Annotated in this window: 42 protein-coding genes and 4 pseudogenes (2 of these 46 cut by a window edge); 27 read left to right on the top strand and 19 right to left on the bottom strand. The window is 71.0% G+C overall.

Annotation, left to right across the window (positions count from 1 at the left end):
• The 3 genes in view from RV986_RS11800 to RV986_RS11790 are tightly spaced (at most 55 nt apart) and all read left to right on the top strand, a layout consistent with a single transcriptional unit that may run on beyond the window.
• Positions 1 to 707, top strand: partial view of a LamG-like jellyroll fold domain-containing protein gene (locus RV986_RS11800; RefSeq protein ID WP_475917342.1) — the end only. Its footprint begins 2881 nt before the window's first position; the window shows 707 of its 3588 coding nt (coding positions 2882-3588); its start codon lies beyond the left edge, outside the window; the stop codon is at positions 705 to 707.
• Between the two features lie 55 nt (positions 708 to 762).
• Positions 763 to 7731, top strand: coding sequence for a polymorphic toxin-type HINT domain-containing protein (locus tag RV986_RS11795; protein ID WP_475917341.1), 6969 nt, complete (start codon positions 763 to 765; stop codon positions 7729 to 7731).
• A 2-nt stretch (positions 7732 to 7733) separates the two neighbouring features.
• A complete protein-coding gene (locus RV986_RS11790) occupies positions 7734 to 8192 on the top strand; it encodes a hypothetical protein (protein WP_475917340.1) in 459 nt (152 codons plus the stop codon).
• A 202-nt stretch (positions 8193 to 8394) separates the two neighbouring features.
• Here the strand turns inward: RV986_RS11790 and RV986_RS11785 are convergent.
• Positions 8395 to 8622 (bottom strand): annotated as a pseudogene (locus RV986_RS11785) (tyrosine-type recombinase/integrase); the annotation flags it as partial.
• Between the two features lie 661 nt (positions 8623 to 9283).
• On the opposite strand from RV986_RS11785, the gene RV986_RS11780 reads away from it, so the two are divergent.
• The 3 genes from RV986_RS11780 to RV986_RS11770 are packed head-to-tail and all read left to right on the top strand — an operon-like array spanning position 9284 to position 10667.
• Complete coding sequence (locus RV986_RS11780) at positions 9284 to 10099, top strand: reverse transcriptase domain-containing protein (protein ID WP_475917339.1); 816 nt, start codon at positions 9284 to 9286, stop codon at positions 10097 to 10099.
• On the top strand, positions 9997 to 10320 hold the full coding sequence (locus tag RV986_RS11775) for a reverse transcriptase domain-containing protein (protein WP_475917338.1): 324 nt from the start codon (positions 9997 to 9999) through the stop codon (positions 10318 to 10320). Before RV986_RS11780 ends, RV986_RS11775 begins: the two co-directional genes overlap by 103 nt.
• On the top strand, positions 10248 to 10667 hold the full coding sequence (locus RV986_RS11770; protein ID WP_475917337.1) for a group II intron maturase-specific domain-containing protein: 420 nt from the start codon (positions 10248 to 10250) through the stop codon (positions 10665 to 10667). Before RV986_RS11775 ends, RV986_RS11770 begins: the two co-directional genes overlap by 73 nt.
• 115 nt (positions 10668 to 10782) lie before the next feature.
• Here the strand turns inward: RV986_RS11770 and RV986_RS11765 are convergent.
• The 4 genes and pseudogenes from RV986_RS11765 to RV986_RS11750 all read right to left on the bottom strand — a co-directional run.
• Positions 10783 to 11460 (bottom strand): annotated as a pseudogene (locus RV986_RS11765) (tyrosine-type recombinase/integrase); the annotation flags it as partial.
• A 63-nt stretch (positions 11461 to 11523) separates the two neighbouring features.
• Positions 11524 to 11715, bottom strand: a complete 192-nt coding sequence (locus tag RV986_RS11760) for a hypothetical protein (RefSeq protein ID WP_475917336.1) — start codon at positions 11713 to 11715, stop codon at positions 11524 to 11526.
• 9 nt (positions 11716 to 11724) lie between these two features.
• Positions 11725 to 12573: a helix-turn-helix domain-containing protein gene (locus RV986_RS11755; RefSeq protein ID WP_475917335.1), complete on the bottom strand. Its 849-nt coding sequence runs from the start codon at positions 12571 to 12573 to the stop codon at positions 11725 to 11727.
• Entirely contained in the window at positions 12524 to 12649 is a 126-nt protein-coding gene (locus RV986_RS11750) for a hypothetical protein (RefSeq protein ID WP_475924729.1), read from the bottom strand. The genes RV986_RS11755 and RV986_RS11750 overlap by 50 nt, the downstream gene beginning before the upstream one ends.
• Before the next feature lie 177 nt (positions 12650 to 12826).
• Here RV986_RS11750 and RV986_RS11745 point away from each other — a divergent pair, with 177 nt between their 5' ends.
• Positions 12827 to 13240 carry an ATP-binding protein gene (locus RV986_RS11745; RefSeq protein ID WP_475917334.1) on the top strand — a complete coding sequence of 138 codons (414 nt, stop codon included), beginning with the start codon at positions 12827 to 12829 and terminating at the stop codon, positions 13238 to 13240.
• Positions 13241 to 13555: 315 nt separating this feature from the next.
• On the opposite strand, the gene RV986_RS11740 is transcribed toward RV986_RS11745, so the two are convergent.
• Positions 13556 to 13801, bottom strand: coding sequence for a hypothetical protein (locus tag RV986_RS11740; RefSeq protein WP_475924728.1), 246 nt, complete (start codon positions 13799 to 13801; stop codon positions 13556 to 13558).
• A 46-nt stretch (positions 13802 to 13847) separates the two neighbouring features.
• Positions 13848 to 13982 (bottom strand): annotated as a pseudogene (locus RV986_RS11735) (helix-turn-helix domain-containing protein); the annotation flags it as partial.
• 179 nt (positions 13983 to 14161) lie between these two features.
• Between RV986_RS11735 and RV986_RS11730 the strand changes: the two are divergent.
• The 16 genes from RV986_RS11730 (at position 14162) to RV986_RS11655 (ending at position 32655) form a co-directional block, all read left to right on the top strand.
• Positions 14162 to 14878, top strand: coding sequence for a hypothetical protein (locus tag RV986_RS11730; protein ID WP_475917333.1), 717 nt, complete (start codon positions 14162 to 14164; stop codon positions 14876 to 14878).
• A 52-nt stretch (positions 14879 to 14930) separates the two neighbouring features.
• The gene (locus tag RV986_RS11725; protein WP_475917332.1) at positions 14931 to 15797 is read left to right on the top strand and encodes a CHAT domain-containing protein; all 867 of its coding nucleotides are present in this window, start codon (positions 14931 to 14933) and stop codon (positions 15795 to 15797) included.
• A 125-nt stretch (positions 15798 to 15922) separates the two neighbouring features.
• Positions 15923 to 19180: a WD40 repeat domain-containing protein gene (locus tag RV986_RS11720; protein ID WP_475917331.1), complete on the top strand. Its 3258-nt coding sequence runs from the start codon at positions 15923 to 15925 to the stop codon at positions 19178 to 19180.
• Entirely contained in the window at positions 19177 to 20217 is a 1041-nt protein-coding gene (locus RV986_RS11715) for a radical SAM protein (RefSeq protein WP_475917330.1), read from the top strand. Before RV986_RS11720 ends, RV986_RS11715 begins: the two co-directional genes overlap by 4 nt.
• Positions 20214 to 20423 (top strand): radical SAM-modified peptide, FtsH ternary system-associated, encoded by a 210-nt coding sequence (locus RV986_RS11710; RefSeq protein ID WP_475917329.1) that lies wholly within the window; start codon positions 20214 to 20216, stop codon positions 20421 to 20423. The genes RV986_RS11715 and RV986_RS11710 overlap by 4 nt, the downstream gene beginning before the upstream one ends.
• Positions 20414 to 21055, top strand: a complete 642-nt coding sequence (locus tag RV986_RS11705; RefSeq protein ID WP_475917328.1) for a hypothetical protein — start codon at positions 20414 to 20416, stop codon at positions 21053 to 21055. The genes RV986_RS11710 and RV986_RS11705 overlap by 10 nt, the downstream gene beginning before the upstream one ends.
• Positions 21052 to 22263, top strand: a complete 1212-nt coding sequence (locus RV986_RS11700; protein WP_475917327.1) for a HesA/MoeB/ThiF family protein — start codon at positions 21052 to 21054, stop codon at positions 22261 to 22263. The genes RV986_RS11705 and RV986_RS11700 overlap by 4 nt, the downstream gene beginning before the upstream one ends.
• Complete coding sequence (locus RV986_RS11695; RefSeq protein WP_475917326.1) at positions 22260 to 23729, top strand: hypothetical protein; 1470 nt, start codon at positions 22260 to 22262, stop codon at positions 23727 to 23729. The genes RV986_RS11700 and RV986_RS11695 overlap by 4 nt, the downstream gene beginning before the upstream one ends.
• On the top strand, positions 23726 to 24742 hold the full coding sequence (locus RV986_RS11690; RefSeq protein WP_475917325.1) for a JAB N-terminal domain-containing protein: 1017 nt from the start codon (positions 23726 to 23728) through the stop codon (positions 24740 to 24742). Before RV986_RS11695 ends, RV986_RS11690 begins: the two co-directional genes overlap by 4 nt.
• Positions 24739 to 25707, top strand: a complete 969-nt coding sequence (locus tag RV986_RS11685; protein ID WP_475917324.1) for a hypothetical protein — start codon at positions 24739 to 24741, stop codon at positions 25705 to 25707. Before RV986_RS11690 ends, RV986_RS11685 begins: the two co-directional genes overlap by 4 nt.
• Entirely contained in the window at positions 25704 to 27893 is a 2190-nt protein-coding gene (locus tag RV986_RS11680) for an ATP-binding protein (protein ID WP_475917323.1), read from the top strand. The genes RV986_RS11685 and RV986_RS11680 overlap by 4 nt, the downstream gene beginning before the upstream one ends.
• The gene (locus tag RV986_RS11675; RefSeq protein WP_475917322.1) at positions 27890 to 29107 is read left to right on the top strand and encodes an AAA family ATPase; all 1218 of its coding nucleotides are present in this window, start codon (positions 27890 to 27892) and stop codon (positions 29105 to 29107) included. The genes RV986_RS11680 and RV986_RS11675 overlap by 4 nt, the downstream gene beginning before the upstream one ends.
• A complete protein-coding gene (locus tag RV986_RS11670; RefSeq protein WP_475917321.1) occupies positions 29107 to 29883 on the top strand; it encodes a hypothetical protein in 777 nt (258 codons plus the stop codon). Before RV986_RS11675 ends, RV986_RS11670 begins: the two co-directional genes overlap by 1 nt.
• An 8-nt stretch (positions 29884 to 29891) precedes the next feature.
• Positions 29892 to 30149, top strand: a complete 258-nt coding sequence (locus RV986_RS11665) for a hypothetical protein (protein WP_475917320.1) — start codon at positions 29892 to 29894, stop codon at positions 30147 to 30149.
• Entirely contained in the window at positions 30139 to 30849 is a 711-nt protein-coding gene (locus RV986_RS11660; protein ID WP_475917319.1) for a hypothetical protein, read from the top strand. The genes RV986_RS11665 and RV986_RS11660 overlap by 11 nt, the downstream gene beginning before the upstream one ends.
• Positions 30850 to 30897: 48 nt before the next feature.
• Complete coding sequence (locus RV986_RS11655) at positions 30898 to 32655, top strand: hypothetical protein (protein ID WP_475917318.1); 1758 nt, start codon at positions 30898 to 30900, stop codon at positions 32653 to 32655.
• Positions 32656 to 32677: 22 nt separating this feature from the next.
• Here the strand turns inward: RV986_RS11655 and RV986_RS11650 are convergent, their stop codons facing one another.
• Positions 32678 to 33445 carry a polysaccharide deacetylase family protein gene (locus tag RV986_RS11650; RefSeq protein ID WP_475924253.1) on the bottom strand — a complete coding sequence of 256 codons (768 nt, stop codon included), beginning with the start codon at positions 33443 to 33445 and terminating at the stop codon, positions 32678 to 32680.
• Between the two features lie 471 nt (positions 33446 to 33916).
• On the opposite strand from RV986_RS11650, the gene RV986_RS11645 reads away from it, so the two are divergent.
• Positions 33917 to 35680, top strand: coding sequence for a hypothetical protein (locus RV986_RS11645; RefSeq protein WP_475917317.1), 1764 nt, complete (start codon positions 33917 to 33919; stop codon positions 35678 to 35680).
• 13 nt (positions 35681 to 35693) lie between these two features.
• On the opposite strand, the gene RV986_RS11640 is transcribed toward RV986_RS11645, so the two are convergent.
• The 8 genes from RV986_RS11640 to RV986_RS11605 form a co-directional block, all read right to left on the bottom strand.
• Complete coding sequence (locus tag RV986_RS11640) at positions 35694 to 37589, bottom strand: ABC transporter ATP-binding protein (RefSeq protein ID WP_475917316.1); 1896 nt, start codon at positions 37587 to 37589, stop codon at positions 35694 to 35696.
• Positions 37586 to 38779 (bottom strand): glycosyltransferase, encoded by a 1194-nt coding sequence (locus RV986_RS11635; protein ID WP_475917315.1) that lies wholly within the window; start codon positions 38777 to 38779, stop codon positions 37586 to 37588. The genes RV986_RS11640 and RV986_RS11635 overlap by 4 nt, the downstream gene beginning before the upstream one ends.
• Positions 38780 to 39583 carry an alpha/beta fold hydrolase gene (locus RV986_RS11630; RefSeq protein WP_475917314.1) on the bottom strand — a complete coding sequence of 268 codons (804 nt, stop codon included), beginning with the start codon at positions 39581 to 39583 and terminating at the stop codon, positions 38780 to 38782.
• Between the two features lie 2 nt (positions 39584 to 39585).
• Complete coding sequence (locus RV986_RS11625) at positions 39586 to 39951, bottom strand: acyl carrier protein (protein ID WP_475917313.1); 366 nt, start codon at positions 39949 to 39951, stop codon at positions 39586 to 39588.
• Positions 39941 to 44524 carry a beta-ketoacyl synthase N-terminal-like domain-containing protein gene (locus RV986_RS11620; protein WP_475917312.1) on the bottom strand — a complete coding sequence of 1528 codons (4584 nt, stop codon included), beginning with the start codon at positions 44522 to 44524 and terminating at the stop codon, positions 39941 to 39943. Before RV986_RS11620 ends, RV986_RS11625 begins: the two co-directional genes overlap by 11 nt.
• Positions 44525 to 44529: 5 nt before the next feature.
• A complete protein-coding gene (locus tag RV986_RS11615) occupies positions 44530 to 51603 on the bottom strand; it encodes an SDR family NAD(P)-dependent oxidoreductase (protein ID WP_475917311.1) in 7074 nt (2357 codons plus the stop codon).
• Positions 51604 to 52209: 606 nt separating this feature from the next.
• The gene (locus RV986_RS11610; RefSeq protein WP_475917310.1) at positions 52210 to 52416 is read right to left on the bottom strand and encodes a hypothetical protein; all 207 of its coding nucleotides are present in this window, start codon (positions 52414 to 52416) and stop codon (positions 52210 to 52212) included.
• A gap of 206 nt (positions 52417 to 52622) precedes the next feature.
• Positions 52623 to 53846 carry an RNA-guided endonuclease InsQ/TnpB family protein gene (locus RV986_RS11605; RefSeq protein WP_475917309.1) on the bottom strand — a complete coding sequence of 408 codons (1224 nt, stop codon included), beginning with the start codon at positions 53844 to 53846 and terminating at the stop codon, positions 52623 to 52625.
• Between RV986_RS11605 and tnpA the strand changes: the two genes are divergently transcribed.
• The gene (gene tnpA / locus RV986_RS11600; RefSeq protein WP_475917308.1) at positions 53845 to 54291 is read left to right on the top strand and encodes an IS200/IS605 family transposase; all 447 of its coding nucleotides are present in this window, start codon (positions 53845 to 53847) and stop codon (positions 54289 to 54291) included. The two genes, RV986_RS11605 and tnpA, sit on opposite strands and share 2 nt — an antisense overlap.
• A gap of 164 nt (positions 54292 to 54455) precedes the next feature.
• On the opposite strand, the pseudogene RV986_RS11595 reads toward tnpA, so the two are convergent.
• From RV986_RS11595 to RV986_RS11585, 3 genes and pseudogenes are all read right to left on the bottom strand, one after another.
• A pseudogene (locus RV986_RS11595) lies at positions 54456 to 54955 on the bottom strand (FAD:protein FMN transferase); the annotation flags it as partial.
• Between the two features lie 4 nt (positions 54956 to 54959).
• Positions 54960 to 55457 (bottom strand): FMN-binding protein, encoded by a 498-nt coding sequence (locus RV986_RS11590; RefSeq protein ID WP_475917307.1) that lies wholly within the window; start codon positions 55455 to 55457, stop codon positions 54960 to 54962.
• Positions 55458 to 55467: 10 nt separating this feature from the next.
• Positions 55468 to 56805 (bottom strand): ferredoxin reductase family protein, encoded by a 1338-nt coding sequence (locus RV986_RS11585; RefSeq protein ID WP_475917306.1) that lies wholly within the window; start codon positions 56803 to 56805, stop codon positions 55468 to 55470.
• A 90-nt stretch (positions 56806 to 56895) separates the two neighbouring features.
• On the opposite strand from RV986_RS11585, the gene RV986_RS11580 reads away from it, so the two are divergent.
• Together RV986_RS11580 and RV986_RS11575 are read left to right on the top strand one after the other, a co-directional pair.
• Entirely contained in the window at positions 56896 to 57663 is a 768-nt protein-coding gene (locus RV986_RS11580; RefSeq protein ID WP_475917305.1) for a response regulator transcription factor, read from the top strand.
• On the top strand, positions 57660 to 57671 hold the beginning of the coding sequence (locus tag RV986_RS11575) for a sensor histidine kinase (RefSeq protein WP_475917304.1). It continues 1500 nt past the right edge of the window; the window shows 12 of its 1512 coding nt (coding positions 1-12); it begins with the start codon at positions 57660 to 57662; its stop codon lies off the right edge, out of view. Before RV986_RS11580 ends, RV986_RS11575 begins: the two co-directional genes overlap by 4 nt.

Raw genomic sequence — 57671 nt, 5'->3', positions numbered from 1 at the left:
GGACCGCGGACGTCGAGCTGATGGCCGACTGGGACCCGGCCGGGGCGAGTGGCACCACCCTTGCCGACACCGTCAGCAGCTACCAGCGGGCGTTGACGCTCACCGGCGGGGCCACGCTGGACGGCGAGGCGATCGTGCTCCACGGGACCGATGACGCGGCCGTGACGGCCGGTCCGATCGTCGACGAGTCCGGCTCGTTCACGGCCACGGCCGGCGTGGCGCTCGACACCGCCGCCATGGCGGCGAAGACCGACGGCTACATCGCCCAGGTCGTCGGCCAGCGCGGCAGCGACGGTGCCTCGTGGGGTCTGTGGTTCGAGAAGACCGGCACCGACGTCGATCCGGAGACCGAAACGAACTTGCCCGTCGGCAAGTGGTACTTCGGTCGGCTGAACGCCGACGGTACCTGGACGGCGGCGGTCTCTGCGGAGGCCGTGACCGTCTCGGCCAACAGCGTGACCCAGCTGACTGGCGTGTTCGACGCGTACACCAAGACCATCAGCCTGTACATCGGCGTCAATCAGAACGGCTCCGACCTCCACTACACCGCCGTGGCAGGCTCCGGCGACTTCGCGGTCGGCAGTGGCTTCGTGAACTCCGCGTGGGGCCACTACCTCGCAGGCCGCATCACCGATGTGCGGATCTGGGCCGGCGCCATGTCCGGCCAGCAGCAGGTCAGCGACACCGTGGTCGCCACCGGTGCCTGACCACTCGCTCCACCGTTCGTCCTCTGTCCGTCGTGATCACATGGGGAGTCGTGTCATGAGTGCCGGTTTACGGGCCCGCCGGGTCAGAAGCGCCATCGGACGCAGGGTGCTTCAGGCCCTCGTACTGGCACTGATCGTCCCCACGGGCCTTGCGGCCCCGGTTCAGGCGGCCGACGGCGGTGGCGGGTTGGGCCGTCTGGAGGTTCCGAAGCAGGAGGTCAACAAGGTCGAGGCGGTCACCGGGCTGGGCGCCAAGCCGGCCCGGGACCGAGTAGCGGCGGCTCGAAAGGCCAACACCGCCCAGGCTCTGCGCGCCAGGCAGCAGCAGACCGGCGTCTGGCCGAAGAACAGTTCGGCGGTCGCGGGCCTGGCGGGGAACGGCAAAGCCATTCGGCTGACCGCCGGTGGTCTGCCCGTGACGCTCACCAGTACCTCCTTAGGCGCATCGGGCGACACCCGGATTTCGGTGCAGAGCCGCCAGGAGACCGAGGCCGCAGGTGTGCAGGGTGTGCTGCTGACGGCGTCCGCCGCCGAGCCGGGCGCGGCGAGGATCAGTGTCGACTACTCGGCCTTCGCCTCGGCATACGGTGGCGGCTGGTCCGGGCGTCTGAGCCTGTACCGGCTCCCGTCCTGTGCGCTGACCACCCCGGACAAGGCGGCCTGCCGCAAGCGGACACCGCTCGACTCGCACAACGACATCTCCGGGCAAGCCGTTTCCGCCGAGGTGGCCCTGGGCGCCCCGACTACCGGCGCCACAAACCTGTCCTCGTCCGGCTCCTCGACGGCAACCGTCCTGGCCCTGGCCGCCGCCACGGGCGCCTCCGCGTCAGGTTCGGGCGACTACACCGCGAGCCCACTCTCGCCGTCCTCCACCTGGGAGGCGGGTGGCTCCTCGGGCGCCTTCACCTGGTCGTACGACCTGGCCGCACCACCCGCTGCGGCTGGGCCGTCCCCCGGCGTGTCGCTGTCGTACGACTCCGGCAGCACCGACGGCCGGACCGCCTCGACGAACAACCAGGGCAGCCAGGTCGGCGAAGGCTTCGACCTCTCCTCCGCGTCGTACATCGAGCGCACCTACGGCCCTTGCGACAAGGACGGACAGGCCGACAAGTACGACCTGTGCTGGAAGTACGACAATGCCTCCATCGTCCTCAACGGCAAGTCCAGCGAACTGGTCAAGGACGACACGACCGGGGTGTGGCGGCTGAGCTCCGACGACGCCTCCACCGTCACCCACTCCACCGGAGCCGACAACGGCGACGGCAACGGCGAGTACTGGACGGTCACCATCGGCGACGGCACCCAGTACGTCTTCGGTCTCAACAAGCTCTCCGGCGCGGGCAGTGGCGACGCCACCAACTCCGTGTGGACGGTCCCGGTCTACGGCGACGACTCCGGTGAACCCGGCTACGACCAGGGCTCCGCCTTTGCCGACCGGTCCGCCACCCAGGCCTGGCGCTGGAACCTGGACTATGTCGTGGACGTGCGCGGCAACGCCATGACGTACTGGTACACCCCCGAGACCAACTACTACGCCAAGAACGGTGCCGACACGGCCACCGCCAAGTACACCCGCGGCGGCTATCTCGCCAAGATCCTCTACGGCCAGAACAAGGACTCCCTGTTCTCCGGCGTGACCTCCGACAAGGTCACCTTCTCCTACGACGAGCGCTGCACCGCGTCCGACTGCTCCGACCTGAAGGAATCCACCGCCGACAACTGGCCCGACGTCCCCTTCGACTCCATCTGCGCCTCGGGCGCGGACTGCGACGCGGTCGGCCCGGCCTTCTTCACCCGTAAACGCCTGACCAATGTCACGACCTCTGCCTGGTCGGCCACGGCGAGTGACTTCACCCCTGTCGACAGCTGGGACCTGACTCAGGAGTACCTGGACGGTGGCGACATCGGCGACACCTCCGACCAGACGCTGACGCTGAAGTCCGTCCGGCACACGGGTAAGAACGGCACCGCCATCGCCCTCGACCCGGTGACCTTCACCTACGAGATGCGACCCAACCGGGTCGACGCCACCGACAACATTCTGCCGCTCACCCGCCCCCGCATCAGGACGGTCACCTCCGAGACGGGCGCCATCACGACGGTCAACTTCTCCGGCCCGGAGTGCGTCCGCGGCTCGAACATGCCGGCTGCCGAGGACGACAACAGCAAGTCCTGCTATCCGCAGTACTGGAACATCAACGGAGCCCAGGACGCCTCCCTGGACTGGTTCCACAAATACCGCGTCACCGCGGTCAACACGGCCGACCCCACCGGCAAGAACGAGAACACCGAGAACTCTTACAGTTACGCCGACCCCGCCTGGCACTACGACGATGATCCGCTCACCCCCGAGGACGAGCGCACCTGGTCGGTCTGGCGTGGCTACGGCAAGGTCACCGTCGCCAAGGGCATCGCGGGCAAGACACAGTCCAAGACCGTCTCCCTCTACCTGCAGGGCATGGACGGCGACAAACGCAAGGACACCACCGCCACCCGATCCGTCTCGGTCGCGGGCATCGACCTCACGGGTCTGGACGTGCCCGACCAGACCGACAGTGATCCGTTCGCCGGTTTCCTGCGTGAGCAGATCACCTATGACGGCTCGAACGCGGTCGCGGTGACCGTCAACGACCCCTGGTCCCGCCGTACTGCCACCCAGCACAAGTCGTATGCGGACGCCGAGGCGTACTACGTCCGCACGGAAAAGACGTACGCGCACACCTATCTGACGGCGAAGCAGAGCTGGCGCACGCGCACTACGGCCACCACCGAGTGGGACGACTACGGTCAGCCGCTGAAGGTGTACGACGCGGGCGACACGACCGTCACCGGTGACGAGACCTGCACCCGCACCTGGTACGCCGCCAACCCGGACGTCGGCATCAACTCCCTGGTCACCCGTACCCGGGTGGTCGGCCGCGCCTGCGCCACGACCGAGACCGACCTGTCCTTGCCAAACTCCAACACCACCCGCGCTGATGTCCTGTCCGACACCGCCACTGTTTACGACGGCCCAGCCACCGTAACCGCCTGGTCCGCGACCCAGACTCCGACTCTGGGCGAGCCCACATGGCTCGGCCGCGCCTCCGCCTACCCCGCCTCCGCGACGAACGGCGAACGGCATCCGTCCAACTGGCAGACCGTGGGCCGGATTTCGTACGACACCCTGGGCCGAGTCGCAGCCAGCACGGATGCGGCCGCCAACACCACCACCACGACCTACACCCCCGTCGCCGCCGGTCCGCTGACCAGGACCAAGGTCACCAACGCGAAAACGCAGAGCGTCTACACCTACACCGACTACGCCCGAGGCCTGCCGAGCAAGGTCTACGACGTCAACAACAAGATCACCGAGACGACGTACGACGCTCTCGGCCGCACTACCGCGACGTGGCTGCCCAACCGCTCCCGGGCCGGCGACTACAGCGCCACCTACACCTACGCCTACTCGGTCACCAACAACTCCCCCTCCTGGTCCTCGACCTCGTCCCTCAAGGCCGACGGCATCACCTACAACACCAGCTACAGCCTCTACGACTCACTGCTGCGTCCGTTGCAGACCCAGATCCCGACACCGCAGGGTGGGCGACTGCTCAGCGACACCCGCTACGACAGCCGCGGACTGGCCTACGAGACGTATGCGGACATCTTCGATACGACGTCCACCCCGAACGGCACCTACACCCGCGCCGCATACGGCCATGCTCCCAAGCAGACCGAGACCGTCTTCGACGGCGCCGAGCGGCCCGTGACCGGCACCTTCTACGTTCAAGGCGTGAAGAAGTGGAGCACCAGCACCACGTATACGGGTGACTCCACCGCCACTACCGCCGTCAATGGCGGCTCGGCTGTCCGGAACATCGTGGATGCCCAGGGGCGTACGGTCGAAACCCGTGAGTACGACGGCACGAGCCCCGCCGACACCGGCTACGGCGCGACCGTGGGTGCGTCCTACACCTCCACGAAGTTCACCTACACCCGCGACGGCAAGCAGGGCACTGTCACCGGCCCGGACAGTGCGTGGTCCTACGGCTACGACCTGTACGGCCGCCAGACCTCCGCCACCGACCCCGACATGGGCACGACGACCACCGGCTACACCAACCTGGACCAGGTCTCCTGGACCAAGGACGCGGCCGGCCGGGTCGTCATCAACGCCTACGACGTACTCGGCCGCCCCACCGGCACCTGGTCCGCGCCCGCCACCGCCGACCTGACCTCCACCACCGAGGAGCAGGTCGACGCGAACAAGCTCACCGCCTACACCTACGACGGTGTCGCCAACGCCAAGGGGCAATTGGACTCCTCCACCCGTTACGTCGGCGGCGTCTCCGGCAGCGCGTACGTGAACAAGACGACGGCCTTCGACAGCATGTACCGGGCCACCACCACCCAGATCGTCCTGCCGTCCAGTGACCCGCTCGTCACCTCCAAGGCCGTGGCGGCGACGCTGAACTTCTCGACCTACTACAACATTGACGGGACTCAGCAGTACATCTCGGAGCCCGCGGCCGGCGGTCTCCCTGCCGAGATCATCGATTACGAGTACGACGATCTGGGCCTCAACACCCAGACCAGCGGCACCAGCTCCTACCTTCTGGGCACCAGCTACTCCGCGCTGGGTCAGCCCGAGGTGCTCACCCTGGGCACCTCCGAGGCTGCGGGCACCAAGAAGGTGGGTATCAGCAACCTGTACGAGGAGGGCACCGACCGCCTGACCCGGTCGTCGGTCGGCGACGATACGCACTCCTACAAGCTCCAGGAACTGAACTACGCCTACGACGACGCGGGCAACGTCACGGCCATCACCGACCCGACCACCCTGGGCGGCACGGGCAAGGCCGACAACCAGTGCTTCACCTACGACGGCCATCGTCGCTTGAAGGAGGCGTGGACACCGTCAACAGCGGACTGTGCCACGTCCGGCCGCACGACGGCGAACCTAGGCGGCGCCGCCCCGTACTGGACGTCCTATACGTACAAGGACTCCGGCCTGCGCGCCACTGAGACCACACACACCGCCACCGCGAACACGACCCGGACCTACTGCTACGACGGCGCCAAGGCTCACCGGCTGACCGCAACCACGACGGGCTCCACTTGCACGGGCGTTTCGCCGCAGTACACCTACGACGGCACCGGCAACACCGAAAAGCGCGTCGAGCAGGTGGGGTTGACCACGACCCAGACGCTCGCCTGGAACACGGAGAACCAACTCACCCGGCTCGCCGACGACGCCGCGGGAACGGCCACCAACTACATTTACGATGCCAACGGTCAGCTCCTCATCCGCCGCGACAACGCTACGGACGGTGAAACCGTCCTGTACCTCGGGGCCGGCGAAGTCCACGTCAAGACCGGAAAGACATGGGCCAACCGCTACTACACCGGCGCCGGCTCCACCATCGCGCTGCGGACCAACGAGACCGGTACCGCGAAACTGAGCTTCCTCGCTGCCGACCACCACGGCACCAGCTCCATCGCCGTGACCGGTGACTCGACCCAGGCTCTGACCAAGCGTTACACCACCCCGTTCGGCGCGACCAGAGGGCAGACGACCGGCGCCTGGCCCGACGACAAGGGCTTCCTCGGAAAGCCGGCCGACACCGCCACCGGGCTGACCGACCTCAGGGCGCGCCAATACGACCCGACCATCGGCCGCTTCATCAGTGTCGACCCGATCCTGGACACCTCTGACCCGCAGTCCCTCAACGGGTACAGCTACGCCGGCGACAACCCCGTCACCTACAGCGACCCGACTGGAACCATCAGAGCGAACCCTGACGGTACACAGTGCAGGGGCGGCTGGAGCGAGTGCGGACCCGGAGATGTCAGATCCGGAAACTCGGGTTCGAGTTCAACCAGCGGTACGGGGCAGAGTGTCGGTTCCACAACCCGGAGCGGCAATACGACGGCTACGACGGCATCCGAACTGAAGTCGTATCTCCCGGTCGGCTCTGCATGGGATGGCGACCGGCTCAACGGGGCCTGGTTGTACTACGGCCGGAACATTCAGGGGAATGGTTATTGGGATGCACCGGTAGGCGATGACGATCGAACGGCCATGGCCTGCTTCGGCCGGACCGCATGCCAAAAGGCCTCCGAGATCTGGATGAACACTCACGATCTGACGAAGGCCAAAGAAGCGGCAGCCACCTACTGCATCCATCACGCCAAGCGTTGCGGCATCGACGCCGGTGCTTATGAATCGATGAAGGAAGCGGCAGAGACGGTTCCCATTCTGCTCGCCGGCGAGGCCGCGGCAGCACTCAATGTGGTGAGAAAGGGAGCTTGCAAGTGCTTCCTTGCCGGTACGGACGTCCTCATGGCCGACGGCAGGACCAAGGACATCGAAGACGTCAGGGTTGGTGACAAAGTACTGGCCACCGACCCTGAGACCGGCGAAACCGGTCCTCGTGAGGTCACTCGCCTCATCGTTACCGACAGCGACAAGCACTTCAACGAACTTTCCATCGCCACAGAAAAGGGAATCGAACACCTCACGGCGACGCACGAGCACCCCTTCTGGTCACCGTCCGAGGGGCGCTGGGTAGAAGCCGGTCAACTTCACGCGGGGATGACCCTGCTGACCGACGATGGCAGCACCGTCATCGTCACGGGCAACAGGGCGTACACAAAGCATGCCCGCACGTACAATCTCACCATCGCCGACCTGCACACGTACTATGTACTCGCGGGTAAGACGCCGGTACTCGTTCACAACAGCACATGCCCTGAGTATGAGAACCCGGGGCACCATGATCCGACGGGTGGTCCGAACCCGTATGTTCCGAAGAAGGCAGTGCTGCCGGGTGACGCTGGGGAGCAATTCGGCAAGAGCGTTCTCGTCGACGGCACCAGGTGGACTAAGGTCGGTTCCGGCAAGAGTGCCGTGTACTACCGTTACTTCGATGACGGCAACGGTAAGTGGCACTGGAGTGGCAGTACCAGCGGTGTGACGAAGTCGGGTACTCCAGTTCCGATTCCAATGAGTCGTGTTCCCATTCAGGTCAAGAGAGGCTAGACGTGAGGTTCTTGACCGACGACGGTCGATTCGGAATTCTTGTCGCCCCTTTGAAGGGCCGCGGAATGTTCCGGTTCCAGCTCATCATCGACAGTCAATTGATCGGTGACACCGAACCGTGCATTCTGGGCACAGCCATGGCCAGGCTGGGTGACCTGACGCATCTGGAGGACGATCGGCTTAGTCTCTTGTTCTCGGACAGGGATGCCGTACTCTCGGCGTTGCTGACTGAGGAGGAGCTCCACGACCGCACAACCCTGTCTATCGCCGAGTCGTTGGACGACTGGTTGATCCACGGATACGTATACAAGGGGAACGTAGTTGTGGTGGCGCGAGGTGACGAGGATGGATCTTTGATGGGCCCTACGCTGGTCGCCGTCGTGGCATCTGCCGAGTATGATCCGATTGTCCAGGCAGCTCGCAGTTATTGGTCGAGTGTCAATAGTTCCTCCATTTCGTGATTTGCTGATCGCGATGGAAAGGATTCACTGCCAGATTGCTGGAGGCGGGTAGATTCCCCTGCTGAGCAATCCGGCAGCCTGGTCCTATCGAAAATGGGATCTCCATCCGAGCCGCATGAATTTCCAAGCGCAAATCTGAGGCCCCATCGGTTGTGACTGATGGGGCCTCAGAGGTGTCTGACGGCAGTAGTTGACGGCAACGTCAGGGGACGGGGACTGCGCAGAGCGGTGGGTCGTCGCGGTCGGCGGAGTCGCGGAGGGCGTGGCCAAGGAGGTCGATGGCGTTTCGCTGGAGGCGGAGCCTTACGTGGGCATAAACGGTGGCGGTGACGCCGATGTGGGCGTGGCCGAGAAGTTCCTTGATGACGACGAGTTCGACGCCCTGTTCCAGGAGCAAGGTGGCGGTCGAGTGGCGGAGGTCGTGGGTGCGCCGTGAGGCGCAGTGGTTCGAGTGGGGGTGAGAGGCCTTCGCCGCTGATCCCGTCGCAGCGGGACGGTGGAGCTGGGGGCAGCCTGAGCCGGGTGGTGCCGGGGAGGGTGGGAGCAGCCCTGACAACGCCGGGACGTGCCAGTACTGCCAGATGGTGCGGGTCCGGCTAGCGGGACGGAGAGGAGTACGCGAGGAACCGGCGTGTGACACCCCTTGATGCGGCACCGGCTCGAACCTGGTGGATCTGGGCCGGGGGCGGCGCGCACCCGTCGAGCGTGTGGGCGGGGAACTCCTGAGGCGGTGGGCATGAGCTGCCAGGGAGGCTGCGAGGAAGGACTGCGGCGTACTCGCAGCGATGCCGCAGGGGCATAGTCGGGCTCCTACTTCGACGAGCGAATCACTGTGAACACGGGAACCGTTCCGGGTCTGCCCTCAGCCCGCGTATCCAGCGCGGGGGTTGGGGCTGGGCTCACCGACCGCCGATCGGCCTGGGACGGGGCGGAGCCGCCGTAGTACTCCGAGCCGGGGAAAGCCCGCGCGCATGGGGGAAGGGCGGCAGCGGTTTCGAGAAGGACTGGAGACTGTAATGCCGGAAGATGCACTGCTGAACGGCGGCGCTCTGCGTCCGGGACCTGGCGGGTCGTGGACGTGGGTATCGGGGATGCAGACCAAGCTTCACCGTTGGGCGGCGGCCGATCCGGGCCGCCGGTTCGATGACTTGTTCAACTTCGTGTACGACCCGGCCACGTTGATCATGGCGTTCGTCCGGGTCGCGGGCAATCAGGGGGCCAACACTCCCGGCGTCGACGGCCTGACGGCCGTTGAGGTCGAGGAGGAGATCGGGGTCCCCGGTTTCCTGGATGATCTGCGGGCCGCCCTCAAGGACGGCTCGTTCCGGCCGCTGCCGGTGCGGGAACGAAAGATCCCCAAGCCGGGTGGGTCGGGAAAGGTCCGCAAGCTGGGCATTCCCACGCTTGCCGACCGGGTCGTCCAAGCAGCGCTGAAACTGGTGCTGGAACCCATCTTTGAGGCCGACTTCGTGCCGGTCTCTTACGGATTCCGGCCCCGGCGCAGGCCGCACGACGCGATCGCCGAGATCCACCACTTCGGCACCCGGGGCTACCGGTGGGTGCTGGACGCGGACATCGAGGCGGCCTTCGACAACCTTTCGCACTCCTTCGTCATGGACCGAGTGCGGACACGCGTCAAGGACAAGCGCGTGCTGGCCCTGGTCAAGGCGTTCCTCAAGGCCGGTGTGCTCACCGAACTCGGTGAGCAGCGCAACACCCATACCGGCACACCCCAGGGCGGCATCCTGTCGCCGTTGATCTTTAACATCGCGCTGTCCGCGCTCGACGAGCACGTGATGGCGCCGTGGAAGGACGGCGGGACGATGTCCACCCGGGGAAAGCGAACCTACCGGCACTCCCGTGGCGGCCGACGTGGCGGATCATCCGTTATGCCGACGACTTCGTGATCTTGGTGCATGGTTCGCGTGAGGACACCGAAGCGCTGCGCGAAGACGTCGCCCGTGTGCTGGCCACCATGGGGCTGCGGCTGTCACCAGCCAAAACCCAGGTGGTCCACATGAGTGACGGGTTCAGCTTCCTCGGCTTCCGTATCCGGTGGAAACGCAAGAGGGGACGAACAAGTGGTACGTCTACACCTTCATCGATGCCCGGCCCGTCCGGACGTTGAAGGCGAAGATCCGTGCCCTGACGCACAAGACATCGCAGTGGGACCTCGCATCGACCCTGACCCGGCTGGGCCAGATCATGCGAGGCTGGGCCAACTACTTCAAACATGCCGTGGCGAAACGGACCTTCAGCAAACTGGACGACTTCACGTTCTGGAGACTCGCCCACCTGCTGAGAGCCCGCCACGGCTGGAGCTGGGGACAACTCCGCCGCCATCTGACCGCCGCCACCGGGCGCTGGCGGATCGCAGCGGACGGGATTGAGTTCTTCCGGATCGAGAAGGTGGCGGTCACCCGCTACACCTACCGGGGCAACAAGATCCCAACCCCTTGGCCTGCCACTGCCTGACGGCTGACACCGTGGAGAGCCCGTTACCGAGAGATCGGTACGGCGGGTTCGGCGAGCGGTCCGGGGAAACGGACCGGGAGCAATCCCGGCACCGCGCCCCGGGCCGACTCAACAAGCGGATCGTCCGGAGTCCGGCGCTGCGGAGAAGGCTGCGGAAGCGGCGGGTGAGGTTGGTCGGGTCGAGCGGCCTGCCCTTCGGGGTGGTGAAGACGAGCCCGTTGTCCGTCCGGCCCGTTCCGGCCGCCTGACGCTCTTCCTCCTGCCATTCCTGGTGGATCTTGAGGGAGATGATGCATTCGGTAGGGAGGGCGATGCGGCGTTCGGAGGCGAGGGTCTTGGTGTTCAGGACGGTCAGACCCTGGGCGCGGGTGCGCTGGAGGGAGCGGTGGATGGTGGCGGTGCCGCCGTCGAGGTCGAGGTCTTCCCAGTGGAGGCCGAGGAGTTCGCCCTTGCGCAGCCCGGTGCGCAGGGCGAGTTCGTACAGGGCATGAAGCCGGTCCTCGCCGGCCAACTGAAGGAACTGCCGGGCTTCGGCGGCGGTGAAGGGCTGGAAACGCCGGGGGCGGGGCGTGGTCGTCTTGACGTTCCGGGCGACATTGCGCGGAAGCTCATCCTCGCGGACGGCATGTTCCAGGGCCGACTTGAGGACCGCGTGGACGTACGTCACGGTCAACGGTGACAGCCGCTTCTCACAGCACTGGCCGATGGCGCAGCAGGACCGCCGAACAGCGTCCTGGTTCTGGGCGCAGCACTGGCAGGTGGTGCGGAGTCCGTCGAGGAAGGTGCGGACGTCGCAGCGGGCGCTGGCCCAGGGTCCGTGCGCCCTCGTGGGCGGCGAGACGGGACCGGCGCGGGCCTACAGCAGGTGGTCGGCCTTGCCCGCCTTGATGTCGGTGATCAGGGTGCGAAGGGCTTCGACGGAGTCGGTGAGGTAGCGGTCCTCCTGGCCGTTGACGGCTATGTAGGCGTTCCCGTCGGCGTCGGTGCCGAGGCGGAAGCAGGAACTGCCCTCGGCGCAGAACGGGTTTTCCCAGGTGATGTCGGGCACTGGTGCTCCTCACAGTTGGCGTGCGATCTCGCGAATGAAGTCGCGGGACTGCTCCGGCGGCAGAGCCAGACCTTCCAACAGATCTAGTTGGTCCCGATATTTCGCCAGCTGCCCTTCGGCGTGGAGGAAGGTGGGTCCGTGGGAGCTGTCCACCTGCACTGTATCGAGCTGCGGTACAGGGCCTTCGGTGTAGACGACCGTCTGCCCGGCTCCCGGGAAGGCGCCGTGGGCGAAGGGGAGGACGAGTACGGCGACGTTGTCCCGCTCGGAGACCTCCAGCAGGTACTCCAACTGGGCACGGGCCACGTCCGTACCGCCGAACTGCATCCGGAGAGCGGCTTCGTGGATGACGGCGACGTACGGGATCACCTTGTCACCGGTGATCACCTGCTGGCGCTCCGCACGTAGTGCGAGCCGTAGCGCAACCTCGTGCTCGGGCAAGGCAGGAACCGCCGCACGGAAGATGGCCATGGCCTGTTCCGACGTTTGGAGCATGCCGGGCACATGCACCGTGTTGGCACCGCGAATGCGCGCGGCGTTGCCTTCCGTTTCTGAGATATCCAGCAAGCCCTGGGGCAGGATGCCCCGGTAGCGTTCCCACCAACCCGCGCTCGCCTCAGCCATCTCAACGAGCGCCTCGACATACTTCTCATCGGTCACATCGCAGTTGCAGGCCAGTGTGCGTAGGCGGTCGGCGCTGATACCCCGGATGCCGGACTCAATGTTGGAGATCTTGCCTCGGTCCAGGCCCAGTAGGCCCGCCGCGAACTCTGCGGTCACGCCTGCCGTAGTACGGATACGCCGCAGCTCACTGCCCAGTCGCTTCTGCCGTTCCGTAGGCGTCGTCCTTGGGGGCATGCAGTTCCTTCCAATCGACGAAGGTCAGTCTGTCGCGCTCGAAGGTGGGATTGCACACGTCGTGGTTAATTCTCATGAGTGCATGGGAAATTTACCACCTGATGCACTACCGTCAGTACTGCGCAAGTTACACACCGCAACACCGGAAGCGCACCGCGCGAGCATGCCCGCCTGCCCTGGGACGGGTGCGCCCGCGACCAGGGCGGTAGGCCACCGGCAACCCCAACCCCTCACCACCGCCATGGAGTTCGCCATGCCCGAGATCCCCCTCGTACCCGTCCTCTGGCGCTTCCCCGCCCACCCCACCTCCGTACGGCGAGCCCGGCACGCCGTTGCCGAATCACTGCCGCACGCCCTTCGCCCCCACCTCGGCGACGACCTCGGCCTGTTGACCTCCGAGCTGGTCACCAACGCCATCCGCCATGGGACCTGTCGGGAGGACGACGACCTCGTCGAACTCGTCCTGTGGCCCGCCGACGGCCACTACTGGCTCGCCGTCTCCGATCCGGGCACCGGCAAACCCGTACCGGCCCACCCGGACACGGACGCCGAGACCGGCCGTGGCCTGCTCCTCGTCGACCACCTCGCCACCGCCTGGACCGTACGGCCCCGCCCCACCCGGGGCACGTCCGTCATCGCCGGGCTGCCGCTCCACCGGAACGGATGAACAGGCGGCTGCCGGGCGTGCTCAAGGTGAACCGCGCGGCCAAGAAGATCATCGGGCTGATGTGGAGCGGACGGACTTCCGCTCCCCCGTCTGGGAATCCGCAGCGGCGGCTCGAAGGTGTGGGCGATACAGTGCGGCAGGTTGACGCTCCCATCGGCGTTGGCCACGCCCCCGGACTGTTCTTCTGCAAGCTGTCAACTTCGTTCGAACAGGGGGACCTCATGGGATGTGTGGGTACTGACTGCACGTCAGCCTGCCGACCGGCAACGCAAGGCAGTTGCAACGGACAGGGCAACTCCACTGCCTCGCGATGTGTTAGATCCCGACCCACTCCGCGTACTGCGCCAGCGAACTGTTCCGGGCCCGTTCGCGCCGCTTGAGAGCCAGCACGGTCTCTCGTACGGTCGGGTGGTAGCGCGTCTGCTGCGGCGCGGTCCGCCGGGCCCGTTGCAGGCAGTCCAGGGCCTGCTCCGAGTGGCCTGTCCAGGCGTGGGCGCGGCCGAGGTCCATCCAGTGGTGTCCGGCCCGCGAACGGGTCCAGCCGCGCGGAAGTGGAGACACCCGGCGCACGCGCACAGGCCGCAACAAGAGCAGGGGAGGCCGGCTTCTGGCCACACTCGACCTTCGACAACAGCGACTTGGACAGATGAGCCCGTATCGCCAGCCCCTGCTGCGTAAGTCCCCGCTGCTGACGGATGCGGGCGATCCGAGCGCCGGTGTGCTCCTCAGTGCTCCGCGGCACGATGAACTCCGTTCTGTGGCAACACTCGGAAGGTACCCCTGGTCGGCATCCCCGGCCCAGGCGAACGGTGATCGCAGAGGTGTCCCGGAGCACGCACCCGCACGCCTCTTCTCGTGCGCCGGTCGAGGTGGGATCGTAGGGACTCGTGGCCTGAATCGGCCCTACGGGGGGCACGTCAGATGATCGAATTCGCGTTTCCGGAACTTCCCGGGGAACCGCTGTCTCTTCCGCTCGACCGCACCGGGCGTTCCCCCGGCGGTCCCGTGCCCGCGGGACCCCCGCTGGACGGAAGGGTCTCGCTGGGCGGCCCGCTCGCGGTGCCGGTGACATCGGCGTACGCGGCCGACGACAAGGACCTCGCGGCGTTCGTGGAGCAGGAGGCGGCACGCGCCGTCTACCACGTCGTCCACCTCGCGGTGGCGATGGCGCCGGAACCGAGGACGCCGAGGCTGGACAGCGTGCGGGTCGAGCTGAACCTGTCCGCGCACGGCTCCCCGGCCGGCAGTGGTCAGGAGCCCCCGATCGCCTGGTCGATGGCGCCGTCGAAGATCGACGACGAGGAGCAGATCGGCACGACCCTGCGGCTCGGGCCGCAGCTGAAGATCGCCCCGCTGGAGGCGACGCTGGGCGACTACAGCCGCACCCGTACCGTACGGCGGTCGCGTCCCCTCCTGGAGGCGGTGGGCGAGCTCAGCCCGCAGCCGCGCTGGGTGATGCGGGGAACGAAGGACACGCCTCTCACCGGTTCACAACGGCTGGTCCTGGTCGTCCGCGTGCCGATCGGAATCGTGGCGGAACTGGCCACAACCGTGCAGGCATCGGTCATGAAGGGATCGATTCTGCGCAGATACGTTCGTCAGCTGCCCGGGGCGCTGAGTCTGTCCACAGTGGTGTGACCCATCACCGCGTTCGGGGCGGCGCCGAGGCGGTGGCGGAAGGGGGGGACGTATGGGGGAGTCGTTGCAGCAGATCGAGACTCGCGCGCTGGCCAAGGCGTTTGCGCCGGGGCCGCCCGCCCGTGCCGTGCTCCTCGAGGCGGGGTTTCCTCCTGAGGCCATGCCCAGCGCCTTCGGTGTCTCGGCCGTGGACTTCTGGAGCATGGTCGCGGAGGCCGTCGCCGCCGGACAGGTACCGGACGGCAGATGCCGGCTGATGACCGTCGCGGCCGAACGCCTGCCCGAAAACGAGGTCTTCGCGCAGGCGGCGGCCGGCTGCGAGGCAACGCCGGGCGGCGGCATACGGCGTGTTCTCGTCGTCGGCGCACAGCCCCACGGGCAGCAGCGGCTGCGCGCCGACCGTGAACTGCGGGCCGTCCTGCGGGCGGCCGAACTCGGCCACCTCGAAGTGGACTTCCGCCCGGCCGCCGCCGTCACCGATCTGCGCGGACTGCTGGACCACCCCGTGGACGTACTGCACCTGGCGTGTCACGGGGACGGCGGCGACCTGCTCTTCGAGGACGCGACGGGTGAGGAGCAGCGCGTCCCCGCGAGCGAACTGGCCCGCACCCTGACCACGTACCGGGAACACGGCCGGGTACGGCTGCGGGGGCTCGTGCTCGGCAGTTGCCACGGCGACCAGGCGATCGCCGCCCTGAGGGGCCTCGCGGCCGAGGGCGTCGCGCACACCGGTGTCCTCGACGACGACTGCGCGGTGGCCTTCGCCGGCCACCTCTATCGCGAACTGCGCCACGCCTCGGGGCTGGTGGCCGCCGCCGCACTCGCCGCGCGCCACACCGTGCTGGAGGACGACCTGTGCCGGTCCCTCGAAGAGGGGCTCGTCGTCTGGCCCGAACCCCCGCGGGGAGTCACATGGTGACCGGCGCGACGGATCCGAGGCTCGCGTCATGGGCCGCTGCGCATGCGCGCTCGGCGGGCCGGGGCCTGGCGGAGGCGCGCGAACCCCTGGTGACGCCTCGTCCCGGTGAGCCCGTGACCGTGGAGATGCGCACACTGCATGTGCTGGACGGGCACACCGAACGGTTCCAGGCGGAGATGGTCTGGACGGACATGCCGGACGGCAGACGCCTGTTGGTCTCCGCTTCCGTCGACGGAACCGCGCGGACGTGGGACGGACGTACCGGCCTTCCGATCCACGCCTTCACGCATCGAAGCGGCGCCCCGGGGTCCGAGCCCGAGACCGTGGATCCGGCGGACCCGAATCCGTTTGCCACCTTGACCAGACACTGTATCTACGCTGTCGACACGTTCGTCGCCCCGGACACCGGGCGGCTCTGCGTCGTGAGCGTCGGTCTGGACGAGTGGGTCAACATCTGGGACGCCGAAGCGGATGTGCTGCTGAACTCCTTCGACTGCGGGATGGGGCGGATCCTCGGTGTCGCGTGCGTCTGGAACGGCGACGACCTGTCGGTGGTGACGGTCGGCGATGCGGGAGCTCAGTCGTGGAACCCGTTCACGGGTGAACGCCAGTACGCGTCGTCGTACGGGAGGGACCTCTACAGCCTGGGTCGGCTGCGCCTGCCGGACGGTACGGAACTCCTCGCTGTCGGGGACGGAGTCGGCCAGGTGCACATCCTCGATGGCCATACCGGTGGTGTGCGGCGTGTTCTGAACGTCAAGTCGTCGGATTCCGGCTCCCGCGACCTCGTGACCTCCTCGAATCTGGTGCTGTCCGAGCACGGCACGGCACTCGTGGCCGTCACGCAGAACACGGGGCGGGTCTCGGTCTGGGATGTGCACAGCGGCGAACTGGTCATGAACCTTGAAGGACACGAGGATTCGGCGTCGTCGGTGTCCTGGGTGACGCTGCCGGACGGCAGGCTCCTGCTGGCCAGCAGCGGCAGGGACAACACCGTGCGGATCTGGGACCCCGCCGCCGGAGTGTGCGTCATGACCCTCCGGACGCCCGATGAGGTCGGTGGTGTCACATGGGCGCGTCCGGAGCGGGACAACGTGATGCTGGCGGGCGGCTGCGGTGACGCCCACGGGTATGTCTGGGAGGTGCGCTGGTCGCCTGTCCTGGCGGCGGCGGACGGGGAGTCCACGGGCGGCGGGCGGCCGGTGGCCGGGGCGTCGGAGGGAAGCGGGGTCGTGGGTCTCACCGCCACGCCGGTATCCAGCGGCAGGGGGCGGACGCAGGCGGTCGGCTGGCGCGTGACGAACGACGATCCCGTGCCACACGTGCTCACCGTGAGGCGGTCGGGCGAGGTGGAGGCCGCCGCCGTCGCCGTATCGTCGGACGGCACGGAGCGGCAGGTGTTCGGCGAGCACGGCGGCCTGGTCATGCTGAAGCCCTCCGAAGCGGGCGGCTCGGTGGGCCGAACACAGCCGCTCCACGCCGGCGGCTACCGGTGCGTCGCCTTCGCGGAGACCCCGGAGGGGCGTCTGCTCGTCGCGGCCGACGTCGGCAGAACGGGCGTCGTGGTCGTGGATGTCACGCATGAATTCGCCCGGGGCGTGCGGACCTTCTCCACCGTCCCCATGACGGTCACAGCGGTCGCGCTCGGTGCTCTGCCCGACGGGCGGAACCTGGTGGCGGCAGCCCACGCGGGGGTCGGAGTGGACATCTGGGACACGACCGTCCCCGCGCCGCTGGCGCAGCTCAACACGGCCACGACCTCGCGCGGGATGGCTTTCGCCAGGACGCCCTACGGGCGGACGGTCTTCGCAGTCGGCCAGGACTACGGCCTGACCCTTTATGAGACCGAGGACGGGCTCACCGTGAACCTGGCAGCCGGCCTGCGCGGGTACCTGCCGACCGGCGCCCAGGTGAGAACCGTCTCCTGGCTCACTCTCCCCGACGGCCGCATGCTGCTCGCCGCAGGTCTGATCAACGGTCAGGTGTGCGTCTGGGACTTCCCGGACCTGCACGGCCCGTTCGTCGTGGACACCCACTGCGGCTGGCTGGCCTCCGTCTCCCTCACGGTCGACCCCGCCGGCAATGCCTGGCTGGCTGCCGGCGGGGGCCGTGGCTGGTCGACCCATCTGCTGTCCCTCGACCCTCCGGTCGGGGAGGGTTTCTTGAGGGCGGCGCGGTCGCGGGCCGTCCCCGTCGCCGTCCGAAGCGCCGCCATGCCCGGACTGTTCGCCCTCGGACAGGCCGGCATGTGGCGGCCGTTGGGGGTTCTGGAGGACGCGCTGACGCTGACCGGCGCGGCACGCCAAGGGGCCCTGCACGACAGCCGGCTGGCCGTGCTGCGGGAGCACACGGGGGTCCGGAGGCTACGGGAGCTGAACTGGCCCGCGCGCGCCAGGGTCGCGCTCGGCGGTCTGCTGCTCGTGGACGCCGACTGCGGTGACGCGTGGGCTCCGCCCGAGGGCACCGGACCGGCCCAGTGGAAGGCGGCGTTCGGCGGCCTGCCTCCCGTCGCGCCGGGCGCCGAACCGACGGCCGTTCCCACGGTCGAGGAGCTGACGGCGGCCGCGGACCGGATCGGCGAGCGGACCGTGGCGATGCTGACGATACTGGGGCCGGACACCGCGGCCGCGGACCCGGGCCTGGTCCTGCGGCTGATCGGACGGGAACAAGACCTGCCGCCGCTCGGCGACCAGGGGCTCAGGCTGCTGACCGCGGCCTCGCTCGAACAGAGCAGGGTGACCTCGCGCGTCGGCGTCGCCACCCATGTGCCGGGGGCGGTCGGAGTCAGCCGGCACGGACTGCCGGGCCAACTGCTGCAGACCCAACTCGCCCTGCCGGAAAAGGTGTTGAAGCTGCGCCGGCTCACCGACGAGCTGCTCTACCGACAGCACTCCGCCTTCGTACCGCCCCGGCTGCGACCGGTGACCATCGTCCTGGACACGACACCGCCCACCTTCGGCGGCGCCGAGAACCTGCTGCGGCTGGTCGGGCATCTCGTCACCATGGCCCTCTGGCGGCAGGGCGAGCACCCTCGGCTCGTGACGACGGGCAGGCCGGACCGTGCCGTCGAGCTGACCGGCGCGGCCCAGCTGATGGATCTGTGGACCTCGCGCACCCTGCGCGCACCGGACGAGACCCTGCCCGCGGCGCTGGACACGGCACGCGCCGACCACCTGCCCGTCGTACTGCTCGCCCACCAGTACGCGCCACGCCCCGAACCCGCGCCGTGGCTGCGGCTGCTGACCACGTACCAGCCCGGTGAACGGCCCGTGCCGGGCCCGCTGAACGGTCACCACGTCCTGCCGCCCGACCCGCCCGTGGGGCAGCTCATGTCCACCGTACGAGCGCTGCTCGCGGACGGGGAACGGGGGACCGGACGATGACCACCCGGCAGGAGCCCTCGTGGCGACCCGCGCTGCTCGGCGAACCGTCCCGGGACGGACGGGTGCGCTGCGAGCTCTGCCCCTTCCGGTGCGACCTGCCCGAGGGGCGGGCCGGGGTCTGCCGGGTGCGCCGCAACCGCGCGGGCGTACTGGAGACGGCCACCTTCACCGCGGCCGCCGTCCACCTCGACGCCGTCGAACGCAAACCCCTCTACCACGTGCGTCCGGGCTCGCAGATCCTGACGGTCGCCGGTCCCGGCTGCACGTTCCGCTGCGACTACTGCATCAATCACCGGCTCTCGCAGTACGGCCGTGCCGACGGCTCCCCCTGGCTGGGCGCACCCGCCGACCCGGCCGCGCTGGCGGCGCGGGCGGCACGGACGGGAGCCGCCCTGGGACTGTCCTACTCCGAACCCGGGCTCGCGCCCGAACTGACGCTGGCACTCGCCGAGGAAGCGGCGCCCCTGGGCGTACCGATCGTCTGGAAGAGCAACGGGTTCCTGACCCGGCGCGCGATCCGCCTGGTCGCGCCCGTCCTGCTCGCCGTCAACATCGACGTCAAGGCCGCCGACGAAGCGACCCATCTCCGGCTCACGGGGGCTCCGTTGCGCCCCGTGCTGGAGGCGGTGGAACTGTTCCGCGAGGCCGGCGTCTGGGTGGAGGTCAGCACACCACTGATCCCCGGGATCAGCGACGCTCCGGCCCAACTGGGCCTCATCGCAAGGCGACTGGCCGCGGTGGACCCCGCACTGCCGTGGCATCTGCTGCGCTTCACACCCGACTTCAGGATGGCGGCCGCGACACCGACCCTGCCTTCGGCGCTGCGGGCCGGCCGGGACGCGGGCCGGGAGGCGGGGCTGCACTTCGTGTACGTCGAGCGCGCGCTCGGCGAGGACGGGCGCACCACCACATGTCCCGCCTGCGACAAGGTGATTATACGGCGTGGCGTGTGGGAAACACTGTCAAATGAGGTCGTATCGGGTGAGTGCCCAGGGTGTGCTCATCCCGTACCAGGCCGCTGGGGGACGGAACGATGACTGAGCATGTCTTTGTCGAGGCGCTGCCCGATCTGATCGCCGCCGCGGAGTACGCGGACCATCCGGACGGCGATCTGGTGCGTCTGCGGGTGAGGGTGACCGAGGCCGGCGTCGAGATCCTCGGGGACGCGATGCGGCCCGCCGCCGTGGAGGCGGTACTCGCCGCGCTGGGCGCACCCGAGATGGAGCAGATGCTGTGCGGCTAGAGGAACCGAGAGACGGGCTGAACGCCCAGGGCGCCGAGGACTTCTCCGAAGAGGCCGAGCTGCTGCTCGGTGTCGAGGACGGACTCGACCCGCAGCCCGCCGAGGAGCACATCGGCGTGGACGGGGACGTGCTGACCGGGCCGTCCTCGTGGTGGAACCACCGCCTGTGCACGGTCTGCGGCCACAGCTTCCGGCGCGGGGACCGGGTGCGGGTCGACCGCGGCTCCCGCACCGTGACGCACCTCGACCCGGCGCTGGCCTGCGTCGTCGCGGACGGCGACGACGCGGAATCCGCCGCCGTACGGGGCGGCGGGGAGACGACCGCCCTGTCGGAGGGGCTCCTGGACGCGTGGCCGCCGCTGGTGCCGGTGACCCGGATCCCGCGGGGTGACTGGCGGCTGCCGACCCCCGGAACCGGGCTGCGCGCACCGGTCTGCCTCTACTGCGGGCACACCTTCCGGGCCGGAGAGTACGTGGTCGTGTGCCCCTGCCGGCCCGAAGAGCGGGTGTGCGGAGCCTCGGTCCACCGGGATCCGGCCGCCGGACTGCCCTGCTGGGAACGCTGGCGGCCCGACGGCAAGGTCACCGTCTGCCCGGTGACGCTCGCCAAGGTGAGGAACAGGCCGTCGTGAACGTACGAGACGGGGCGGGCGTGCGGGACGGAGCAGACCTGCGGGCCGGAGCGGGCCTGCCGGACGAGGCGGGCCTGCGGGGCGAGGCGGGCCTGCGGGACGGGGCCGGCCTGCGGGGCGAGGCGGACCGTTTCGGGCGGCAGCGTCTCATACCGGGCTGGAGCCAGGAGCGGCTGGAGGCGGCGACCGCGGTGGTCGCCGGGGTGGGTGCGCTGGGCAACGAGGTGGCCAAGAACCTGGCCCTGGCCGGGGTCGGACACCTGATCCTCTGCGACCCCGACACGGTGGAACCGTCCAACCTCAGCCGTACGGTCCTGGTGACCGACGACGACGTGGGCCGCCCCAAGGCCGAGGCGGCCGCCCAGTCGCTGCGCCGGCTGAACCCCGCCCTCCACGCCGAACCCCGCGTCGCCGATCTCGCCGTCGGTGTCGGCCTCGGTGAACTCGCCGACGCGGACGTGGTGCTGGGATGCCTCGACTCGCGACGGTCCCGGCTGCGGCTGCTGGGCCGCTGCGCCCTGGTGGACGCGGTGCTGATCGACGGAGGCACCCAGCCCTGGGGCGGTGAGGTGCGCCTGCGCCGCTCGGCCGACGAGCCCTGCTACGGCTGTACGCTCTCGGCGGCCGAGCGAGCCGTGGGCGACCAGCCCTGGAGCTGCCGGGATCTTCGCGCCGCGGGGCCCGAGGCCTCCTCGATCGCCTCCACCGCGCTGGTCGCTTCCTGGATGACCCTGGCGGCGCTGCGTGTCCTCCTCGCCGACCCGCTCCCGTACTCCGTGCTCCGGATCGACGCGCTCGGCGGTGTGAGCGAACCGGTGAGCGTCCGGCGTGCCCCCGACTGCCCGCACCATCGTCCGCTGGAGGGGGAGGTGCGGACCGTTCCCGTCTCCTGCCGGGCCACGGTCGGTGAGCTGCTCGCCGTCCTGGAACCCGGCGAAGACCCCTTGTCCTGGAACGAGTTCGTCGTTCCCCGGCCTTGCAGCGGTTGTGGGCACTATCCTGACAAGGGGCGAACAAGCCCAACTCAAGCGGATATTGATGCCTCGTCATGCCGGCACTGCGGAGCCCTGGTGAGACCCGGGTTCAGCCAGCGGCTGCGTGTGGCGGATCCGGACACGACACTGACCGCACTCGGTGTCGCACCGGAGGACATCTTGTCCGTGCGCCGGCCGGAGGGGGGCTACGCATGGCGGAGGCTGGAGAAATGAGTCAGCCGCCACGGCGGCCCCAGGCCGGCTCGCAGCGCGCCCAGGACATTCAGCTCAGCCCCCATGACCGAGGCGTACTCCTCCGAGCGGTCGCGAGCATCTACCGCAACATGGAATCGGCCAGCCTGCTGCTGGACAACATCCGCTTCCCGTCGAGCCAGCTTCCCGGGTTCAGCAGCCCGATCAACTTCTGGAACGAGGTCTTCTTCCAGATGGAGGCCGGCGTGATGGCCACGCCCTTCCGGCTGATGCTCGAAACGGTCGTCCAGACCTACGGCTCCCGCGACGACCTGAGTGAACTCGTCGAGCGCTACGGCCTGTCGAACGGACCACCCGCGGACGAGGACACCCCGGAGACCTGCCATGTCATCGTCAGGGCGGAGAACGAGGAGGAACGCGACGTGGCCCGGCGCGTCCTCGGCGAGGCGGGCCAGCACCCCCGCGAGGTCTGGTCCACGCCGCACGCCGTCTCGTACCAGGTCTCGGCGACCGAGCCCGGCGCGCTCCGCCGCCACCTGGAGCGCACCGACCTCGGCTGGACCGTGGTGCCGCCCGGCAGGCCCGACTATCTGCTGAACCTGCTCTACGTCCAGGGCCCCGACGGACGCCAGTGGCGGATCACCGACGCCCCGGCCGCACAGACGGTCGGCAATGTGGCCGCCCAGGTGGTCGAGCAGTACGGCGCGGGGATGGACACGTCCGTGCCCACTGTCATCGACCACGAGGGTCCCGGCGGGAGGCGCCGCCGGATGAACCCCGACAGCACCCTGGACGAGGAAGGAGTGCGCGACGGCGACCGGATGCACGTCGGTTTCGAAGCGACCGCGGGCGCGGGCAACCCGCTGGAGCGACAGGACGCCCTCTACCGGGTACGCAACCAGATCCTCGACTTCGCCGAGCAGAACACCGACTTCGAGGTGCGGGTGAACTCGACGACCCTGCCCACCGAGTACGAACTGCGCTTCGAACATCCCGGTTTCGGCCCCCCGGCGGGAGCGGGCGGCGGCCCGGTCCTGGTGTCCCGGCACGCGGTCCTGGTGCAACTCGGCCCCGATTTCCCCGAAACGGCGCCGTTCGTCTTCTGGGAGACACCCATCTTCCACCCGAACGTCTTTCCCAACTACGAGTGCGAGCTGTACCGCGCCCACCCGGAGAGCCGGGGCGCCGTCTGCCTGGGAGCCATCGCCGAGTCGTACGTGCCCTCGCTGGACTTCGCCGACGTATGCCGACTGCTGATCGACATCGCCGCCTACCGCAACTACGGCATCGAGGTGGAGGCGGGCCCCATCGACGCGCGCGGTGAATTCGCCACGCACGCCAACTTCTTCGACCCGTTGGCCGCCATGTGGGCCAGAGGGAGCGAGGGCAGGCGGCGGATCGCGGAGATCGGCGGCTCGCCCGAACACCGGGTGACGCAGGGCCGGGTCCGGTATCCCAACGTGATCGAAGCGGTCGACGGACCATGACGGTCCTGGAGGTCGAGCTGTTCCGCAGCGACGACTACGTGAGTGCGGGACAGGTGCCGCTGGTCCCGCTGCTGCGCCGGGTGTTCGAGCCGCTGATCGGACAGTCCCTCGCGGGCACCCGCTTCGAGCTGCTGTTCCTCCCGGTCCCCGACCGGCGCACGCTCTCCGGACAACCCTCACTGATCAATCTGCGCAGCAGCCACGGCTATGTCCAGGTGCGCATCATGCACAACGCCGGGGTGCTGTATCAGCACCCCCATTCGGTACGGGAGATCATCGGCCGCCCGCTGCAGGAACTGCTGCTGGAGCGCGGGGAGGACGAGACCCACTGGGGGTTCGGCGTACGCGGGCCGGGCCTCGACCGGATCGCCCTGGTGCGGCCCGCCCCGGAGATGGTCAACCGCGTGGACATTCCACCCCGCCGGCGCAGGACCGACCTCTTCCACATCGAGGAGGTCGCGGCGCCCGACCCGCCCCGGGCCGACCTCGCCTCACTCGGTGTCGCGAAGGCCGAGGGGACATGGCTGCCGGACGACCCGGCACAGGTCGCGGTGGTGGTCGCCCCGTCGGTGCTGCGGGACCTCACCGAGGAACTGCCCTTCTCGGACGAGGTGGAGGAAGGAGGCTTCCTCGCCGGACACGTCTACCGCGACGAGAGCCGTTCCGAGGGCCATCTCGTCCGGGTGAGCGCCGCACTGCGCGCCGAGCGCACCGGGGCGTCCATGTTCCACTTCACCTTCACGGGGGAGAGCTTCCTGCGGGTCAGCGAACTCCTCGCCGAACGCGCTCGCGGCGAGCAACTGATCGGCTGGTACCACACCCATCTCTTCGAGGCCACCAGCGCCATAGGACTGTCCTCCATCGACGTCGACCTGCACACCTCCACCTTCCACCAGCCCTGGCAGGTGGCGGCGCTGGTCAACATCGCCTCGGACGGCGGCCGGATGCTGCGGTTCTACCGGGCCGACGGCCGCAAGATGGCCCAGGCGCCGTACTGGGTGGCGGGCCGGTGAACGCCGAGACCACCGCCCTGCGCGTGCTGACCTGGACGATCGAGCCGAAGGGCGAGCCGCCCCGGGGCCCGCTCTGGGAGGTGGCCCGGCTGCGCGCCCCGGGCGAACAGGTCCGCACGATGCTCGCCGAGACCGCCCGCGGCAGCGCGGCACGGCTCGGCGCGGGACGGCCGCCCCTCGGCGAACAGGACCGCACGGTCGGACTCGGCGCGCTGCTGCTGGCCGCGGCGGTCGGAGGCCGGGGCCAGCGGGAACCGGCCCGGCGACTGGCCGAGACCGCCGAGGAACGATTCCCGTCCCGCCGCGCTCCGGGGGCGGCCCGGTGGTACGACGTCCTCGCCCGGCACGCGGTGGTGGCACCGGCGGTCCTGGCGCTGTGGTCCCCGAGCGAGGAACGGCGCAGGAAGCGGCCCTCGGCGCCGGCAGGCCAGGTACAACTCCTCGACGCACCGCCGGACGAGAGCGAACCCTGCACGGAGACACTGCTGCGTCGCTCACCCCTCACCGCGGTACTGCACCGCCCGGCCCACAGCAGACTCCAGGCCGGCGCGACCGCGGCCGAACGGGAGACGGCGGCCCTGCTGCTGACGCTCACCCGGGGCCGCGAACTCCTCATCACCGGCCTGTGCCGATGGTCCCCGGATCCGGCCGTGCTCACCTGGCGGGCCGAACTGCTCACCCTGCTCGACGAACAGGACCCCGAACTGATCCTCGACGTGTGCACAGCGGCCCGGCTGCGCCACGGCGGCCATTGGGACGAGCGACTGCGGCGCGCCACCAGGAACCTGATGCTGGAGGGCCCCGCGGACACATCGGCCCTCGCCACGGCACGGTTCTGGGCGCCGCTCGCCATGAAACGCCGCAACGGAACGGACCTCGCCCGGGCCCGGCCCCTGCTCAAGGGGTACGAGCAGGCCCTTCAGCTTGTCCACACCTACGGTCTGACCAGGACAGGTGCCGGATGACCACGCCACGTATGCGCACCCTCACCTTCGCTCCCGCCGACCCCAGGGGATTCGAGTCCCGCTACCTCATGGCCGAAGTCGAGACACCCGAACTGACGCTGGGTGAACTGCTCGGCGAGTACCCGGCACTCGGCCTCGAACCGGTCCGCCCCGAGTTCCTGCGACTCAAGGTGACCTCCCTGCTGCTCAGGTCCGTGGCCGACCCGGAGCCCGGTCTGCCCCTGTATCTCGTGCCGGGTACGGCGGTGGCGGGCCTGGGCACCCTTGGCGACCAGGACGGGGCACCCGACGCCACCGCGCCCGCCCCGGCCGCCACCGCGGACACCCCGGCGTCCGAGGAACCGCCGCTGCCCGCCGCCGGGCACCCCGAGCGGCTCAGCGAACGGCAGGCGGTGCTCGCCGCCCACGACGTCGACATCAACACCGCCGCCACCTACCTCTCCAGCGGCCTGTCGGTGCTGGTGCGCTGCGAGAAGCTGCTGGTGGAACATCTCGCGGGGGAGATCGCGGGCCGTTCCGGACGACCCCAGCGGATGGTCCGCGCCACCGGAACCGCCGGCGGTGCGGCGGACCCGATGCGGCAGCTCGCCCCGGACCGGCGTGGCGCCCTGATGACGGCGCTGCAGACCGAGGTCGCCCAGGCGCAGCCCGGCGACGTGGTCGTCGTCCCGCACCTGGACCTGCTGGCGGGCGGCAGCGACGCGGCACTCAGCGCGGAGGCCCGCGAACTGACGGACGTGGTCTACGAGCGGAGCGGCACCGTGCTGCTCGCCTTCACCGACCCCTCCCTCGTCATCCCCGAAGTACTGGCCAGTCGCTTCGACGTGCGTCTCGCCATGGACATCCTGCCCCGTCTGGTGCCCGTCGCCGGAGGCGACACCGCTCCCATCGGACAGGCCCTGGTGACCCGCGACGAGGCCGAACTGTTCGAGGGGTTCGAGGCCGTCGAGCTCTACAAGCACGTGGCCGGAATGAACCCCGTACGCCTGCGCCACGCCCTGCACTACGCCTACGGCCGCCACCGGGGCGCGCACGACCCGGCCGGACGGCCGGAGCCGGTGCGGCCCCGGTTCGAGGATCTGCTGCACGAGCTGCGCACGTTCAAGGTGCGCACGTCCAGCTCCTTCGAGATCCCGAACGTGCCCTTGAAGCAGATCGGCGGCTACCACGAGGTCAAGGAGGAGCTGAAGCGGGCCATCGAGATCATCGGCGGGGCGGTGTCCGACCTGTACGGCCTCTCCCCGCAGCTCGCGCACGACCTGGTGCCCCGCGGCTTCATCTTCCACGGCCCGCCCGGCACCGGTAAGACACTCTTCGCGAAGGCGGTCGCCAGCATGCTGGGCGGCACCATCCAGGTCGTCTCCGGACCCGAGGTCACCGACATGTACGTCGGCGAGAGCGAACGCAAGATCCGGGAGCTGTTCGCCGAGGCCCGGCGCAACGCGCCCGCCGTGCTGGTCTTCGACGAGTTCGACTCCATCGCCGCCCGGCGCAGCGGCCGGGAGGACGGCGGCAGCCGGGCCGGCAACGCCATCGTCGCCCAGCTCCTCACCGAACTCGACGGCTTCCGGCCCGACGTCCCCGTCCTCATCATCGGGACCACCAACCGCATCGACCTGATCGACGACGCCCTGCTGCGGCCGAGCCGCTTCCGGCCCGTCAAGATCGACCTGCCGGACGAGGAGGCCCGCCGTGCCATCGCGTCCGTGCACGCCCGGCACTTCGAGGTGCCGACGACCGACAGGCTCCTGGACGCCATCGCCCGTGCCACCGAGGGCATGAACGGCGACGAGATCCGTTCGCTGTTCCGCGACGCACGCGCCGACCAACTGGTGGGCCCCGGCCTGCGGGTGCCGGACGCGCGGCGCTTGGGCGAACTCATCGGAGCGCTGCGCCGGGCGCGCCAGCAGCGTGAACTCGACAAGGCCCAGCCCGTCGGACGACCGCCCGGGGGCGGCGGGCGCCCCGCCCTCTCCCTGCTGGTCACCCGGCGCCGGGGAGCAGCCGGCGCCGGCCCGTCGGCCGGTGGCGTACAGGTCGCCGAGAACGTACCCGACGACCCGGACACCCCGGACGCCCAAGACATCCCTGACACCCCTGACACCCCTGACACCAGGGCAGTCACCGACGCCACGGGCGTCACCGACATCCCTGACCACCCCTCGGACGAGGAGACCGCCTCGTGAGCATCGACACGGGCCTCGACGCCGACGTACGCCTTCTCGCACTCGGCTACGCCAACCGCCTCAAGGAGGTCAAGCAGCACTTCGTCGGCCGGGACGAAGTGGTCGAACTCCTGGGGCTCGCCGCCCTCTGCCAGGAGCACATCCTGGTCATCGGCCCGCCCGGCACGGCCAAGACCAGTCTCATCGACCGGTTCTGCCAGGTTCTGGACACCCGGCCCTTCAGCTATCTGCTGACCCGGTTCACCGAGCCCGCCGAGTTGTTCGGGCCCCTCAACGTCGAGCTGTTCCAGAAGGAGAGCATCTACGAGATCAACACCGAGGGCATGCTTCCCGAGGCCCGCGTGGCCTTCCTCGACGAGGTCTTCCAGGGCAGCTCGGCGATCCTCAACACGCTGCTCACGCTGATCAACGAACGTACGTTCCACACCGGTCGGACGGTTGTCCGCACCCCGCTCGTCACCCTGGTCGGCTCCTCCAACGAGATACCGGCCGACCCGGTCCTCGGTGCCTTCAGCGACCGCTTCCTGCTGCGCTGCAACCTGGACTACGTGGGTGACGAAGAGGTCGAGGAGGTACTGGCCCTGGGGTGGCAGGGAGAGCGGGAACGCATCGCGCGCGGCGGGACCGACGGCGAGGGGACGGCGCCGCTCACGGACCGCGAACGCACGCTGGTCAGCATCGCCCCCGACGATCTGCGCACCCTGCAGCGGGCCGTGGCCACCATCGACGTGTCGGAGATCCGCGGCACCTACACCCGTATCCTCCAGAGCTTCCGCTCCGAGGGCATCACCTTCTCCGACCGGCGGGCCGTCCGCGCCCAGAAACTCTTCGCGGCCTCGGCGCTCGCCGCCGGGCGGAGCAGCGCGCGGCCCTCGGACCTCGCCCGCCTCGTCAACCTCTGGACCGATCCGCGGGACGAGCCGTCGATCCGGCGGATCGTCGCCGACCACGGAGTCCCCGTCCAGGAGTCCGGCGGGCGCGTCCGCGAGCTCTTCGAGATCATCCAGGTGGATCTCCAGGAGCTGGTGGCCCGCCGCGACCAGGCCGACTCGCGTGAGCAGCTCCACGAACTGATGCGGCAGACCCAGCGACTCGCCTCGGAGCTGCGCCGCGACCACCCCGAGGAGCACGAAGCGCTGCGCTCGGTACAGCGGGAGCAGCGCACGACCGTCGAACTGTTCCGTGAGAAGTACGGCGACGAAGGGCTCTACTGATGTGCAATCCACGCCGGGTCCGGGTCCATGCCACCCGTGCGCTCGCCCACGCCTGGGAACAGGAGATCCGCCGTCGGGTCACCCGCACGGGAGAGGCCCACGGCGAGGCCAGGATCCGCGAGTCGCTCGGCGACACCGTCGGCGCTCCGGCGCTCACGGCACTGCCCGCGGTGCTGGCCCGGACACCGGGCTGGGAGCAGGGCGAGGACGGGCTGTTCCGGCACGTTCTGCACGGCGGCTCCCTCACCTACGACCCCGCCACCCGGGAGCTGGAGATCTCCGCCCGGGTGGCCGCCACGGTCACCGCGTCGGGCGAAGCCGCCACGGTGGTCCAGGCACAGGTGAACGACACCGTCGAGGCGGAGGGCGTCGGCACCTACTACGACGACAACTGGGGCGGACGCACCGAGGAGGACGCCGCCAAGGACGCTCAGGAGGACCTGGAGCGCTCCCTCGCCGCCGCACGGCAGAGCCGCCTGGACGAGGAGAACCGACGCGCCGAGGAACGCGAGAGCGAGGCACTGGATGTGCGGGCCGCGGCCCGTGCGGACCGTGCCTTCTCGGCGGCGTCCGAGGAACGGGCCCGCGAACTGCGGCTCGCCGCGGAGGAGTTGCTCCTCGCCGTGGGGGTGGAAGGACGCAACCTGCTGCACCGGGCCCTTGCCGAGGCCTACCGGGACGCACTGCTCGCCTACGCCCGCGTGAGGGGTGCCGAGCGACTGAACGTCAGCGAGACCGACGGCGTTCTGGAGATCGAATTCGACCTGAGGCTGTAGGAGGCCCGATGCGAGTACGGATCAAGTTCCGCTATCGCGCCGACACCGGGGAGGTGGAACTCTTCCAGGTCGACGATCTGCGGGACGGCCCCGCCCTCGCCGACCACGACGCCCGCCACCACCAGGCCGCGGTGGATGTGGCACGTGTGGTGGAGAACGGCGCGCTGGTCGAGGAACTGCACCCCGGAGCGGAACCGGAGGCCCCACGTACGCCGGAGGACCGGTCCACGGACACCCCGCGGCGGGAGCGGCTCCGTGACCAGTAGCCGCCTGTACACCCGGGCCGGGCACGCGTACGAGCTGGCCGGGCTGCCTCTCGACGCGGCCCGCTGCTACGCGGCGGCGGGATCCCATCGGCAGGCCGCCGACCTGCTGGCGAGGACGGGGGAGTACGCCGCGGCGGCGGTGGAGTACGGCCGGGCCAACCGCACGGATCTGGCGGCCTGGACGCTGGCCCATCATCTGGCCGACCCGGTGTCCGCCAGGTCCGTGATCGAGCGGCACGGCGACGCCGACACCACGGGCCCGCCCGTCCTCCACGAAGGTTTCGCGCTGCGGCACTCCCTGGTCCTGGCTCGCTGCGACCTCGCCGAGGGCGGCGGACCCCGGGACGTGCTGCGGGTACTGGGCGAGGCGAGGGCCGAACTGGCGAGGTCCGAGACCGCCTACGACCCGTTCGTCGAGCAGTGGGCGGTGGCGATCGCCGAGTGCGCCGGACGCCCCGACCAGGTGGCGCTGCTGTTCGCCGCGTCGGTGCGCGGCCACCGGCTGGGCGCGGCGCAGCGCTGGCAGGAGTGGGCCCGGCGCGTGCTCGGTACGGAGCTGTCGATCCCCTCGCCGGAGCAACGGGCCGCGGATTTCCGTTCCACGCGGGAGAACTCGACCCACGTGAACCTGAATGTCGTCTCTTCCGAGCCACCGCGCCCGGGCCGGCCGCCGCCCGCTTCCGGAGCGGTCCCCTCGTGAGAAGTCTCGTCGTGATACGTCTCGTCACCTTTCGAACCAGGATGATCCATGGCACGTCGCAGGAACGGTTCGACGCCACCGCCTCCGGAGCAGCCGCCGACGGGCGGACGACCGCACAGGCCACCGACCGGCGGCATCCAGCCCGTCGAGGACGGCGTACCGCCGCCCGCGCCGCTGCCGCTGCGCCCGGTCGCGCCGCCACGGGTCCGGGTCCAACGCCCCGATCCGGACGCCCGCGTGGCGAGCCGGTTCCGCACGGCGTCCTCCGCCCTCGCCTACGCCGGCCAGCTGCCCGGAACCGGAACCGGAACCGGGACCGGAACCGGGACCGGAACCGACGGTGACGCCGGGACGAGCTGTTTCCGCGGGCCGGGGGCGCACGACTGGTGGGTCGTGGCCGACCTCTCCCTCGAAGCGGTCCGGGAGATGAGCGCCGCGACCGGCGGCCGTGTCTACGTCGAGCTGAACCGCGCTCTGGTACGCGACCGGGGCTGGGGCGGAGCGCCGACGGAGGCCTCGCCGGGCCCGACCGTACCGCTGGACGCCCTGACCCCGGTGGAACCGCTGGAGCTGATGCGTGCCGCCGGACTGCGTACCGTGGCCCCCGTGCCCCTGCGGGAGGCCGTGCTGCTGCTGCCGGGCGCACAGGTGCCGACGGCGGTGCGGCGGGCGCTGGACCTGGGACTGAGCGTGCGCTACCGCACGGTGCTCCTCGCACCGCTGTTCCCCGCCCGCCGGGATGCCGCCGTCAACGGGGGCGGGACCTCCGCGGAGGGCGGCGAACAGATCGTCACCTACGAAGTGCGGGTGACCGCGCCGGGCGACTCGGCGCTCCCGGGATCACTCCTGACCGCGCTGGAGCGGGACCCCTTCACCCTGGTGTGCCGCAGCGCCGGGAGCGCGCTGCTGATGCAGCATCGCAGGAGTTCACCCCTGTCCGACCGCCGGCTGGAGGCCATGGCGGGCCACGAGGTCTGGCTGCTGGCGGACAGCGTCCACGGCTGCTCCCGGCTGCGGCCGCTCGCCGACTTCTGCGACGGCGCCACCCTGGTGACGCTCGCCGAGGACCGCCCCCTGACGAATGTCACGGCGGACGCGGCCGGCGGGGACGAAGCCGCGCTCGCACCGGCTCCGACACCGGTGACGCTCGTCCGGGCCCGCACCCCCGGGGCCAAGGTCGATGCCGTGCTGCTGGACGCCGGGGACTACGCGCTGCTCCCCGCGCTGCTCGCCGGACGTCCCCTCGCCGACGCGGCACTCCTGACCGAGGGGCGTGACCGGTATCTGCTCACGGCGCCCGGCGGAGTGCTCGAACAACTGCCGGTCGGAACGTCGTTGTACTGCCTGGGACCGGGCAATCTCTTTCTGCCGCTGGGACACCGTACGCAGCCGCTGCTGCCGCCCACCGCCCGCACCCGCCTCTTCCACGCGGATCCCGCCACGGCCATCGTGCTGCAGCCCGGGGCGATGCTGGTCTTCGACCTGACACACCGCCGACCGGTGTGGGACATCTGGGCCGGACCGCTGCCGGAGGTGGATCTGCAACTCCCGGCGGAGGCGGCGGACGGGCTGTCCGCCGTGGCCGACCTCGCGGCCCCGCCCTCGGCCCGTGCGAAGGCCACCGTGCAGCGCCCGGTCCTGGACCGCATCATGCGGCGCAACCACAGTCTGCCGAGAACCTGGCGCGACGACGCGTACGACGCCGAGCTGGCCGGTGATCTGGAGACCGCGGCGGACATGCATCTGCGCAACCACAACCCCCTGGGCGCGGCCCGCCTCCTGGAGCGCGCCGCCGAGCGGGGCTGACCGGCCGGTGAACCGGCACCTGTCAGGGGCGGTAGACCGTACCCGGCTCGGCCTTCCCCGGGGCCAGCAGCTGCGGCACGGTCACGAACACATACCCCCGCTCCTTGAGCGCGTCGATGATTCCGGGCACCGCGGGCACGGTGCCTGGGTAGAGGTCGTGCAGCAGGATGATCCCGTCCCGGGTCGACTGCTTCAGGACGCGCTGCTGTATCACCTTGGGGTCGAACGTCTTGTAGTCCTTGGCGGTCACGCTCCACAGGACCTCCGAGAGGCCGAGTTCGCGGCAGATCCTGTGCACGGTGTCGTTGGTCCGCCCCTGCGGCGGGCGCATGAGCGTCGGCCGCTTTCCGGTGAGCTTCTCGATCGCGTCGTCGGGCTTCTCCAGCTCCTGACGTATCTCGGCGGGCTTGATCTTCGTCAGGATCTTGTGGTCCCAGGTGTGGCTGGCCACCTCGTGCCCCTCGGCCGCCATCCGCTTGACCAGCTCCGGGTACTTCTCTATGTGCCGCTTGCCGAGCAGGAAGAACGTCGCCGGGACCTTCTTCTCCTTGAGGATGTCGAGCAGCCGGGCCGAGTTCTCGCTCGGCCCGGCGTCGAAGGTCAGCGCGATGCACTTGGCCTGACGGCAGTCGACCGTCCCGAACGCCGCCTGGGTGCCGTGCGCGGCCCCGGTGCGGGCGGCGGCCGGCGCGGTGGTGTGGACGGTCGTGCACCCCGTCAGGGGCAGGGCAAGCGAAACGGCCGCCACAAAGGCGGCCGTCGGACGGAACCCGCTCCCCGGTCTCTTCATCTTCTTGGTCGGTGAACTCTTGGTCAGCGAAGGCATGCCGAGACTATACAGGTGATGTATACATCGCCTTTATAGCGGCTCAGGTGTGCCCGCACACCCGGAAAAGCGCTGCTCAGACGTCCAGCAGCGCGCGCGCCCGCACCGGCGGCCCGCTCTCGAACGACCGGTTCGCGGCCAGGCCCGTCACCAGCGACCGTGCCCCGTTTCACCGCGAGCTTGAGGGGATCGGCGGTGCCCGTCCGTCCCCCGAAGAGATTCGCCTGCATGCGGACAGCGCGCAGGGTTGATATCTCCGACCTCTGGTGTACGGGTCTTGTAGTGACATCCGCACATTATCTAGGGTCACTCCACGTGCAAGCGCTTTCTGAATGGGAGGGGTCTGGCGGTGGCGCTCACCGCGATCGACGTACGGGACCAACACCCATCCCCAAGCCCATCCCCAAGCCCGCGCGACCCCTCTCAGGAGCCCCAGTGACAGCCCGCAGAACCTTCCTCGCCTCCCTCTCCGACAGCGGTGCCCCGGTGGACACCGACTTCGTGGAGTTGCTCACCGCGACCGCCGAGACCCGCGCCAAGGCGGTCCTCGACGGCTACGCCGACTGCCTCGTCGACCTCCGCGACGGCGGCGAGGCCCGCTCCACGGCCCGTGCGCTGCGCACGCTCGTGTCGGTGTACGTGCACGAGGGCTCGGTGTACCACCACTCCGACGCGCTGCTCGGCCCCGCCGCCGAACTCGCCGACGCGCTCGCCGAGGAGCAGTACGACAGCGGGGTGTGGGAGCACGGGGCGGACGGCAACCCGCCGGACACCGCCTTCTCGATCGTCGACCTCAACCTCATCCACCACCTGCTGGACGAGGACGCCCACGAGCCGACCACCGGACTGCGGGCGACGATCGAGCGGATCCTGCGGGCGGCGGGCCCCGCTCTCGCGACCGGCGGGGTGCACACCGCGAACCACCGCTGGCTGGTCTGCGCGGCCCTCGCCCGCATGCACGCCCGCCGGCCCGACCCCGCCCACGCCGAGCGCATCGACACCTGGCTCGCCGAGGGCATCGACCAGCTGCCCGGCGGCGAGTACAGCGAGCGCAGCCCCAACTACTCGGCGGCGGTGACCAATCCGGCGCTGCTCGTGCTGGCCCGGCACTACGGACGTACGGACCTCTACGCGAACGTACGCGACAACCTGGCCGCCAACCTGTACGTCATCGAGCCCAACGGAGAGGTGGAGACGGTCCACTCGCGCCGCCAGGACCAGACGAGGGTCCGGTATCTGCCCGAGTTCTGGCTCCAGTACCGGGAGATGGCGCTGCGGGACGGCGACGGGCGGTTCGCGGCGGTGGCCGCGCTGCTGCAGGAGCGCGGCACCGACCAGACCTTCGGCGAGACCCCGCTCGGCGAGCGGCTGGCCCAGGTCCTGGACCAGCCGGAGCTGGCCCTGCGGCTGCCCGAGGCGGCGGACCTGCCGGACGACTTCGAGCACCACGACGCCGGCTGCCGCCTCGTCCGGGTCCGCAGGGGGGCGCACACGGCCAGCGTGTTCGGCGGTACGGACTTCCCGGAACTGCACGCCATCTCCTCCGGCCTGTCCACCAACCCGACCTTCTTCAAGATGCGCAAGGGCGCGGCGATCCTGGACTCGCTGCGGCTGGCCCCGCGGTTCTTCGCGCTCGGCCACTTCCGGGCGGAGGGACTGGAGCGCACGGACGACGGCTGGCGGCTGCACGCCGAGGTCCGCGGCGCCTTCCACCACCCGCTGCCGCCCGAGCACCGCCGTCCCGACGGGGACTACGCCCTCACCGACGACAGCCGTTTCTGGTCCGCGATGGACTTCCCGCACCGCCCGAAGGAGTACCGCACGCTCCGTACCGAGGTCCTGGTCCGGGAGGTCGGCGCCGGAGCCTGGGACATCGCCTTCGACCTCTCCGGCGAGGGCTGCGCGAGCCCGCTCGCCCTGGAACTCTGCTTCCGCCCCGGCGGCACCCTGACCGGGGACGGCCTCGAACCCGTCCCCGGCTCCCCGGACACCTTCCAGCTCGTCTCCGGCGAGGCCACCTACGCCGTCGGCGCCGACCGCATCACCTTCGGCCCCGGCAACGGCAAGGGCGGCCGGCAGCCGGCGGTGGTGGACCCGGGGGAGCGCTACGCGTGGCTGCGCGGCTCCCTGACTCCGGACGGGGTACGGGTGCTGATCACGGGGCGCTCGCCGCTGGCGTACCGGCTGACACTGCGCTGACCGATCCCGCCGTTCACGCCGGGGGCTCGGCCGCCAGCAGCTGGGTGGCGGCCAGTTCGCGGTAGAGGTCGTCGTCGTCGACCAGGGAGTGGTGGGTGCCGACGGCGCGGACGTCGCCGTGCTCCAGGACCACGATCTGGTCCGCGTCGGTGACCGTGGACAGCCGGTGGGCGATCAGCAGGACCGTGCAGCGGCCTCCGGTGCGCGCGACGAGTTCGCCCAGCGCCTGTTCGTTGCGGGCGTCGAGCTGGGCGGTCGCCTCGTCCAGCAGCAGCACCTGAGGGCGGCGCAGCAGGGCGCGGGCGATGGCGAGGCGCTGTCGCTCGCCGCCGGACAGGGTCACACCGCGCGGGCCGACCGGGGTGTCCAGGCCCTGGGGCAAGCGGGCGAGGAGGCCGTCCAGACGGGTGACGGCCAGCGCCTCGGTCAGCTGTTCCGGGGTGGCGGAGGGCGCCGCGTACAGCAGGTTCTCGCGGAGCGTGCCGGCCATCACCGGGGAGTCCTGCTCGACGTACGCGATCCGGCGCCGGACCTCGGCGCGCGGCAGGGCCGCGATGTCCTGGCCGCCGATCCTGATCGTGCCGGCGGTCGGCTCGTAGAAGCGCTGCAGGAGCGAGAAGAGGGTGGTCTTGCCCGCGCCCGACAGACCGACCAGCGCGGTCCGGGTGCCGGCGGGGACGGTGAAGCTCACCCCGCGCAGGGCGGGGACCCGCCCGGGGTAGGCGAACTCGACACCGGTCAGCTCGACGGCGGGCGGTGCGGCGTGGGCGGGGGTGTGCGCGGGCGCCGGTGCGTCGATGTCGTCCTCGACCGGCAGCGCGCCCGCCTCCTGGATCCGGCCCACCGCGCCCAGCCCCTGCTGGAGCTGGGCGGCGCCGCCGACCAGCTGCGACACGGGGCTCGCCAGGAAGAACACGTACAGCAGGAAGGCGATCAGCTCGGACACCGACATCGTGCGGTTCGCCACGAAGGTGCCGCCCACGCCGAGCACGACCAGGAACGAGGTCTGGATGGCGGCGCCGCCGACCATGGTGACCAGGGCGCTGTAGCGGGCGCCGACCAGCCCGGCCGCGTACGCCTCCTCGACCGCGTCCTCGGCGGCGCCCGTCTCGCGGCCCTCGGCGCCGTTGGCCTTGACCGTGCGGGCCGCGCCCAGGGTGCGGTCGAGCACGGCGCCGACCGCGCCGACGGACGCCTGGGAGCGGGCCACGGCGGCCTTGATCCGGGGCAGGATGACGGTGATCACGACCCCGACCAGGGTCAGCACCAGCACCGTGACGCCGAGCAGACGCACGTCGAGCGTCGCCATCATGAACAGCGCCCCGGCGAAGGTCAGGACGCCGTTGACCGTCATGATCAGGCCCTCGGTGGCGGCGCTCTTGAGCAGGGTGCTGTCGGAGGTGACACGGGCGATGAGGTCGCCGGGGGCCCGCTGGTCGAGCTCGGCGACGCGCAGCCGGATCAGCCGGTGCACCAGGCCGCGCCGCACCTGCCGGACCACCCGCTCCGAGGTCCGCTGCTGGAGCCAGGCGTTGAGACCCGTGAGCAGGGCGCCCGCGACCAGGAACACGGCGAGCAGGGCGACCGGCGTGGCCACGCTGCCGCCGTCGTCCAGCCGGTCCAGGATCGCCTGCGCGAACTTCGGCTGCACCAGCCCCGACACACTGGCCAGGAGGGTGAGGACGAGGGACAGCAGCAGCACCCGCCAGTGCGGTCGGGCGTAGCCGATGAGGGCGGCCAGGGTGCCGGTGGGGGCGCCCGGGTGGCCTTGCCCGGAGGCCTTGTCCGTCCGGCCCGCCGTGCGGCCCGTCTTCGGCCCCGGCCCGGGCGCTTCGGCCGCCGGCGGGAGACCGCCGGGGCGGTGTCTGCCGGTCGCCGTCAGGTCGTCGGTCGTGTTGTTCTCGCTCATGCGCCGCTGGCTCCGGTCACGGCCGGCTCGGCCGACAGGGTTTCGAGGCGGGCCGCGGCGGACTCGCTGCCGCCCGCGGCGCGGAAGGACTCGCCGACGGACCGGGCCGCCGCGCGGTGGCCTTGCGCCGGGTCGAGGACGGCCTCGACGGCCGCGCGGATCCGGGTCGCGTCGGCGCGCCCGAACCGCAGCCGTACCCCGGCGCCCGCGTCCACGACCTGACCGGCCACGATCGGCTGGTCGTCCCGGATCGGCGCGACGACGAGCGGGACGCCGTGCCACAGCGCCTCGCAGACGGTGTTGTGCCCGGCGTGGCAGACGACCGCGTCGAGCCGTTCCAGCAGCGCGAGCTGCGGCACGTACGGGCGGACGAGGATGTTCGCGGGGAGGGGGCCCTCGACCAGGCCGCCCGGGTCGACGAGTACGGCCCGCAGCCGGTCCGCCGCCCCGCCCAGGGCTTCGGCGGCCGCGTTCAGGAAGCGGGCGCCCGCGTCGTTGTTGGCCGTGCCGAGGCTGACCAGGACGACGGGCAGGGCGGATTCGTCCAGCCAGGCCCAGGGGAAGTCGTGGCCGCTCCCGGAGCGGGCGGCGACGGACGGGCCCACCAGCCAGACCTGGTCGGGGAGTTCGACCGGGCCGACCAGCGCGCGGGAGGTGTAGGCGAGGACGCCGTGCGGCGAGAAGCGGGGGTCCGCGGTGCCGGAGCCGTCCGCGATCCGCTCGCGCAACTCCACCAGCAGTCCGTCCAGCCAGGCCGCGACCTTGGGCATGCCGGCCAGTGGGTCGACCAGTTCGGCGGAGGTGGTGGCCGAGGTCACCCAGACCCGCCCGAGCGACTCGGCGACCAGCGCGCCCGCCACCGCCTGCTGGTCGCAGACGACGACATCGGGGTCGTACGCCTCGATCGCCGCCCGCACTCCGGGCGCCATCGCGTCCGCCAGCGGGACGAGGAAGCTCTCCCAGAGGAACTGGAAGGCTGCGGGTCCCTTCAGATCGGCGGGCCGGGACAGCGCGTCCTCGGGGAGGGCACAGGAGAAGACGACGGCGTCGGTGCCCGCGAGAGCGCGGACGAGTTCGGGATGGCCCGCCCAGGCGATGTCGTGCCCACGGGCCGCGAGTGCCGCCGCGGTGCCCACGGCCGGGTTGACGTGCCCGACCAGCGGGGGCACCACGAACAGGAACCTGCCCATCTAGAGCGCCTCCCGCAGCGTGTGCGCCTCCTGGCCGAGCAGCCAGTCGCGGACCAGGGCGTAGGTGTCCTTGGTGGCCTCCACCAGCACCGAGTGACCGAGGTCGGGCAGCACGACCGTACGGCAGTCGGCGAGCGAGGCCTCCAGCATCCCGGTCTGGGCGGAGAGCTTGGACGCGCCGCCGAAGATGGCGAACACCGGGCAGCGGATCGCGGACAGGTCCTCGTCGAGGAGCGTGCTGAGCGGGATCTCCTGGGCGAGCGCGGTCTCGTCGAGCACCCGGCCCGCCGCGCGGAACGGCCGGGCGTTGCGCTCGCCCGGGTTCTCCTGCAGCCACTGGGTGACTTCCTGGACGACCAGGCCGCCCTGCTCGCCGACCAGACCCTCGTACATGCTCTCCGCCCAGGTCCGGGCGGGCGGCTCGGCCTCGATGGCGATGACACTGGCGACCCGCTCGGGGCGGGCGGCGGCCATGGCGTACGCGACGGCGCCGCCGAAGGAGTTGCCGACCAGATGCACCGGGCGTTCGATCGCCAGCGCGTCGAGCAGCCCGTCGAGGTCGCCGACGAAGTCCTCCATCCGGTAGCCGGTCGGCGGCCGGGAGGTCTTGCCGTGTCCTCGCAGGTCGTACATGACGACGTCGAGGCCCTCCTCGGCGAGCTGCGGCGCGAGGCTGAAGTAGTAGCTGGCGAGGCTGTCGATGAGCAGGCCGTGGATGAGGACCACGACGGGGCGCGGGGAACCGCTCTCGTGGCCCAGCCGCTGGACGTGTACGTCGATGCCGTTCACCCGCATGGCCGCCATGGTCAGCCCACCTCCGCGGCGGTGGGCGAGTCGACGCCGAGCGAGTCCACGACATGGCCGACGAGATCGCCGACGGTCAGCGCGATGATCTCCTCAAGTCCGCGGTCGGCGATGAACGCGGCGAAGTTGACGCGCTCGCCGTAGAACTCGCGCAGCTGGGCGGAGAGGGTGACGAGATCGATGCTCTCCAGTTCGAGGTCGTCGTGGAAGGACGTGTCGAGGGCGATCTCGGAGTCGTCGAGCCCGTACTCCTCCAGCACGGCGCGCAGGATGACCGAGATGTCCGCGAGTACGGTCTCCTGGTCGGGAGCCGCCGTGGTCCGTTCCCCGTCCGACGGGGCCACGGGGCGGTCGAGTTCAGTGGTCATCTTCGGTCTCCTGATCGTTGACGGCCGTCCAGGCCACGACGTATTCGGTGCCGGGCCGGCCGGACGGCTGGGGGGTGGTCAGCGCACGGTGCCGCACGCGGTACTCCTCCTCCGCGGTGCGGACCGTCAGTGCGGTGTCGTCGGCCGCGGTGACCTCGAACCGCTTGGGCTCGCCGCCGAGTCCGGTGCCGCGCGCCTTCGCGACGGCTTCCTTGGCGGCCCAGAAACGGGTGAACCAGAGGCGCTGCGGGGCCGCTCCGGGCACCCGGGTGAGGGTGTGGAGCAACTCGCGCTCGGGAGTGGTCAGGACGACGTCGAGGGTGCCCTCGGGGCGGTCGGTGACCTCCTCGATGTCGATGCCGCAGGGCCCCTCGGTCCTGGCCAGTGCCACGGCCGTCTCGCCGCGGTGGGCGATCGAGACATGCAGCGCGGGCAGGGTCCTGCCGTAGCCGCCGGTGACGAAGGGGCGGCCGGCCGGGTCGTTGCCGACCCGCACCTCGGAGGGGTAGACGGGACCGGCGCCGTCGTCCCACATCAGCTGCCGCACCGCGTCCTTGACGGCGATCCGGCCGAGCAGCCACTGCCGACGGCCGCGCGGGGCGTGCGCCGCGTACCGTTCGCGCTCCTCGCCCGCCAGGATGTTCCGCATGATCAGCTCCCGGGTGGCCAGATCGGGCCACTCCTCGTGGACCAGCGCCCAGCCGCCGGGCTGCATCCGCGACAGCGTGTACCGCTCGGGCTCCCGGTCCACCTTGCGGATCCGCGGATTGCTGTCGAAACGGCGGTCCTGCCAGCCACGGAACTCCGCCCACACCCGCCCCCGGTGGACGAGCTGCATGTCGGCCTCCAGCGTGGCGTCGGTGACCGAGGTGATCCGGATCAGGCACTCCAGGCGCTCGCCGGGAGCGGGGTGCGGGCCGTGGAAGCGGATCTCCTTCATACCGACCGGGAACACCGTCGTCCGCACCGGCTGCCGCGCCATGATCCAGTAGCCGAGGAGCTGTCCCACGTTGTCCAGCAGGGCGCCCGGCGCGGGCGGGGTGACGAGCACCCCGCGTACGTGCCGCTCGCCGACCGCGGTCAGCTCGCTCACGCCCTGGAAGCGCGGCCCGTGGAACATCCAGCGGTGCGAGTACAGCTCCGCCGCCGTCAGCTCGGGCTTCTCCTCCTGCGTGGCGGGGAACGTCCAGGGTGCGGGAGGCGTGGACCGCCGTTCCTCCGGGGCGAGTTCGACCACCGCCCGGGCGAATGCCCCGAGCGAGGCGGCGACCCGGTCGGGGCCCTCGGGGACGATCCGTACGGGGATGTCGACCGCCGGAGTGGCGGTGATCCACTGGTGCAGCCGTACGTCGTGGACGGCCACGGCGCGGCGGCCGGGGGCCGCCCGCTCGGCGAAGTCCATGAGGTGGGCGATCACGGTGGTGCCCGGGACCACGGGCCAGCGGTCGGCGGGCTCGGCCCGCTCGGGCTGCCGGAAGAAGCAGTGGTCCAGGAGGTACGGCATGGTGTCGACGGAGACGTGGAGGGTGGCTTCGAGGGGCCGGGGACCGGGGCCGGGCCCGGGGACGGGGGGCGCGGACGGGCGAGGGCCGGGTGCGTTCGTGACGGCCGTGGCGCCCACTGTGGCGCCCGTACGGGGACCGGGCGCGGCACCGGCACGGGTGGCCCCGGGGCCACGTCGGCTCGCGCTCACCACGTCGGAGGCGAGCGTTGTCGCGTCCCGCAGCAGTGCGGACAACTCCGCGCCCAGCAGGCCCTGTTCGTCGAGGGCGCCGAGGCCGCCGAGGTCCTGGGCGGCGGCGGCCGGGGTGCGGTGGTGGCGGGTCAGCGTGGCGCCCACCCGCCGACGGGTCTCCGCGTCCAGGGAGATGTTGGCCCCGCCGAGGTCCAGCCGGACCGGCCGGCCCGCCCGGCGCCCGGGGCGCGCGGGCGCGGCCGAGGCCCTGCCCAGCAGCGGGGAGAGGTCCGGTGCCGCTCCGTCGGCCCACAACGCGGTCGCCACCCGGTGGAGTTGGGGCAGACCCGAGCGGTGCGGGGAGTGTGCGGGGACCACGAGGTGGTCGCGGCCGTGCAGGGTGTCGGCGATGAGCGAACCGAGCTGTCCCGCCCCGAGCTGGACGAACGCGCGGAAGCCCGCCGCGTACATCGTGTCCACCAGCGGCCGGAAGCGGACCGGCTCCAGCAGATGGCGGATGAACAGGTCACGGACGGCGGCCGGTTCGTGCGGATAGGGGGCGACGGTCGTCGCGGACCACAGCGGCAGCGCGGCCGGGTGGAGGGTGTAGGTCTCGGCGGCCTCCTTGATCGGGCCGAGGTAGGGCTCCAGCATCGGCGTGTGGAAGCCGGAGCGGAACGGCAGGATCTGCGAGACCACCGCCCGGGACCGGAACAGGGCGACGAGTTCGGCCACGGCGGGCTCCGGGCCGCAGATCATCGACTGGTTGGGCGCGTTGTCGTGGGAGAGGACCACGTCCGTGCGGCCCGCCAGCTCCGTCAGCACCTGCTCGGCGGGTGCGCCGATCGCCGCGAAGGCCAGCCCCGGAACGCTCAGCGCGTCGGGGTCGAAGCGGGCGAGGAAGGCGTCGACCTCCTTTGGCGCGTGGATGCCGGCGACGGCCATCGCGGTCCACTCGCCGAGGCTGTGTCCGGCGAGCGCGTCCGGTACGACGCCGAGCCTGCGCAGCGCGCTGTCGAGCAGCCGCCCGAGTTCGAAGACGCCGGTGCCCTGCCGGCCCACGTCGCCCACGGTGGCGTCGGCGACGGCGCGTGACCAGGGCAGTGCGAAGTGCCGGGCGATGTCCCCGGAGTTGGGCGCGAACTCGGCCTCAAGACCGGGGAAGACGAACGCGAGCTTCCCGCCGCCGGGCCCCAGCAGGGGGCGCGGCACGAACCACACGTCGTTGCGGCCCCGCCATCCCTTGCCCTTGGCGACCGCCTTGCGGGCCAGCGCCAGCCGTTTCGCGGTGGGCCCGACGACGGCGAGCCGTACCGGGTCGGAGGTGGGCGCGCGTTCGTCGAGTCCGGCGGCGAGGATCGCGGAGTCGGAGCGGTCCAGCAGCGCGGCCATCGCCTCGGGGCTCGGCGCGGTCAGCCGCAGCACCTGTTCCGGTTCGTACACCTGGACGGTCTCGACCGTCCGCGCCGCGACCTCTTCGAGCACCACGTGCGCGTTGATGCCGCCGAACCCGAAGGCGTTCACGGCGGCCCGGCGTACGGGCTGGCGGGTGTCGGGCAGCCAGCGGCGGGCGGCGCCGATGGGGGTGAACCGGGTGCGGGCCAGGGCCGGGTGCGGGTCCTCGCAGTGCAGGGTCGGCGGCAGTATCCCGTGGTGCACGGCGAGCGCGGCCTTGATGAGCCCGGCGACGCCCGCGGCGGGCATGGTGTGGCCGATCATCGACTTCACCGAGCCGATGACGGCGGCCGGTTCGTCCGCGCCGGTGCCCTTCGCCGACGGCGGCCCGAACACCTCGGCGAGCGTGGTGAGCTCGGTGCCGTCGCCGGCCGGGGTGGCGGTGCCGTGCGCCTCCAGGAGCCCGATCGAGCCGGGCGCGGCCGGGTCGAGCCCGGCGGCCTCCCAGGCCTGACGGACCGCACGGACCTGGCCACCGGAATCGGGGGCCATCAGACTGGTCGTACGGCCGTCGGAGGCGACGCCGGTACCGGTGATCGCGGCGTAGATCCGGTCGCCGTCCCGCTCGGCGTCGGCGAGCCGCTTGAGGACGACCACACCGGTGCCCTCACCGATCAGCACCCCGTCCGCGCCCTGGTGGAACGGCCGGATGCGCTCGCTCGGCGAGAGCGCGCCGAGCTGGCTGAACACGCTCCAGAAGGTGATGTCGTGGCAGTGGTGCACCCCGCCCGCGAGCATCACGTCACACCGCCGGTCGGCGAGTTCGCGTACCGCGTGGTCGACGGCGATGAGCGAGGAGGCGCAGGCCGCGTCCACGGTGTAGGCGGGACCGCGCAGATCGAGCCGGCCCGCCAGCCGGGACGCGGCCAGGTTGGGCACAAGACCGATCGACGACTCCGGCGCCTCGGGCCCGAGCCGGTCGGTGAACGCCTGCCGCACGGCCTCCAACTGGTCGGCGCCGAGGTCGGGCAGCAGCTCGCCCAGGGTGCGCACGAGCTGGCTCGCGGTCCGCACCCGCTGGTCGAGCCGGACCAGGCCGGGGGTGAGATAGCCGCCCCGGCCGAGCACCACGCCGACCCGGTGCCGGTCGGCGGGCAGCCGGTCCGGGCCGCCCGCGTCGGCGAGGGCCTGCGCGGCCACCCGCAGCGCGATCAGCTGGTCGGGCTCGGTGGCCGGGACCGCGGCCGGCATGATCCCGTACTCGGTGACGTCCATCTCGGCCAGCTCGTCCACGAAACCGCCGCGCCGGCAGTAGACCCGGTCGGCGCGTGGCTCGGCGCCCGGCGCGTAGTACTCGTCCGCGTCCCAGCGGCCCGGCGGCACCTCGGTGATGGCATCGACGCCGGAGACCAGGTTGTGCCAGTACGTGGCGAGGTCGGGGGCGCCGGGGAAGAGCACCGACATGCCGACGATCGCGACGGGTTCGGCGCGCGCACCGGTCACGCCGGTCACCAGCCCGACGCGGTGTAGACGACGGCGGTGTCGCCCTCGGGGCCCCAGGCCAGCTCGCGCAGCAGGCTCATGGTGCCTTCCTCGGGGTCGATGAGCTGGATGCCGCGGCTCGCGTAGTGCCGCATCAGCTCGGGGGTGACCATGCCGTGGTTGCCGTCGCCGGTCGGCGCCCAGGGGCCCCAGTGGACGGTCAGCCCGCGGCGGCCCGCACCGGCCTCCGCCCAGCGGGCGCCGAGGGTCTCCAGGGCGTCGTTGGCGGCGGCGTAGTCGGACTGGCCGCGGTTGCCGAGGGTCGCGGCGATGCTGCCGAACAGCACCGCGAAGCGGGGGCCCTCTTCGTCCGGCAACTCGCCCAGCGCGTCGAGCAGTTCGCGCGCGCCGTCGGCCTTCGTACGGAACACCCGGTCGTACGACCGGGGGCTCTTCTCGGCGATCAGCTTGTCCTCGATCACGCCCGCCGCGTACACGACACCGTCGAGTCGGCCGTGCTCGGCGTGGATCTCCTTCAGTGCCCGGCGCACGGAGTCGCCGTCCAGCGCGTCCACGGCGCGGTAGCGCACCTCGGAGCCGAGCGCGGCGAGCCCGCGCAGGGTGGAGCGCACCTCGCGTACGGCCTGGATCCGGCCGATCTCCCGCTCGATCTCGGCGGGAACGCGCAGACCGCCCGCGATGAGCGCGGTGCGCAGTTCGCCCGTGGTGCTCGCGGCGGCGAGTGCGGGGTCCTCCTCGCCCTCGGGCAGCGCGGTCCGGCCGAACAGCTCGATCCGGCAGCGGCTCGCGGCGGCCAGGGTCGCGGCGAACCGGGCGGTGATGCCCCGGGCGCCGCCCACCAGCAGCACCACCGAGTCGGAGTCGAGGCCGAGCGCGGCGGCCTCGGCGGCACCGTCACCGGCCGGGCCCGCGCCCGTGCTGCCGAGCAGGCCCAGCCCCTCCTCGGTCATGCGCAGCCCGCGGCGGGTGCCGGGGGAGCGCAGGACGACCGGCTCGCGATCGGCCGCGGTGAGTTCGGCGACGAGCCCGGCGGCGATGTCCTGCGGCGCGGTGCCGGGCGCGTGCTCCACGACCCGGGCCACGGTGTCGGGGTACTCCCGGGCGACGGAGCGGAAGAAGCCGCGCAGTCCGGCCGAGGCGCCCGTGGCCAGCACCCAGCGCGGGTCGCCCGCCAGCACCCGCTGGTACACGGGGAACACGTCCGGCAGCACGGGCGGGGCGTCCGGTGCGACGAGGTGGACGAGACCGTCGAACGTTCCGTCGGCCGGGGGCTCCTCGGCGACCACCGCGTGCGCGCCGTGCACGGAGAGACGGGCGGTCAGCTCCTCCGCGAGCGGGCCGGACGGCCCGAGCAACAGGAAGGTGCGGCCGATCAGCTGGTCGTCGGTGGGCGCGGGTCCGGTGGGGCCGAGGTCGAACTCCTTCATCACGAGGCGCTTGGGCGCCACGACGACGGGCTCGGGGGCGGCCGGGTCGGTTTGCGGTCCGGTTTCCTGGCCGGCGGGCTCGGCCGCCTCGCCCGCCACCAGCGCGGCGATGCTCGCGGCCGTACGCGCCTTGGCCAGCTCCTCGATGTCGCTGTCGCCGGTCGCGGTCAGCCCGAGACGACTCGCCAGCTCGCCCGCTATCTCGGCTCTCTTGATGGAGTCGACGCTGAGGTCGGCTTCGAGGTCGAGGTCGGGTTCGATCATGTCGACCGGGTAGCCCGTGCGCTCGCCGATCACGTCGAGGACGAGCGCGAGGACGGACTCCGCGGTCGGCGCGGCGCTCACGGAGGCAGTGGCGCCCACGGGAGCCGGGCCGGCTCCCGGGCCGGTGACCCGCTCGACCAGCGCGGTGATCGCGGCCGCCGTACGGGCCTTCGTCAGCTCTTCCACGTCGGTGTCGCCGGTCGCGGTGAGCCCGAGACGGGTGGCCAGCTCGCCCGCTATCTCGGCTCTCTTGATGGAGTCGACGCTGAGGTCGGCCTCCAGGTCGAGGTCCGGTTCGATCATGTCCACGGGGTAGCCGGTCCGCTCGCCGATCACGTCGAGCACGACCGACAGCACCGAGCCACCCTGGAGCACCCCGGCGGGTACCGACGCGGCGGTGGGCACCGCCACGGACGCCGGGACGGCGGGCAGCGCGGTCACGGTGACGGGAGCGTCGGCATAGGTGACCGGGGCGGGGAGGGCGGGCCGCACCCCCGGGTCCGCTCCCAGATACCCCAGCATCACATCCCGCTGCGCCGCGATCATCTCCCGGCTCGTCCGCAGGAACTCGCTGATCAGGGCCTCGGAGCCGGTGGGCGCCGCCCCCGGTCCGACTGAGCTGCTGTGAGTCACGAGGGCCTCCGGGACGCGCTCGGCGGGGTGGAGTGCGGCGGCGGGGATCGCGCCGTCCGCCGTACGGATCAGATGGCCGTCGACGGTCCAGGCGGCCCGTTTGGGGCGCGGGGCACGGGCGGCGGCGGTGACCGCGTCCCGGCCCTGGAAGAGCCACGAGGTCCTGACGTCCACACCGGCGACGGCCAGTTGGGCGAGCGCGGCGAGGAACCCGGAGAGACCGGTGCGCCGGCCGTCCTCCAGGGCCACCGTGCGGTGCGGCCGGTCACCGAGGACCGCGCCCACCAGCCGGGTCAGCACCGAGCCCGGTCCGGCCTCGACGAAGACCCGGGCCCCGGCCTCGTACATCGCCTCGATCTGGTCGGCGAACCGGACCGGCGCGCCGATCTGGGCGGCGAGTTCGGCCCGGATCCCCTCGGGGCTCCGCGGGTAGTGGGCGGCCGTACGGTTCGACCAGACCGGGAAGTCGGGCGAGTCGAAGGGGACTTCGGCGAGCACCTCGGCGAAGGTCTCGCCCGCCGGGGCCACCAGCGGGCTGTGGAACGCGCAGGCGACCGGGATGCGCTGGGCGCCGAGTCCCTGGGCGCGCAGCCGTTCCACGGCGCTGAGGACGTCCTCGGTGGGTCCCGAAATGACCGTCTGGAGCGGCGAGTTGCGGTTGGCCGTGACCACGGATCCGGCGAGGCCCGCTTCGGCGAGGGCCGCCGCGACCTCCGGTTCGCCCGCGGAGACCGCGGCCATGGTGCCGGAGTCGCCGTCGCTCGTCGCGGCCAGGATGGCGGCGGCCCGCTCGCGGCTGACCCGCAGCAGGGCGTCGGGGGTGAGGGCGCCCGCCGCGGCCAGCGCGGCCAGTTCGCCGTAGCTGTGGCCCGCGGCCATCGCCGGGCGCACACCGGCCCGGGTGAGGAGCTGGAACGCGGCGAGTCCGGTCAGACCGAGCGCGGGCTGCGCGACGGTGGTGTCGGTGATCCGCTCCTGCTGCTCCTTGCGGCCCGTCTCGTCGAAGGCGGTCGGCGGGAAGAGGATCCGGGCCGTCGCCTCGTCGAGCCGCAGCCCGCGCTGGAGTTCGGGGAACGCCACGAACAGCTCGGCGAACATCCCGGGCCGCTGGCTGCCCTGGCCGGGGAAGAGCAGCGCCACCTCACCCGTCTCGCCGTCGTCGGCGATGAACAGCCCTTCCTTCGGCGCGCGTTCGCCCGCGATCGCCCGGCGCAGCAGCGCCGTCAGTTCCCCGGTCGACCGGGCCACCAGGGCGATCCAGGCCCGGGCGCCCCGGGTGGCGGTCGACTCGGACCGCCGGGACGCGGCGAGCGCGAAGTCCCGCAGCCGCCACGGCTCGTAGGGGCCGGAGGCCGTCTCCACCAGGGTGAGCAGCTCGCTCGCGGCCCGTACGGCCGTGGCCCGGTCCGCGCCCCGGAAGGTGAACAGTTCGGCGGGCCACTGCTGGGCCGCGGTGACCGGCGGCGGACCGTCCTCGTAGGCCCGCAGCACGACGTGGAAGTTGGTGCCGCCGAAGCCGAAGGCGCTGACCCCGGCGACCCGCTCCGCCGGGGCGGCCGGCCAGGGGCGGGCCTCGGTGTGGAAGGCGAACGGGCTGCTCTGCGCGTCCCAGGCCGGGTTCGGCTCGGTGAGGTGCAGGGTCGGCGGCTTCACACCGGTGTGCAGGGCGAGCGAGGTCTTGATCAGTCCGGCGAGTCCGGCCGCGCACTTGGTGTGCCCGATCTGCGACTTGACCGAGCCGAGCGCGCACGCGCCGGGTACGGCCCTGGCCTCCTCGAACACCTTGGTGAGGGAGCCGAGTTCGGTGCGGTCGCCGACGACGGTGCCGGTGCCGTGCGCCTCGACGAGCCCGACCTCGGCGGGCGAGACGCCCGCGTTGCGGTAGGCCCGGGTCAGCGCGTTGTACTGGCCCTCGGGCCGGGGCGCGGTCAGGCCGAGGGCCCGGCCGTCGCTGGCGCTGCCGACGCCCTTGATGACCGCGTACACCCGGTCGCCGTCCCGCTCGGCGTCCGCGAGCCGCTTGAGGACCACACAGCCGACGCCCTCGCCCAGCGCGATGCCGTCGGCGGCGCTGTCGAAGGGCGCGGAGCGGCCGGAGGGCGAGAGGGCGTGCGCGGAGGCGAACAGCAGGTAGTCGTTGATGCCGTTGTGCATGTCGGCGCCGCCGCACAGCACCAGGTCGCTCGTCCCGCTCACCAGTTCCTTGCACGCCACGTCGACGGCGGTGAGGGAGGAGGCGCAGGCGGCGTCCACGGTGTAGTTGGCGCCGCCGAGGTCGAGGCGGTTGGCGATCCGGCCCGCGATGACATTGGCCAGGATGCCGGGGAAGGAGTCCTCGGTGAGCCGCGGCAGCCGCTCGTCCAGCGCGGGCGGCAGACTGCCCAGGTACGCGGGCAGTACGGACCGCAGGGTCATGGCGTTGGACAGGTCGCTGCCCGCCTCCGCGCCGAACACGACCGACGCGCGGGCCCGGTCGAAGGGCCGGCTGCCGTAGCCGGAGTCGTCCAGGGCGCGCCGCGCGGCCTCCAGGGCCAGCAGCTGCACCGGCTCGATCGCGGGCAGCGAGGCGGGCGGGATGCCGTACCGCAGCGGCTCGAAGGGGATCTCGGGGAGGAAGCCGCCCCAGCGGGACGGGGTCTTCTCCCCGGCGCCCTTCGGGTCGTGATAGAGGTCGGCGTCCCAGCGGGTCGCGGGCACCTCGGTGACGGCGTCCTCGCCCGCCAGGACGTTCGCCCAGAAGGTGGCGAGGTCGGGGGCGCCGGGGAACATGCAGGCCATGCCGACGACGGCGATGTCCAGCGGTTCGGGGGTGGGTTCGAGGGCCGGTTCCGCGATGCCCAGGGCCTCCAGCCGTGCCGCCAGGAAGCCGGCCGCGCCGGTGGTGACCGAGGCGTGCAGCTCGCCGACGGTGGTGACGGCCGAGCGCAGCACGGCGACCTCGCCGGCCATGAACATGCCCTCGGCGAGCTGTCTGTCCTCGCCGACCGCGCTCAGCTCGCCGTCGACCCGCTCGATGCCCTTGCTGGCCAGCCGCAGCCGCCCCACGTTGAGCTGCTCCAGTTGCTCCCAGGCCTCGCGGCCGGGTACCTCACGGGCGGCCAGCTCCTCCTTGACGGCGGCGAACTCGTCCGTGAACGGGCTGTGCACACAGCGGGTGGCGTGCCCGGGCGCGGTCTCCAGGAGGTCGGTGCGCTCGGCGTCGACGACCTGCCGCTGGAACAGGGGCAGCACCGCGCCCGCGCTCACGGCCTCCTCGGTGAACAGGTACGCCGTGCCCATCAGCACGCCCACCGCGGCACCCCGGGCGCTCAGCGGGGCGGCGAGGGCGGTGACCATGGCGGCGGAGCGCTCGTCGTGCACCCCGCCTGCGAAGAGCAGCCGCAGCTCGGCGGCGGTGCCGTTCTTCGCGCCCGCCAGGAAGTCGTCGAGCACCCCGAGCTGGGCCTCCCACAGCGGGAAGCTGTTGCGCGGGCCGACATGGCCGCCGCACTCGGCGCCCTCGAAGATGAACTTGCGCGCGCCCGCCTCCAGGAACTGCTTCAGCAGCCCCGGCGAGGGCACGTGCAGGAAGGTGGAGATGCCCACCTCCTCCAGCGCGGCGGCCTGCGCGGGCCGGCCGCCCGCGATGATCGCGTGGGACGGGCGGATCTCCCGTACGACCTCCAGCTGGGCGGCCTTGATCTCCTCGGCGGCGAAGCCGAGGACGCCGACGCCCCAGGGCGCGTCCCCGAGGGCGTCCCTGGTCTGTTCCAGGACGGCCCGGGTCTGGTCGGCGCCGGAGAGCGCGAGGGCGATGAAGGGCAGCCCGCCGTGGGCGCTCACCTCGGCGGCGAACGCGGCCTGGTCGCTCACCCGGGTCATCGGCCCCTGGGCGACCGGCAGTTCGCTCCCGAAGGCGTGGCTGCCCGTACCGTCCGGAGCGAGGGCGGGACCCGCGCTCCTCAGCGCGTCGAGGACGGCGTCGCGTACGCCTCGTACGGCCGCGTGGACCGTGCCCCAGCGTTCCTGGAAGCGGGCGGCGAGGAAGCCGTCCTGGCCGACCTCGGGGGCGGCGGCGTCCTTCGGGGCACCCCGGCGCCGTACGACGCGGCGGCCGTCCTCCACGGTGGTCTCGGAGCCGTCGAGCCCGGTGAGCAGCGCGGCGGTCCCGGCGGGCAGTTCGGCCTCGGCCTCGGTGAGCAGGGCGAGCTGGGTGTCCAGCACGACTCCGGCGCCGCCGCCCGCGACGACGGCCGCGGCGGTGTACGGGCCCGCGCCGCCGCAGGCCCAGACCGGCAGGTCCAACCCGGCGTCGGTGAGGAGCTGTTGCAGCAGCACGAACGTGCTCAGTTCGCCCATGGGGCCGCCCGCCTCGTGGCCCCGGGCGATCAGCCCGTGCGCCCCGGCCGCGGCGGCCCGTAAGGCCTCCTCGTGCCCGGTCACCTCGACGAGTACGCGGTGGCTGGGGAAGTCGGCGGGCGTGCAGGTGGCATCCGCGGTCAGCAGGACGGTGTGCACACAGGCGGGGAGGTCCCGCGCGGGAAAGGCATCGTTGTCCGAGAGCCGTACGCCGAAGCCGGCGGCCGACCATTCCTCGGCGAGCGCGAGTTCCGTCGCCGCCCGGCGACCACCCGCGGTGAGGTCGAGCACCCCGAGACCGCCGGCCCGCACGGCGGCCGCGGTGACCCGTGCCGAGGGGACGGCGAACGGGTTCACGGCGATGACGATGTCCTCTACGGCAAACAGGCCGGAAGTATCGAAATTCGACACAGGCACGCGAACGCTCCAAATCGCACGAGAGTGAGGAATGGTGGGGGAGAGCGGCAGCGCTTGCGCTTCACAACAAGCCGACAGCCGATGCGAAGCACGCTCATGCTTATTGAGCATCCCGGTGAAAGTCAAACTCTCAAAGAGGCAGTACTTACCGGACGTAACACTGCTGACACAGCCACCGCGGATTCCTGACCGAGTACGCAACAAGGGCTTGTCTCAGGGGAGTTGAGCGTGTCGTTGATCGATCGCCGCGCAGCTCGGACCCCCGACTGGGCCTGCGCGGATGCCGTCTGACCAAAAGTCGGACAGGTCTGCCGTGTGGATCACGCGGAAACGCGTTGTTTCCCTCAATGTAAATTGAATCCTTCAACAGTTCCCCTAGTCATAATGAAAATTCACGCTGGGCAAAAGGGTTGGATTCGCCACTTGGGTGAGAATGGCCGCGATTCGTACTCGCCAGTAGGTTGGCTCGTTCGGTACACCCGGAGTGGAATCCGATCGTCCCCTTTCAGCGGTGCAGCCCGGCCGCGCGGGCGGCCGGGCTGTGGCTGGATCCGAAGGTGCCGGGGTGTCTGCGGCAGGGGATGCGCGAGGCGTTCTGTGTGGTGTTCACCAGCCGAACGGAGCCCCGGCCCCGTTCTCGTCGAGCTGCGTGGCGCCGTCCCTTCTGGCCGGATTCGGCACCCCCGAGTCGGTGGTGCCGAGGACGACCCGGGGCTCGGACCACCGGAACCAGGCGTGGACCGGGTCCTCGGCTCCTTCGAAGAACGGCGCGAACTCGGTGCCGTCGAGCGGGTGGAGGGGTTTTCCGGCCACCGGGGGCAGGGCGGGCGGGCAACCGGTGCTCGAACGGGACGCCGCCGCGGCGGGTCACTCGGCGTAGAACGTCGCGTCCGCCCTGGCGACCGTCGTGTCGGCGGGCTGGGTGTGGAGCAGGTAGTCAGGTAGTCGTAGTGCCGGAGTTGACTTGCTCCTCGGGCTGAAGCCCGAGGATTCTGGCCTTCTCGTCCGTTGCTGTGCCGCTACGCGGCACGGGGTTCGGGCGGGAGTCCGTGGCTTCCTGTTTCTTCGCGCTGTGCCGGGACGAGTCCTGGTCTTACCGGCGCTCCGCAGGCTGTCACCGCCAGTCCGGCGGCCGTTTTGACATTCTTCGCGGCGTTGTGGTCCCGGTCGTGGAGGGTGCCGCAGGCGGTGCAGGTCCATTCCCGGACGTTCAGGGGCTTGGGTCCGTCCTTGATACCGCAGGCCGAGCAGGTCTGGGAGGTCGGCTCGAACCGGCCGATCCTGACCACGGTCCGGCCGTACCGGGCCGCCTTGTACTCCAGCATGTGCACGAACGCCGACCATCCGGCGTCGTGGACACTTTTGGCCAGCCTGGTGCGTGCGAGTCCTTGGACCGCCAGGTCCTCCACACCGATCGCTTGGTTGTCGCGGATCAGCCGAGTGGAGAGCTGGTGGTGGAACTCGTGGCGGGCATCGGCCACCTTCGCGTGGGCGCGGGCGACCTTGAGGCGGGCCTTCTCGCGGTTCCTGGATCCCTTCTGCTTGCGGGACAGCTCCCGCTGGACTCTCTTCAGTTTCTTTTCCGCCCGGCGCAGAAACCGAGGACTGTCGATCTTCGTCCCGTCGGAGAGGACCGCAAAGTGGGTCAGGCCCAGGTCGATACCGACCGTCTGGCCGGTGCCGGGCAGCCGGGCGGCGTCCGCGGCCGGGTCGGTGTCGACGACGAACGAGGCGAAGTACCGTCCGGCCGCGTCCTTGACCACGGTGACCGAGGAGGGCTGCGCGGGCAGGGTGCGGGACCACTTCACCTTCACCGCGCCGATCTTCGGGAGGTTCAGCCTCCCGGAAGCGGTGACCGACCAGCGGGCATTGGCCGTGAAGCGGATCGACTGACGGCTGTCCTTGCGGGACTTGAACCGAGGCGCACCGGTCCTCGCGCCCCTCCGCCCGCCCTTGAGGGAGGCGAAGAAGTTCTTGTAGGCGGCCTCCGCGTCGCGCAGGGACTGCTGGAGCACCACCGCGGAGACCTCGCCCAGCCAGGACCGTGCAGCGGTCTGCTTCGCGGCGGTGATCAGCTTCCTGGACAACTCGCCGGCCGCCGGGAACGCTGCGCCCGCTTTGCGGGCGTCCTCGCGGGCACGCACCGTGTCGTTGAATACGACGCGGGCGCACCCGAACGCTTTGGCCAGCGCGAGGCGTTGGCCCGGTTCCGGGTACAGCCTGAAGGCGTACCGAAGCTGCATGACGGCCACACTATGTACTTGGGTTATCGGTGAGATGCAGAAGATCAGAACTGGCCGGCACTGTGCTTTTGTGATGCATGTCCACTTGGTCTTCGTGACCAAATTCCGGCACAGAGTGTTCACCGATACCCATCTGATGACGCGTATGGAGGAGATCATGCGGTCGGTGTGCGCGGACTTCGCATGCGAGATGGTGGAGTTCAACGGCGAGGACAACCACGTCCACCTCCTGGTGAACTTCCCGCCCAGGGTCGCCGTCACCAAGCTCGTCAACTCCCTCAAGGGCGTCTCCTCCCGCCGCCTGCGCCAGGAGTTCGCCGACCTCGTACGCCACTACTGGCGCGCCAGCAAGCTCTGGTCCGGGTCCTGCTTCGCCGGAACCGTCGGCGGCGCCCCGCTCTCCGTGGTCCGCCGGTACATCGAACAGCAGAACCGGCCCGTGTGAGCATCGCCCGGCTCTGCCGGGACCGGCCCTCGCGACGCTCCGCGCCACGGGTGGCGACCACACCATCCGGCTCCGCCGGACAGGAATCCGCGACGCTCCGCGACGCGACCATCAGATTCGCTTCACCATCGGGCTGAAGTCCGGTGCACTGCGAATGAATCCCGGTAGCGCGCGGAGGTCGCCACCGCGCCGTCGGTGATCTCCAGCACCGTGCACAGCCGGTCGGCCCGCTCGGGATGGCGTACGCCCACCCGCCAGGGACCGCCCGCGGCCACCACGTCACCACCGGCGTTCAGACAGAACCGGGAAGTCCCCCGGCCGGTGAGCAGGTTCGCGGCCCGCTGCACCGACCAGCCCCTCACCATCGCGCAGGGATCCAGGCCCCGGCCGGGCAGCCGCACGTCGAACGCGCCGCCGGTCGCGATCCGGTACTCCTCGCACAGGCCGAGGACCTCGGTCAGGTCCGGGCTGAGCTCGTGGGGGGGGGGGGGGTGAGCTCACCCCGGTCAAGGCGGGACACCTCGCTGTCCGCACGGAACGGGCTGAAGCGGGCGTCGACCTCGCGCAGCCACGCGAACACGGGGTCCGCGGTCTCCTCGGACGCGCTCTCGTCGTCGATCCGCAGCGAGACCGGGAACCCCATGACCTGTTCGACGCGCCGCATCCCGCTATCCCTTCGCGTCGAGGGCGGCCTGCAGCGACGTGAGGTATCCGTCGCTGGTGATCGTGGCGCCGGACACCGAGTCGATGTCGGCGCTCTGGGCCTGGAGCGTCTCCTGGATCAGCTTCGGCACGGCCGCCGTGGTCTGCGGGTGGTTCGGCTGCTGGAGCATCCGCACCGCACTGATCCTGTCGCCCTCGAAGGTCACCTCCACCTGTACGGCGCCCTTCTCGGTGTTCACGGTGGAGCCCTGGACCACCTGGGAGGACGAGGACACGGAAGCGGAGGACTCGGGTGACTCGGGTGACTCGGGTGACGCGGAGGACCCGGAGGACCCGGAGGACCCGGAGGACCCGGAGGACGTCGACGGGGAGGAGGCCGCGGACGGGGTCGAGGCGGGCGCGGCGATCTCGGTGGTCGTCGTCGTACCGTTCGACGGTGCGTAGCGCCACAGCGGGATCAGGCCCGCGATGGACAGGGCCACTACAGGCAGTGCTCGTTTCACGGTGTCTCTCTCATCCCGCCAGGCTGAAACGCTCGAAGTGGATCTGCGGCTTGGGCACGCCCAGGTCGCGCAGGGTGCGCAGTACCGCGCTCGTCATGGCGGGCGGACCGCACACGAAGACGTCCCGTTCGGCGACGTCCGGCACGAGCCGGGCGAGCTCACGCGGCGCCAGCTTGTCCGGCGTGGCCGGTCCGGTCACCACGTGCAGCTCGGCACCCTTGGCGTACGCGAGCTCCCGCAGTTCGTCGAGGAGCACCGCGTCCCGGTCCGTGGCCACCCGGTAGATGAGCACCACGTGGTCGTGCAGGTCCTCCAGCAGGGCCCGGATCGGGGTGATACCGACGCCGCCCGCGACGAGCAGGGTCTCGGAGCGGGTGCGGTGCAGGGTGGTGAAGGCGCCGTAGGGGCCCTCGGCGAAGACCCGCGTGCCCACCTTCAGGTGCCGCAGGGCCGCGGTGCCGTCGCCGGCCGTCTTCGCGGTCAGCCGCAGCCGGTTGCCGTCCGGCGCGGCCGACAGGGAGAACGGGTTCGCCTGCCACCACCGGTCCCTGGTCAGGAACCGCCACAGGAAGAACTGCCCCGCCCGTGCCGGCAGCCGGTCGAGGTCGCGCCCGGTGACGTAGATCGAGACGACGTTGTCGGACTCCGGGACGACGGCCGAGACCCGCAGTTGGTGGCGCAGGTTCCGCCACACCGGGAGGACCACCCGGCCCAGGAACACCGAGCCGAGCGCCACGCCCCACAGGCCCCACCAGTAGGCGGTGGCCGCGGACGAGGTGGTGAAGGTCGTACCGACCGCGACCTGGTGGGTGAAGGCCAGCACCACCGCCACATAGGTGTAGAGGTGGATGAAGTGCCAGGTCTCGTAGGCCAGCCGGCGCCGGGCGAAGCGGGCCGACACCCCGCCGATCACGAGGATCAGGGACAGCGCGACGATCGCCCGCAGCACACCCTCGGTCGTCGTGGCCAGCTCCACCAGCTCGTCCCAATAGGACGCCGACGCCGCACCCGCGTAGCCGAGGGTGATGAACAGCGCGTGCGACAGCAGCGTCCACAGCAGGCCGAAGCCGACCCAGCGGTGCCAGGAGGTCAGCCGGTCCATGCCGATGCGGTGGTCCAGCCACGGCAGGCGGGCGACCAGCAGCAGTTGGAAGGCCATCAGGAGCGCCCCGTAGAGGCCCGCCAGCCGGCCGAGCATGATCAGGGTGTCCGAGCCGGGCCCGGCCTGGAGGAAGAACACGGTCACGACGGCCGCGTTCGCGGCCAGCAGGGCGTACAGCCCGGTGCGGGCCACCACCTTCGGGCGTATCGCCGTCGGGGGCGGCTGGACACGTTCGACAGTGGTCACGGAGGGCAGCTCCTCGTTCGGGTGTGGGGACACCGAGCCTGCCGGTGGGAACTGTCGTTTTCCTGTCGCTCAACTTTCAAGTATTTATCGATGTGGATCAGAGACGTCGGCGGCTATGGCGTCGACGGCCACGTCACGCACTATGAGCAGGTGGAAAAAGTGCGCCTCCTGGTCGTGGACGACGACCCTCCCATAGCCGACCTGGTCGCGACGGTCGCCCGTTACGAGGGCTGGCAGGCGGTCACCGCGTACTCCGGCGAGGAGGCGTTGCGCAGGGCCGCCGAGTTCCACCCCGACATCGTGGTGCTCGACCTGATGCTGCCCGGCCTGGACGGATTCGCCGTCCTCGACCGGCTGCGGCAGTCCGGGACGATGGTGCCCGTCGTCTTCCTCACCGCCCGCGACGGCGTCGCCGACCGGGTCGCGGGCCTCACCCGGGGCGGCGACGACTACCTGGTCAAACCGTTCGCGGTGGAGGAACTCATGGCACGGCTGCGGACCGTGCTGCGGCGCGCCGCCGGGCCCGGCTTCCAGCGCTCCGTCCTGCGGGTCGCCGACCTGACCATGGACGAGGACACCCGTGAGGTCCGGCGCGACGACCGGCTGCTCACGCTCACCCCGACCGAGTACGAGGTCCTGCGCTATCTGATGCGCAAGTCACCCACCGTCCTGACCAAGGCCCAGATCCTCGACCATGTCTGGGAGTACGGCTTCGGCGGCCGCTCCAACGTCGTGGAGCTGGTCGTCAGCCGGCTGCGCCGCAAGCTGGACGACATCGGCGGCGACTCCGAGACGGGCGAGTCGCTCATCCACACCGTACGGGGCGTCGGATATGTGGTGCGGCAGGTCGCCGAGTGATCAGGCGC

The organism is Streptomyces sp. RLA012 (genome assembly GCF_056270325.1).
This window is presented reverse-complemented; position numbering and strand designations above follow the sequence as displayed.

Bases quoted from the DNA above. Each gene is read 5' to 3' on its own strand.
- RV986_RS11795 (WP_475917341.1), top strand. From the start codon at position 763: ATGAGTGCCGGTTTACGGGCCCGCCGGGTCAGAAGCGCCATCGGACGC.
- RV986_RS11780 (WP_475917339.1), top strand. From the start codon at position 9,284: ATGCAGACCAAGCTTCACCGTTGGGCGGCGGCCGATCCGGGCCGCCGG.
- RV986_RS11755 (WP_475917335.1), bottom strand. From the start codon at position 12,573: ATGCCCCCAAGGACGACGCCTACGGAACGGCAGAAGCGACTGGGCAGT.
- RV986_RS11750 (WP_475924729.1), bottom strand. From the start codon at position 12,649: ATGAGAATTAACCACGACGTGTGCAATCCCACCTTCGAGCGCGACAGA.
- RV986_RS11745 (WP_475917334.1), top strand. From the start codon at position 12,827: ATGCCCGAGATCCCCCTCGTACCCGTCCTCTGGCGCTTCCCCGCCCAC.
- RV986_RS11730 (WP_475917333.1), top strand. From the start codon at position 14,162: ATGATCGAATTCGCGTTTCCGGAACTTCCCGGGGAACCGCTGTCTCTT.
- RV986_RS11725 (WP_475917332.1), top strand. From the start codon at position 14,931: ATGGGGGAGTCGTTGCAGCAGATCGAGACTCGCGCGCTGGCCAAGGCG.
- RV986_RS11720 (WP_475917331.1), top strand. From the start codon at position 15,923: ATGCGCACACTGCATGTGCTGGACGGGCACACCGAACGGTTCCAGGCG.
- RV986_RS11715 (WP_475917330.1), top strand. From the start codon at position 19,177: ATGACCACCCGGCAGGAGCCCTCGTGGCGACCCGCGCTGCTCGGCGAA.
- RV986_RS11710 (WP_475917329.1), top strand. From the start codon at position 20,214: ATGACTGAGCATGTCTTTGTCGAGGCGCTGCCCGATCTGATCGCCGCC.
- RV986_RS11695 (WP_475917326.1), top strand. From the start codon at position 22,260: ATGAGTCAGCCGCCACGGCGGCCCCAGGCCGGCTCGCAGCGCGCCCAG.
- RV986_RS11690 (WP_475917325.1), top strand. From the start codon at position 23,726: ATGACGGTCCTGGAGGTCGAGCTGTTCCGCAGCGACGACTACGTGAGT.
- RV986_RS11680 (WP_475917323.1), top strand. From the start codon at position 25,704: ATGACCACGCCACGTATGCGCACCCTCACCTTCGCTCCCGCCGACCCC.
- RV986_RS11670 (WP_475917321.1), top strand. From the start codon at position 29,107: ATGTGCAATCCACGCCGGGTCCGGGTCCATGCCACCCGTGCGCTCGCC.
- RV986_RS11665 (WP_475917320.1), top strand. From the start codon at position 29,892: ATGCGAGTACGGATCAAGTTCCGCTATCGCGCCGACACCGGGGAGGTG.
- RV986_RS11655 (WP_475917318.1), top strand. From the start codon at position 30,898: ATGGCACGTCGCAGGAACGGTTCGACGCCACCGCCTCCGGAGCAGCCG.
- RV986_RS11650 (WP_475924253.1), bottom strand. From the start codon at position 33,445: ATGAAGAGACCGGGGAGCGGGTTCCGTCCGACGGCCGCCTTTGTGGCG.
- RV986_RS11640 (WP_475917316.1), bottom strand. From the start codon at position 37,589: ATGAGCGAGAACAACACGACCGACGACCTGACGGCGACCGGCAGACAC.
- RV986_RS11635 (WP_475917315.1), bottom strand. From the start codon at position 38,779: ATGGGCAGGTTCCTGTTCGTGGTGCCCCCGCTGGTCGGGCACGTCAAC.
- RV986_RS11630 (WP_475917314.1), bottom strand. From the start codon at position 39,583: ATGGCGGCCATGCGGGTGAACGGCATCGACGTACACGTCCAGCGGCTG.
- RV986_RS11625 (WP_475917313.1), bottom strand. From the start codon at position 39,951: ATGACCACTGAACTCGACCGCCCCGTGGCCCCGTCGGACGGGGAACGG.
- tnpA (WP_475917308.1), top strand. From the start codon at position 53,845: ATGACGGCCACACTATGTACTTGGGTTATCGGTGAGATGCAGAAGATC.
- RV986_RS11605 (WP_475917309.1), bottom strand. From the start codon at position 53,846: ATGCAGCTTCGGTACGCCTTCAGGCTGTACCCGGAACCGGGCCAACGC.
- RV986_RS11580 (WP_475917305.1), top strand. From the start codon at position 56,896: ATGTGGATCAGAGACGTCGGCGGCTATGGCGTCGACGGCCACGTCACG.